A 48,273-nucleotide genomic window follows, 5' to 3' on the forward strand; every position below is an offset into this window, starting at 1 on the left:
GCAACCAGCGTCAGAAAATCTCAGAACAGCCCGGTCACACTACAATTGATCCCCAAGATCAATCGCTTAACAAACTCAACCCGTCAGAACCACAAAACAATAGGGTGAGAGCTAAAAATCCTGCTCCCGTAGCTCAGAAAAACCCGCCGGAGCGGGGTAAATCAGGAAAAAACACGCCAGAGCTTAATGCATGCAGCAGAAAGCGCCGTGCTTAACGTCTTTCATCATCGTGTCGAAATCCTTCCCGCGCATTTCAATCAAAGTTTGGTGGTCTCCAGCTTCGAACCAAACCCTGTCGAGGCCAGTGAGACTGTTGTCCACAACAGTCGGCAGATCATAGGCATCGCCTACAGGAGGTATCGCGCCAAGGGCGCAATCATCAAACAATTCGCGCATTTCGGATTCAGGAGCTAAACCAAGGCGCCGATCCATCATCGATTGCAGAGCAGTGAGGTCGACCTGATGGTTGCTGGGCAGCACTGCAAGTATGGGCCCCTCTTCCATGTGAATTAAGACGGATTTGGCAAGGTGGTCGCCGGGAACATGTGCCGCTTCTGCACATTCGCTTGCAGTAGCGGCATAGGGATGCGGGACAGTATCAAACGGAAGCCCCTGGGAGTCCAAATGGTGTTTCAGACGAGATGCAATAGTCATGGTGCCCTCCAATTCATAGAAGGCGTCCCGGACGCGAAGCGTGTCACGGTGCGCACCCAGGGCGCAATTTTGTGTATGAGTTCATATTGTGCGCCCAATCAGTCGATCCGGCAAGGGGGGTGCAGTCGCAATGATCAACCCTGATGTAGGCTGTTCAAGTATTAAAGAAGGTTGCGAGGGCTCTGCTTGCCTTGTTTGTTGCGGCGATGAGGTTGCCATGCATATCTAACACATGGCTCTTGGCGTTCTAATCGTATGAGACGACAACGCGTGTCAAAAAATTCTTGCAGCCTGCCCCTCGCTCTGCCCGACACGCCTTAATCGGGACGAGGCGCGGCGAGATTGTCGATATACTTATAAACTTAGGGCCCGAAGCCTGATACTGAACCAGTCATGCCTGCTAAAATCTGACTAGTTTGAGCATTTATTTGGCTTCAAGCACCTTTCGCGCCACACGGAAGCATTCCAGCGCCTGGGGTACTCCGCAATAGATGCCGATCACGTGGATGATGGCCCTGATTTCCTCCTTCGAGACGCCATTGTTAATCGCGCCTTTGCAGTGGATTTCCCATTCGTGCATCTTCCCCAGCGCGCCGATCATCGACAGGTTCATCATCGATCGGGTCTTGGCGTCGATCACGCTGTCGCCCCAGCCAAAGCCCCAGCACCAGGCTGTCATGGCCTCCTGAAACGGGCGCGTAAAGTCATCCGCGGACGCCAGGTTCTTTTCTACATATTCGGCCCCGAGCGTGCCTTTGCGTTGCTCCAACCCTTTGAGGAACAGGTCTTCGTCGAAAATGTCTGCCATTTGGGGCCTCCGGTTCTTTAGCGCGTCAGACGATGTTTGTAGAGGTGATCATAATGCGGTTTCATCCGGCGATGCACCTGTTTGACCCGATCTGGCGCCTCTTCGATTGAAACATATTTGCGAGGTTGCGGCGCCAACCCGGTCGAGTTCGCGAGATTGGCGTGAAACGACCCGCCATCCCACCAGCTATGTGCCGAAGGATCGCCACCGGCTTCCCAGGTCAAGGCGTCTTCGATAAAAGGAATGCCCACTGCGTCACAGAATTTCTCTGTCATTGCTCGGGGGTCTTCCAGCAGATCATCGCTGTCAATCACAGGCGGAGGGGTGCCGTTCAGGGCGGTTAGCAAGTCGAATAAGGCGCGCTGTTCGGGGAAGCCAACCTCTCCTTCCGCGAAGTCTGGCCAGCGCTTGAACATCGAGGTGATCGTTTTGGCCGGGTCGCGGATCAAGAAGGCATGATTGAAGTGGGACAGGAACTCGGCATCCCACATATGGTTGATGTAGTGCGGAAAGTCCTTGATGAAGACCGGCGCATTTTCGGCTCGGGCCTTGATGTCCTGCCACACTTTCCCAAGCGTCAGGCCGGGCGTTGTGACATCCCCCGGTTTGAACCGGTGCCAAAGTGGGTCTTCTCCCTGATACCACGCCTCGCCGAAGGGTTCGTGCAGGCAATCCAGATCGCCGCGCTGGCGCATCATCCATTCAAAGGCCGTTGAAGTGGATCGGGGCACCGCCCAGAGCGCGAGTATTCTGTGCATGGGTTTCAGCCCTCTTTGATCTACAGGCTTTTCAGAAGCCGACCCAATGGTGTCGCGGGCCGCAAGTCAAGGGATCTGAAGATGCGCCAATAGAGCGCGATGTCGTGGCCGACTACAGGTTTACCCAAGGCGGCCTCCAGATCGTCTACCAAATGCAGGGGGCGTTGTGGCAGACCGTTCGGACCCGTGCGGAAATTGCACATACCGTTGATAAGGATCGCATCGGCATTCGGGGCTTGCTCGGCAACGTATTCGAAGCTTTTGAGCGCCAGATCGCCTTCAAAGACCCAGCGATAACTGTTCACATCATCTTGGCTGGCAAACCATCCCTGATCGTGGAAATTGCCGGCATACAAAACATCGAACCCGGCTTCTTGAAGGAACCCGACTGTGCCTTGCCACCATTCCGGCCAATGATAGGCAGCGTTCAACGCCACCTTCTCCACATTCATTTCGCGCAGCGCTTCGATCATGGCGTATCCTGCCATATGAAACTGCGAGCCGTATTTGTCGGACAGATCCGCGCAATGCTGTCGTACGCCTTCAACGCCCAGCCCGCAGGCATGCACCCAGTTCGACCCGACCTGACCGCACACATCGACGCCGTTTCGGGACATGCAGTGGACAAAATCCTCAAGCATCCCGAAATTCTGTTTTCGCTGATCCAGCCCATGCACATATTCTGGAACATGCAGCATCCAGCCATGTACCCCTACGGTGCCCGGGCTGATGCGCAGGAAATCGGATGGAGCCGCATCGAAGTCGAACGGAGGAGAGGTAAAGCCCACCTGATGCGGAAATAGCTTGTGCTCCGGTCGCCAGTCTTCGGGCATCAGCATGGGTGGATCACCTTGATCATCAGTCCACCGCCTCACGCATCCATTGTTGTAACCGGGCAATCGAGTGTTCCGACATCACACCGCATCTGGGGTCCAGCACCAGTGGACCAGGGCGATAGCCACGGGATTTCAGGCCCCGGTGAACGCTTTCGACCAGATGGATATCTTCTTCGACCGTGGTTTCGCGATCCTGCACGGCCAATTGACGGATCACCGCACTTTCCGACCCGCCTTCGGTATACCAGCCGCGCCAGACGGTGCAGTGATCGGCATCGACCGCGCGCCAGTGGTAAGTATTCAGCACATTGCCCGGGTAGCATTGGAATGAAAACATCGGCCACAGGAACCACGACTGATAATCACCTGCATGAGGCACCGACATGTCGATGGGATAGGTCATCTTGTCGAGGCTCTGGCATTCCGTCGTGTGGCGCAGCACGTAGCCGCCGCTTGGATCGGGTTGAATGTCATAGGTCTCGGGTTTGACCACGCCTTCGGCAAAGGTCGGGTGATTGGTTGGGCAGTGATAGCATTCCGAGTAATTCTCGATACTGACCTTCCAGTTGCAGTTCTCGGGTATCTCGACCCATTCCAGCGGTTCCAGATCGTCGATGTGAGGGACGAAGGCGCGGATTTCTTCGCGCACGCCGGGGTACCATTCATCCATTGGCGCGGCGTCATCGTCGAGATTGACGAAGATGAAGCCGTTGAACACTTCGGTCCGGACAGAGGTCAGGCAGATGGTGCTACGGTCAAAGCCGGGGACGGATTTGATGTTGGGCCCTGCGCGCAGCTGGCCGGACAATTCATATGTCCACGCGTGGTAGGGGCAGACGACGACGCGGGTGTTTCCGGCGCCGGTGACCATCTCGTGCGCTCGATGCTGACAAACGTTGTAAAAGGTGCGGATTTCTCCGTCGCGACCCCGAATGCAGAACAGGTTCTGCCCGGCAATCGTGAAGGCAAAGTAGTCCCCTGTTTCGCGGACTTGCGCCACGTGTCCGGCGAATTGCCAAGTTCGGGCCAGAAGGCCCTGCATCTCTTGCGTGAAAATCGCAGGGTCGGTGTAGTATCGCGCATCAAGCGAACGTGTCAGCGGGGCGTTCATTCGGGCTCCTCTGCGTAAAGGCCAAGCTGGTGCCTGCGTTGATGAAACCGTTCCACCCGCTCGACAATCTCATCGCTGGAAACCGCGATCACGAAGGACAGCAGCGTTTCCAACAAAGCGATGGTAGATACGGAGGACGGGAAGAATTGCGGCGTGTCAGCAGCGACGACAAAGCCATGCTGCGCGTTCAGGATTACTGGGCTGGCGGGGCTGTCGGACAGGCCGATGACAGTCAGGCCCTGCTGCCGCGCCAGTTTAATTGCGTCGATCACTTCGGTCCGGTAAGGGTGGCAGGTGATGGCGATCAGCACATCCTGTTCGTCGGCCCAGGCCAGATCGTCGACCGGGGTCGAGCCGGGGCGAGGGATGGCGTGAAATTGCTTCATGCCCGTAGAGGCCAGATAGGTAAAGTTGCGCGCGTTCGCGTTATTGACGCCAACGCCCAGCGTAAAGATTTGGCGACAATTCCAGATATCCTCGGCGGCGGCTTTCAGTCGGTCGGCGTCGATTCCGGCAAAGGTGTCTTCGATGTTGCGGATCGCGGCGCCGATCATATCGGCATAAAGGCCGCCCAGCTCACCCGACTTGCCAATGGTCTGCAACCAGCGCGCGCGATCGGGAAACGACACGGTGCCTTGGCGAATCGCGTCGCGAAATGGCGCGCGAAAATCCTCGTAACCTTCGAAGCCCACCTGCCGAGCCATCCGCACGAAGGTGTTGGGTTTCACATTGGCAGCCTCGGCAATCTCGCGCACGGTCGAAACCCCAACATCCGTGGGGTTTTCCAGCACGTAGCGCGCGGCTTTCTGTGCCTCGGGCGTCAGGGCGTCCCACTCTTCGGTGAGGCGGTCGAGAACGATTATTGATACATTTGTGTCATTCATGATTGACGATGGTACATTTGTGGAATTAGCCTGTCGAGCAGAAACGCGACTCGGGAAGAGGAAAAATCATGTCCGAGAAGAATCTGCCGTCACATGCCCGCGTGGTGATCGTGGGCGGAGGTGTCATGGGGGTCGGTCTGGCCTACCATCTGGCGCATGAAGGGTGGGGCGAGGATACTGTCCTGCTGGAAAAGGCTGAACTGACCAGCGGCAGCACCTGGCATGCGGCAGGGCAGATCACACATTCAACATCGAGCTTTGGGCTGGGCAAATGTGTGGACTACAACATCGGTTTGTATTCAGGTGCGCTTGAGGCAGAGACCGGCCAGCCGGTGACATGGCATGGCTGCGGATCGTTTCGACTGGCCTATACTGAGGATGAGATAGACTGGTTGCGCCACACCCTGTCCGTTGGTCGCTCGCTTGGGTTCAATATCGAATTAGTCGGCCCCGAAAAGGTGGCGGAGCTGCACCCGTTCTACAATCTCGACGGCGTGTTGGGCGCGCTGCATACGCCCGACGATGGCCATGTGGACCCGACAAACGTCACCATGGCGATGGCAACAGGCGCGCGTCTAAAGGGTGTGCGCATCTTCCGCAACTGCCGCGCCACCAACATTACGCAGGCTGGGAATGGGGAGTGGGTGATAGAGACCGAACAGGGCACCATAACTTGTGAGCATGTGGTGAACGCTGGCGGCACCTATGCCCGTCAGATGGGCGAATGGTCGGGGCTACAACTGCCCATGACTTCGATGACCCACCATTACTTCGTGACCGAACCGGTGCCGGAGTTCCAGAACCTGGACACCGAACTGCCGGTGATCCGCGACGATCGCAAAGTCTCGGGCTATATCCGGATGGAGCAGCAGCGCGGGCTGATCGGGATTTACGAAAAAGAGAACCCGAACTCGGTCTGGCATGATCATTGCCCCTGGGAATACGAAAACTGGTTGTTCGATGCGGACTACGACCGGGTGATGCCGTGGCTTGAAGAAAGCCTGAACCGGATGCCGATCTTTGCTGAACTGGGCATTCAACGCGACGTACATGGCGCGATTTCGCATCCCCCCGATGGCAACCCGTTGATCGGCCCTGCGCCGGGTGTTCGGAACTATTGGTGTTGTTGCGGAACGCAGATCGGCATCGGCTGGGGGCCAGGTCTGACCCGCGAGCTGGCGCGCTGGATGGTGCATGGGGCGGCGGATATTTCGATGCGCGAATTCGACCCGCGCCGGTTTGGGGCGTATGCCAACAAGGACTGGCAGGTGATCAAGGCTGAGGAAGACTACTGCCTGCGCCATGAAATCCCTTTCCCGCATTTCAATCGCCTGGAAGGCCGCCCGATCAAGCCGTCGCCGCTGTATGAACTGCTGAACTCCAAAGGCGCGGTGCATGAGGAGGTGTATGGTTTTGAGCGCCCCCGCTGGTTCGCACGGGACGGGGTCGAACAGCGCGATCACTATTCCTTCCGCCGCACACCGGCAGACGACATGGTCGCAGCTGAGGTCAAAGCGGTCCGCGAACGCGTCGGTATCATGGATGTCACCGCTTTCACCAAGGTCGAGGTCTCTGGCCCGGACGCCTATGCCCTGCTGGACCGGTTGACCGCCAACCGGATGCCGCAAAAGGTGGGCTCGATCACACTGACGCATATGCTGAACCGACGCGGGCGGATCGAATTGGAGACGACGATTGTCCGCATGGCCGAGGACCGCTTCTATCTGGTCTGTGCAGCTTTCTTTGAACAGCGCCTACTGGATCATCTGGCACACCAGTGCGCTGAAGAGGATGTGCAGATCACCGCGCTGTCCGTCGACTGGTCGGCCCTGTCGCTGAATGGCCCCCGATCGCGCGACGTCTTGTCCCGCTGCACCGATGCGGATTTGAGCAATGCCGGTTTCCGCTGGCTGTCGGCGCAGGAAATCACCATCGCGGGGCACAAGGTCTGGGCCTTCCGCATGTCCTATGCCGGGGAACTCGGCTGGGAGCTGCACATGCCCAACGCCGCCTGCCTCGACGTCTATACCGCGCTCTGGACCGCTGGCGAACCTCATTGTATCGCCGACTATGGCAGCTTTGCCATGAACGTGATGCGGATGGAGAAGGGCTTCAAAGGTGCGGGTGAGTTGACCAACGAGGTCACTCTCGCCGAGGCTGATGTGCTACGCTTTGCCAGTACGGACAAGGAGTATCTGGGCAAGGACAAGACCCTGAATTCTGATCTGCCCTGGATCTGCGCCTATCTTGAGATTGAACCCGACGGAGAGATCGACGGTCATGGCGGCGAAGCGGTCACGCTGGATGGCCGCGTCGTGGGCTCGACGGCTTCGGTGGCTTATGGCCATACGGTCAGTAAGATTCTGGCCTTTGCCTATATCAAGCCCGAAGCCGCAACCCCCGGCACCGCGTTGCAGGTCGTGATCCACGGCAAACCCCGCGTAGCCCGCGTGTTGGGTGAACCTGCCTATGACCCCGACAGCCTGCTGCCCCGTACCGACGCCATGCTGGAGACTGCACAATGAGCCTGCCCGATACAATGAAAGCTATGGTCACGATGGGCCATGGTGGCCTTGAACAAATGGTGTTGCATGAGGACTGGCCGCGCCCGGAACCCGCTGCGGGCGAGGTGCTGATCAAGGTCGCCGCCTGTGGTTTGAACAATACCGACGTGAACACACGCTCGGGTTGGTATTCCAAAACGGTGACGGATGCGACAACGGGTGGCGCGTTTGAAGAAGTGGGCGAAGATGACCCGACATGGGGCGGCGCGCCAATCACGTTCCCGCGCATTCAGGGCGCCGATATCTGCGGTCAGATCGTGGCCGTCGGCGATGGTGTCGACAGCGCCCGCATTGGTGAACGCGTGATCACCGATGGCTGGCTGCGCGATCCGAACGATCCAGGCAACAAGGACAAGACCGGATACTACGGGTCCGAGCGGGACGGCGGATTTGCCGAATACGCCACGACACTTGCGGTGAATGCGGTGCCGATCAAATCAGACCTCACGGATGCGGAGCTGGCGACGTTTTCCTGCTCGTATTCGACCGCCGAAGGCATGCTGACACGCGCCAACGTGACCGACAAGGACACCGTGTTGGTGCCGGGCGCCTCGGGTGGCGTTGGTGGGGCACTGGTGCAATTGGCCAATCGGCGCGGCGCGCGTGTGATCGCAATGGCGTCCGAGACCAAGCACGCAGACGTCGCCAAATTAGGCCCCGACAGGATTTTGCCCCGTGCGCCGGAAAACTTTCGTGCGGCTTTGGGTGCAGAAAAGATCACCGTAGTGGCCGATGTGGTCGGCGGCCCCTATTGGCCGAACCTGATCGACAGTCTGGAACGCGGCGGGCGTTATACGTGCTCGGGTGCGATCGCGGGGCCGATGGTCGAGTTTGATCTGCGAACATTCTACCTGCGCGACTTGACCTTCACAGGTTCGACCGTGATCGACCCGCAAGTCATGCAAAACCTCGTGAAATACATCGAGGCCGGAGAGATCAAGCCTGCGTTGGCGGCTACCTATCCATTGGAAGAATTGCGTGAGGCACAGGCGGCCTTTATCGCCAAACAACACACAGGCAACATCGTGGTGATCCCGTGACAATGGACGACGTTCTAGAGGCCGCCCGGCAGCTGCATCAATCCCACCCTGATCTTTCGGGTTTTGGTGCCTGGCCTGACGATCTTGTAGCGACAGGTTTGGAACCAAACCAAATCCCGGCAGTAGAGTTGGTTCAGCAAACTGAATTCCCGACCGGCGACGCCACGCAATCCTTGTCCGATGCGATCAGGGCAACCGCACATCTGGCGCAATGGAAGCTCACGTATACCGAAGAAGAGGTGGGGGCCGATTTCCTAAACCGCTACGGCTATTATGAATTGTTCGGGCCAACCGGGCATTTCCACTCGACCCAATTGCGCGGCTACGTCGCCTATTGGGGGGCAGGTTTAAATTATGATTGGCACAGCCATCAGTCAGAAGAGCTGTATTTGATCGTAGGGGGCGGGGCGAGTTTTCGCATCGAAGGGAACGAAACCTATATCGGTCCCAACCAGACACGCCATCACCTCAGTTGGCAAAGCCATGCGATGACCACAATAGATGAGCCGATCCTGACCTTCGTTCTTTGGCGCGGCGAGGGAATGGGCGATTTGCCACGAATGGATGCCGCATGAAAATCACCCGTGTGCGCGTGTTCCAGACCGGTCTGCCTTATGTGGGCGGTGCTTACGTTTGGGGGGCGGGCAACGCGATTGAAACCGCAACTGCGTCAGTCGTCGTCATCGACACAGATGCGGGTCTGCAGGGGTGCGGAGAATTCACACCTTGTGGTGAGAACTATATGGTTGCGCATTCCGAAGGCGTCGCCGCGCTGGCCCGGTTGGTTGCTCCGTCGCTGTTGGGCGAGGACCCGCGACAGGTGGGGCGCATCGAACAGCATATGGATCATTTGATTCAGGGACATGGGTACGCAAAGGCTCCGTTTGATGCCGCGTGCTGGGACATTCTGGGGCAGGATTGTGATCAACCGGTTTGGATGCTGCTGGGCGGTAAGCTGACCGACGGCGCGCCGATGTATCGCGTCGCGCCTCAGAAAGCGGTTGATGAGACGGTCGCCGAAATGAACCGGTACCGCGAGCAGGGGTACCGGCAGTTTCAGATTAAGGTCGGCAGCGACTGGGTCACGGATATTGACCGTATCCGGACGACACTGCCTTTGCTTCAACCTGGTGAAAAGGCGATGGCCGATGCCAATCAGGGCTGGCGCGTTGACAAAGCGATCCGGGTGGCGCGCGCAACGCGCGATCTGGATTACATTCTGGAACAGCCCTGCCGCACCTATGAAGAATGCCAGCAGGTACGCCGCGTGGCCGAGCAACCGATGAAGCTGGATGAATGCCTGACTGGTATGCACATGGCGCAGCGCATCGTCGCGGATCGCGGGGCCGAGATCTGCTGTCTCAAAATCTCGAACCTTGGTGGGCTAAGCAAGGCGCGGCGGGTGCGGGACTATCTGGTCGAAAACCGCATTCCGGTGGTCAGCGAAGACACATGGGGTGGGGAAATTGCGACATCGGCTGTCGCCCATTTTGCTGCCTCGACCCCGTCTGACTACCTGCAAAACACAACCGACCTGATGAACTACAACACGCGTTCTACCGGAATCGGCGGACCAATGTCGCGGAATGGCAAGCTCTACGCCTCGGATGTACCAGGAATGGGTGTAGTGCCCGATTTCGAAAGCCTCGGTGCGCCTGTTGAGGAGTTTAGATTATGAGACCGCAAGCTGTTGCAACCCAGATGATCGATGACGCGCGTGTGCGGGTGACGCGCTTTGACTTTGCCCCCGACGCTGAAACTGGCTGGCACCGTCACGCGATGGATTACGTCATCATGGCTGTCACCGATTGCCAGATGCGGTTGGAGTTGCCCGATGGAACGGCCAACGAAGTGACGGTTCTCGCTGGAACCGCCTATCGCCGCGACGAAGGGGTGGAACATAACGTCATCAACGCTGGGGATACCCCCATGTCCTTTGTCGAGGTGGAGTTGAAATGAAGATCACCCGCCTTTCGGTCTATCACGTCGATTTGCCGTTAGAGCATCCCTATTGGCTGTCTGGTGGGCGGCTGAAATTCGACGTGTTAGATGCGACGCTGGTTAAGGTGGAAACTGATGCCGGGCTGATCGGCTGGGGCGAGGGCACTCCTTGGGGTCACACCTATGTGCCTGCGCATGGGCCGGGCATTCGCGCAGGCATTCAAACCATGGCGCCGTTCATTCTGGGCCTTGATCCGCGACGAGTGTTGGATGTGGAACGGGCAATGGATACCGCGCTGCCCGGACATCTCTACGCCAAAAGCCCGATCGACATGGCGTGCTGGGACATCGCAGGTCAGGCGGCCGGCCTGCCGATTGCTGATCTGATGGGTGGGGGGTCGCGGACGCCGCGTCCGATTGCATCCTCGGTCGGGGCCAAGACTGTGGAAGAAACCCGTGTGGTCATGGAGCGGTATCGCAACCGCGGCTACGTTGCCCATTCGGTAAAGATCGGAGGTGACGTCGAACGTGACATTACTCGTGTGCGCGACGTGGAGAGCATTCGGCGACCGGGTGAGATCGTCCTATATGACGTCAACCGAGGCTGGACCCGGCAACAGGCCCTGCAAGTAATGAGCGCCTGCGAGGATCTGAACGTCATTTTTGAACAACCCGGTGAGACGCTTGATGATATTGCCGCGATCTCGGGCCGTCATGCCTCACCCGTGTCGGTAGATGAAAGCCTGGTCACCTTGCAGGACGCTGCGCGGATTGCCCGTGACGGGCTGGCCGAGGTGTTCGGGATCAAACTGAATCGCGTCGGCGGTCTGACCAAAGCAGTTAGGATGCGAGATATCGCTCTGGCGCACGGGATCGACATGTTCGTGATGGCCACTGGCGGCTCGGTTCTGGCCGATACCGAGGCACTGCATCTTGCCTCTACCATCCCGGACGACAATTGCCACGCGGTCTGGGCTTGTCAGGATATGATCACGGTTGATATCGCCGCCGGGCGCGGGCCGCGTAACATCGAAGGTCACCTGCACCTTCCGGAAACACCGGGGCTTGGTGTTCATCCCGACGAAGAGGCGCTTGGCGATCCGGTTGGAGTTTATCAATGAGGATCACCAAGATAATGCTCTGGTCCGTCGATCTGACCAGTCACGAGACCTACCACATGGCCGAGGGTAAGACCTGTGCCACAGTTAAAACCCATGTTCTGTGTCTGGAAACGGATACCGGCCTGAAAGGTTGGGGCGAGGTCTGCCCGATCCCCCATTACCTGCCAGCCTTTGCTGATGGCGTGCCGGGGGCGGTGGCGGAAATGGGACCGCAGATCATAGGGGTTTCCCCGTTTGGAGTCGACGCACCGATGCGTAAACTGGACGGGTTCTTGCAAGGGCATCTTTATGCCAAGTCCATTGTCGACATTGCTCTGTGGGACCTGTTTGGTCAGGCCACGGGCCAACCGATCTATGCTTTGCTGGGCGGGCGGACGCGGAAGGACATGCCGCTCTATCATTCGATCACCTGTATCGCGCCGGACGACATGGCGCGGATCGCCAAAACCGCTTATCAAACCGGCATTCGCCAGTTTCAGGTCAAGCTGGGGGTTGAGGGCGACTGGCAGGCCGATGCGGAACGTCTGATCAAAGTGCGTGAGGCCGTGGGACCGGGCCCTCTGGTCTATGGCGACTGGAACTGTGGCGCGTCGCGGTTGCAAGCCACACGCACGGGGCGGGCCGTTGCGCATCTGGACGTGATGCTGGAGCAGCCGTGTAAAACGCTGGAAGACTGCGCTGCTGTGCGACAGGCCACCGGCTTGCCGATGAAGATTGACGAAAACGCATTTGATCTGGCCTCGCTGTTGCGGGCGCATGAACTGGGGTGCATGGATGCAGTGGCGTTGAAATTTTCCAAATTTGGCGGCTTGTCGGCCATGCGCCGCGCGCGGGATCTGACCGTTCATCTGGGGGCAGAAATTTGCGCCGAATGCACCTGGGGGTCGGATATTGTTACGGCCGCATCGTTGCACTTTGCGGCGTCGACGCCGCATGGATCATTGCTGAATACCTGTGACCTGTCGTCCTATGTGGCCCCTCGACTTTGCCAGGATGCACCAAATCGTGAAAACGGCCGGATTGCTCCGCCCGAAGGTTCAGGATTAGGTGTTTCACCTGACCCGGAAGTTCTTGGTTCCCCGATATTGGAGATCGTTTGAGATGCTGAAGATAGGCACACAATCCGAATGGATCGACCGCGCCAATGCAGTTCTACCCGCCGGAGGGTTTGGCAATTTTGATCCTGGCATCATCATTGCCCGCGGCGAAGGCAGCCACGTCTGGGATGAGGACGGCAATGAATATATCGACTATCTGATCGGGTCAGGCCCCATGTTGTTGGGTCATGGCCACCCCGAAGTGATGGAGGCCGTACTGGAGCAATTGCCCAAAGGCATGACCTTCTTTGCCAACAACGCCAAAGGCATTGAACTGGCCGAGGCGATCATCGATGCGGTGCCTTGTTGCGAACAGGTGCGGTTTGTCGCCTCGGGCGGTGAGGCGGACATGTATGCGATCCGTCTGGCCCGCGCATATACGGGGAGCAGCAAGATTCTGAAATTCGAAGGTGGCTATCACGGCATGAGCGCCGAGGCACAGATGAGTCTTGCGCCCAGTCGGCAGGTCAACTTTCCGCAAGCCGTGCCAGACAGTGCCGGTATCCCTGACAGCGTGGCCGAACAGGTGTTGGTTGCCCCTTTTAATGACCTTGAGGCGGTGGCCGCCCTGTTGGACGAACACAATGACGTCGCTGCGATCATGGTTGAGCCGTTGCAACGGATCGTGCCGCCTGAACCCGGTTTCCTGCAGGGCTTGCGCGATCTGTGCGACAAGCACCATGTTCTTCTGATCTTTGACGAGATCGTCACCGGGTTCCGCCTGGCCTATGGCGGCGCGCAAGAAAAATACGGCGTGACGCCCGATATCTGCACTTTGGGCAAAGCTACAGGCGGTGGCTTCCCTCTGGCCGCGCTGGGTGCCAGCGCCGAAATTATGAAGCATTTCAACAAGGCGCAGGTCGGCGAAGAAGGCTGGCTGATGCAGTTGGGCACCTTGTCTGGCAATCCGGTGGCTTCGGTTGCAGGTTTGAAAACCCTCGAGGTTTTGCGGCGCGACGGTGTTTATGACCAGCTGCGCGCAACTGGGTTGGCATTGCAGCAGATGCAGGTCGACGCGCTGACCAAGGCGGGTATTCCGCATCAGGTCGTCGGAGATGAAACGCTGTTCGATATCTATTTCACCGATAGGGCTTGTCGCGACTACCGCAGCGCCAGACATGACGATCCACAACGAATTACCCTCTACAACGATACGTTGCGCGCAAATGGGATCTTCAAATCTCCGGGCAAGCTGTATCCGTCATTGGCCGTGACCGAAGCCGATCTGGAACAGACCCGGGCGGCTGTTGAAAAAGCTGTACAGGCGATCAGTGCAGCCTGAACGATTGATCTGAAATGAAATGGGCCGCTGTCAAAATATGACAGCGGCCCTAACCGATTAGTGATTTGGTGCAGTCTCGCCCCCTCGAATACCACTTAAGCGAATAAACTGAAAAAACTTTCGACTTTATCGAGATCGCCCCTTCACCACATCGGTATGAAACCTTGATGCCAGATCGGAATGCAATCTACAGTGAAGTAATTCACATTACTCAAATTTTTCTCAACTTCTCCAATCGAAGAAGCCCGGGCCTGCTTGTTTCAACAGTGTTTGTGCCATGACGCGGCCCATCTCGGGGCCGTCGGAAATCGTGCCCGTTTGGTCTTCGGCAATCGCCTCGGACCCATCGGGGCGCAGCACTTCGCCGCGCAGGCGCAGTTGTCCGCCTTGCACTTCGGCAAGACCCGCGATGGGGGTTTCGCAGGACCCGTCCAGGGCCGCCAGCAGGGCCCGTTCAGCGGCCAGGCGCTGACCCGTCTCGGTATGGTGGATCGCTTCGAGCATACCCGCTGCACGGGAATCGTCGCTACGACGCTCGATACCGATGGTGCCCTGTGCAATTGCGGGCAGCATGTCCTCGGGGGCAATGGCCGTGGCGGGAACCTCGGCCATGTTCAAGCGGCGGATGCCTGCCATGGCCAGAAAGGTGCAGTCCGCCACGCCGTCGGCCAGTTTTTTCAGGCGGGTCTGCACATTGCCGCGGAATTCCACAACGTTCAGGTCAGGTCGCCGGTTCAATAGCTGCGCCCGACGGCGCAGGGAGGAGGTGCCTACTACCGCGCCCTGCGGCAGATCGTGGATCGAGGTCAGGCTGGGCGAAATAAACGCGTCGCGCACATCTTCGCGCGGCAGGAATGTGTCCAGCACGAGGCCCTCGGGCTGCTCCACCGGCATGTCCTTGGTGGAATGCACCGCGATGTCGATATCGCCGCGCAGCATCGCCTCTTCAATTTCTTTGGTGAACAGGCCCTTGTTGCCGATCTCTTTCAGCGGGCGATCCGCGTCGATCATGGCGCGGTTGTCGCCGGTGGTCTTGATCACCACGATCTCGAACGCCTCGTCCGGCAAGTCAAATGCAGTGCCCAGCCGTTGCCGGGTTTCGTATGCTTGCGCCAGCGCCAGAGGCGAACCACGGGTGCCAATCTTCAGCGGTGAGTCGGGGGAAGGCATGGTCAGTGTCATGCGCCAAGCTTTAGTCGCGTCACATTGCCCTGACAATGGGGGCACACCTTGACAAATTGCCACTGAGGGCCGACCCGTTGCGACAAACCAGACGATTGGGGGCAAAGATGGCCGAGACAAAGAAACTGCTGCGGGCACTGGCGGGTGAGGTGCAGGATGTACCGCCGATCTGGATGATGCGTCAGGCCGGGCGGTATCTGCCCGAGTATCGCGCAACCCGCGCGCAGGCTGGGGATTTTCTGTCGCTATGCTATAACCCTGAACTGGCGGCCGAGGTGACGTTGCAGCCGATCCGCCGCTATGGGTTCGACGCAGCGATCCTGTTTGCCGATATCCTGCTGGTACCGCAAGCGCTGGGCGCGGATTTGTGGTTTGTCACCGGAGAAGGCCCGCGTCTGTCGACCATAACGCAAGCTTCGGAATTCGATGCGCTGAAACCGGTCGAGGATATACATGAAACGCTGTCGCCGGTTTATGAGACGGTGCGCATTCTGTCGCGCGAATTGCCGTCCGAGACCACTCTGATTGGATTCGCGGGCGCGCCCTGGACCGTTGCGACATATATGATTGCCGGGCGCGGCACGCCGGATCAGGGACCCGCGCATGCACTGCGCGAGGAAAACACCGTCCTGTTCGAGGCACTGTTGGAGCGTATTACGCTGGCGACCATCGAATACCTCTCGGCGCAGATCGAGGCCGGGGCTGAAGTGGTCAAGATCTTTGACAGCTGGGCCGGGTCACTGAAAGGGGATGCGTTCCGGAAATACGCGCTTGAGCCTTGTCGGGTGATCACGCAGGCCATCAAGGAACGCCATCCCGGTATCCCGGTGATTGGTTTCCCGCGAGAGGCCGGGGATGGCTATATCGGATTTGCCAAGGCAACGGGTGTAGACTGTGTCGCGCTGGACAATTCAGTTTCGCCTGAATGGGGGGCCGAGCATGTGCAGGTGGATGGCTGTGTTCAGGGCAATCTGGCCTCGTCCCATATGGTGTCCGGAGGGCAGGCTTTGGTGGATGAGACGCGCCGGATTGTCGAAGCGTTCTCAAAAGGACCACATATTTTCAATCTGGGTCACGGGATCACGCCGGATGCTGACCCTGCGAATGTGCAGCTGATGATCGACACAGTTCGCGGGCGGTAATCGGGAAGGGGGCCAGCCCCCTTCTTGGCCTGTGGCCAATTCATCCCCCGAGGTATTTTTAGCCAGATGAAGAGGCGGATCGGCGAAGAGTTTCGAGCTCCGCCCGAATTTCCACACTGTGTTCGCCACGGGCCGGGCTTGGTTTCGGGGCCCACGCATGGTTGGAAAATCTCGGGGCGGCGGCGGCCTGGAGATCACCGTTGATACGCAGCCATGTGTTGCGGGCGGTGTTCATCTCATGGGCCTGTGCTTCGGTCGGGCTAAGAACCGGGGCGACACAGGCATCTGTTCCTGCGAACAGGTTTGCCCAGTGGTCGCGCGGCTTTGCGGCGAATATGGCGGCAAGGCTGCGGGTTTGCGCGGGCCAGAGTGACGGGTCGAACTGGGGCTCGAATATCTTGTCGTCAGACAGGCCCATCTTTTGCACGAAAAGCGCATAGAATTTGGGTTCGAGGCATTGGACCGTCACGAACCCGCCGTCGGCACAGGCGTAGGTGCGGCTCCAATGGGGGCCGTCCAGCAGGCTTTGACCGCGTGCGTCAGACAGGTTGCCGGATTGGTTCAGACTCATAAGCAAGTTCATCATATGTGCCGAGCCATCATAAATGGCGGCGTCGACGATGGTGCCTTGGCCCGTGCTCTGCGCGTTCAGAAGCCCGGCCAGAAGGCCAGCGACCAGATACATCGCTCCTCCGCCTATATCACCGACCAGTGTGGCGGGGGTCTGCGGCGGTTGATCGGGGGGTGATCCGTACCAGAGCGCGCCGGACAGGGCGATATAGTTCAGGTCATGCCCGGCCGTGTCCGATAAGGGGCTGTCCTGACCCCAGCCTGTCATCCGGCCGTAGACCAGCTTGGGGTTCATTTCGTGACAGGGTTCGGGACCAAGGCCGAGTTTCTCCATCACTCCGGGGCGAAACCCTTCGATCAGCGCATCAGCCGAGGCGATCAGCCGTTTGGTAATTTCCAGATCGCTCTCGTCCTTCAGGTTCAGATCAATCGACCGTTTTCCGCGATCCAGAACCGAGCGTTCCGGCATGCCAGGTGTTGCCGCCCGTACCTTGCGGTGGATGGTAATGACGTCCGCGCCCATATCCGCCAGCAGCATGGCGGCAAAGGGGGCAGGGCCCAGCCCTTCGATCTCGATAATCCGAATACCGTTCAGCATTGCGCCCCTCCGTTTCGGCGCAGGGTTTCGACTTGTCCGGTGAATTGCAAGGCCGGAGTAAGGCCGGAGTTACGTGCAATGGCGCCTTTCCCTACCGCAAAAAAGCGCAGGGCGGTGTGCGGAATTGACCTGTTCTGTGTCGGGCGGGCGGGGTAGGGTCGCCGCCAGAACGAGGAACCTGCATGACAACCATTCTTTCGATCAAGGATCTGCGCAAATCCTACGCCGGAGGGTTTGAGGCGTTGAAGGGCGTCTCGCTGGATATCGAGCAGGGGGAGATCCTGGCGCTGCTGGGCCCGAACGGGGCGGGTAAGACAACGCTGATTTCGACCATTTGCGGCATCACCACACCGACCTCGGGTTCGGTTGCGGTAGGCGGTCACGATATCCTGACCGATTTTCGTGCCGCACGCCGGATGATCGGGTTGGTGCCGCAAGAGATCGCGTTGGAGCCGTTCGAGAAGGTCTGGAACACGGTCCGCCTGTCGCGTGGTCTGTTCGGGTTAGGCCGCAATGATGCGCGGATCGAAGAAATTTTGCGCAAGCTGTCCCTGTGGGACAAACGCAAGAACGCGATCAAAGAACTGTCCGGCGGTATGAAGCGTCGCGTTCTGATCGCCAAGGCACTGTCGCATGAGCCGCGGGTGCTGTTTCTGGATGAACCCACCGCCGGCGTTGATGTCGAACTGCGCAAGGATATGTGGGAGATCGTGGCCGAACTGAAACAGGCCGGCGTCACCATCATCCTGACCACGCATTACATCGAAGAGGCCGAGGCCATTGCTGACCGTATCGGCGTCATCGACAAAGGCGAGCTGTTACTTGTGCAGGACAAACACACGCTGATGGCGCAGATGGGCAAGAAGCAGATCGAGGTGATGCTGACTGAGCCGATCCAGACCATTCCCGACAGTCTGGCGGTGCATAACCTGACGATGAATGGTAACGGTGATGCGCTGATCTATACCTATGACACGCATGCTGATCGTACCGGGATCACCACGTTGTTGAATGATGTGGCGCAGGCGGGGCTGGTGTTGCGTGATGTGCAGACGCGGCAGTCGAGCCTTGAGGAAATCTTTGTCAATCTGGTGTCCGGAGAGCCCGCATGAACTGGTCCGCCATTGCCGCCATCTACCGGTTCGAAATGGCCCGGTTCTTCCGCACCCTGGCGCAAAGCTTTCTGTCGCCGGTCCTATCAACCTCGCTGTATTTCGTGGTCTTTGGCACCGCCATCGGCAGCCGTATTCAAGAGATCGAAGGCGTGTCCTACGGTGCCTTCATCGTGCCGGGGCTGATCATGCTGTCGGTGGTGATGCTGGCAATATCCAATGCGTCTTTCGGCATCTATTTCCCCAAGTTTCTGGGCACGATATATGAACTTCTCTCGGCGCCGGTGAATTTTATCGAGATTGTGATCGGCTATGTCGGGGCAGCCGCGACCAAGGCACTTTTCGTTGGGTTGGTCATCCTGGTTACGGCCTCTTTCTTTGTGGATTTGCGCATCGAACACCCGGTTGCGATGGCTGCATTTCTGATCCTGACCTGCCTCAGCTTTTCTCTGTTGGGGTTCATCATCGGTATCTGGGCCAGTAATTTCGAGCAGATGTCGCTGGTGCCGCAGCTTGTCGTGACGCCGCTGATTTTTCTGGGTGGCACGTTCTATTCCATTTCGATGCTGCCGCCGCTTTGGCAGACGGTCACCTTGTTCAACCCGGTGGTCTATCTGATTTCGGGGTTTCGCTGGTCGTTTTATGGGCTGGCGGATGTTCCGATCGGGCTTAGCCTGTTGGCCATTCTGGCCTTTACCGGCCTGTGCCTTGGCATCATCTGGTGGATCTTTAAAACCGGTTGGCGCATTCGTAGCTAAGCCACAGAGAGGCGTTGCATTTTTGCCCTCTGACCTCAGGAAATGTGTTCACGTCACGTCTATCGGTAAATCGGTCCCTTGTTTACCGGTTGGGGGCACTCTACATCGGCACCCATGAAACTCAGCCTGCCGTTTATTAAAAAGCAACCCTGCGTGGCCGTTGTGCGCCTGTCCGGTGCAATCGGAATGGCCGGTCGTGGATCGATGTCCGACACTGCGCTGGCACCCGTACTTGAGAAAGCCTTTCGCAAGGGCAAACCTGCCGCCGTCGCGCTTGAGGTCAACTCGCCCGGTGGATCGCCGGTGCAAAGCTCTCTGATCGGCGCGCGTATTCGACGGTTATCTGAGGAATTGAACGTTCCTGTCATTGCTTTTGTCGAAGACGTGGCAGCCTCGGGCGGATATTGGCTGGCGGCGGCTGCGGATGAGATTTACGCCGATGACAGTTCGGTTCTGGGGTCGATTGGGGTGATCTCTTCGGGTTTCGGCGCGCATGTCCTTTTGCGAAAACAGGGTATCGAGCGCCGCGTGCATACTGCCGGCAAATCGAAGTCTATGCTGGACCCGTTTGCACCCGAGAAAAAAGAAGACGTCGCTCGGCTGGAAGTGCTGTTGGCTGACATTCACGAAAATTTCATCACTCATGTCAAAACCCGGCGCGGCGGCAAGCTGGATGAAAGTCAGGACCTGTTCACAGGCGAGGTCTGGCTGGCCCGGCGCGCGCAGGAACTGGGGCTGATTGATGGCATCGCGCATCTGAAGCCCAAGTTGCAGGAACGCTTTGGCGAAAAGGTCAAGTTCCGCCGCTATGGGCTGCGCAAACCTCTTTGGTCGCGCTTTGGGGCTTCGCTGGCACAGGATGCCGTTGCCGGCCTTGAGGAGCGTGCAGCCTACGCGCGTTTCGGTTTGTGACGTGATTATCAAGATTGTCACCCTGTTTCTGATCGCCATGGGTGTGCTGGCGATGTTCGGAAAGCTGCGCTTTCCAGGGCAAAAGAGGCTGCAATCGTCAAGATGTCCGCGCTGCGGGCGGTTCAGGATCGGCAAAGGCCCCTGCGCCTGCGAAAAAGGAGGCCGGACATGACGGCATGGCTGTTATCCGGCCTTGGATTGCTGATCTTGTTGCTGGCGGGTGATGCGCTGGTACGCGGTGCGGTAAACCTGAGCCTGCGCATGGGCGTGCCTGCATTGATCGTTAGCCTGACCATCGTAGCCTTTGGCACATCAGCGCCCGAACTTTTGATTGCGATCAGCGCGATCAAGGAGAACGCGCCGGGGATTGCGCTGGGCAACGTGGTCGGGTCGAACACGGCGAATATCTTGCTGGTTCTGGGCCTGCCTGCTTTGCTGGCCACGTTGCACACCAGCGAATGCGACAGTCGCAAGAACTATGTTTTCATGCTGCTCGCTTCGGTTCTGTTCATCGGGCTGGCATTCTGTGGCGTGTTCAACATGTTCAGCGGGGCCATTCTGCTGGCTGCGCTGGCTCTTGTTCTGTGGAATGCGTTCCGCGAGGCCTATGCGCATCGCAAGGCCTGTGGTGAGGCTTGTGCCGACGATGATGAGTTGGAAGGTCTGGAAGAGGCTGATCCCAACATGGCCTATTGGAAGGTTTCGGTCTACCTGGTGTTGGGCCTGATCGGTCTGCCCATGGGCGCGCATCTTCTTGTCGACAACGCGACCGTCATTGCGCGCACCTATGGGGTCAGCGAAACGGTGATCGGCCTCACACTGGTTGCCGTGGGAACATCCCTGCCGGAATTGGCCACCACGGTGATGGCGGCGCTGCGGCGTCAGGCGGATGTGGCGCTGGGCAATGTGATCGGGTCAAACATGTTCAACCTGCTGGCCATTGTCGGGATTGCCACGTTGGTTGGCCCTATTCCCGTCGACCCGGAATTCCTTGAATTTGACTTGTGGGTCATGTTGGGCGCGTCGCTGTTGCTGATCCCGTTCGTGTTTTTCAAGCGGGACATCACGCGCGCCTGGGGCATTGTGTTGACTCTGCTCTACGCGGTCTATGTCATCGTTTTGTTGGCGTAACGTGACGAAGAGGGATCATTCATGACCCGAGCCTTAGTGACCGGTGCCGGAATTCGCCTTGGCCGGGCCATGGCGCTGTACCTGGCGCGCCGGGGATATGATGTGGTGGTACACTATGCCACCTCTGAACAACCCGCGCTGGAAACTGTGGCTGAGGTTCAGGCGCTGGGGCGCAAGGCGGTCGCCCTGCAGGCCGATTTGCTGGATGAGGCACAAGTCAGCGCCCTGCTGCCCCGCGCGGCCAAGGCGCTGGGCGGACCGATCACCTGTTTGGTCAACAATGCCTCGATCTTTGAATATGACAACATTCACACGGCCACGCGGCAAAGCTGGGACCGTCACATGGACAGCAACCTGCGCGCGCCGTTTGTGTTGACGCAGGCGATGGCCGAGCAAGGGCTGACGCCCGACACGGACGACGCCGGAGAGCCCCGGGCCACCGGATTGATCGTCAACATGGTCGACATGCGCGTGCGCAAGCTGACCCCCGAGTTCATGTCCTACACCATTGCAAAGATGGGCCTGTGGGCGCTGACCCGTACCGCCGCGCAGGCGCTGACTCCTGCGATCCGCGTCAACGCCATCGGGCCGGGCCCCACCATGCAGGGCCATCGCCAGAGCGAAGACCACTTCAAGGCACAGCGCGCCAACACAGTTCTCGAGCGGGGCGCGAACCCGTCGGATATCACCGCCGCGCTGGGCTATTTTTTGGACGCGCATGCGGTGACTGGACAGCTGCTATGCGTGGATGGCGGGCAACATCTGGGCTGGCAGACACCGGATGTTCTGGGCGTAGAATAAGTAATTCTGCCGTAAGTTTTGCACCGCTCGCGTTCCTGTTACCTGCACGTTACAAAAATGTCTTTTTTTTCATACACTTGTCATGTGTAGGAAATAGTTTCGTTTAAAAACAACAAGTTAAAATGCTGCCTAATTTTTGTGCAGATCAAGGAATCCTTAATGAAACAAGGGAAATTCGCGATGCCCGGAAACTTATCTCCACAGTTATCCACAGAAACCGTGGATTTGTTTTCTCTTGATCTGAAAGGCACAAGATTGCAGCCATGGTCAGAGAATCATATCTCAGGCCCATGACCATCCAAGACGACCCAACATCGAACGCTCAGCCCACCGGCTATGCCATCATTCAGCGCTATGTAAAAACGCTGGACAGCTCACCCGGTGTGTATCGGATGCTGGATGGTGACAGCCGGGTTTTGTATGTCGGAAAGGCGCGAAACCTGAAGGCGCGGGTGTCGAATTATGCGCGCCCCGGCCATTCTGGACGGATCGAACGGATGATCGCGGCAACCGCCTCGATGATGTTCCTGACCACGCGGACCGAAACCGAGGCACTGCTGCTGGAACAGAACCTGATCAAGCAGCTCAAGCCCAAGTACAACGTGCTGCTGCGGGACGACAAAAGTTTCCCGAATATTCTGGTGGCCAAAGACCACTCCTTTCCGCAGATCAAGAAACATCGTGGGGCAAAGAAAGAAAAGGGCGCCTATTTCGGACCCTTTGCAAATGCAGGGGCGGTGAACCGGACACTGAACCAGCTGCAAAAGGCCTTCCTGCTGCGCAACTGCTCGGATTCCATGTTCGATAGCCGCACACGACCCTGCCTGTTGTATCAGATCAAGCGATGTTCAGGGCCTTGTGTCGGGTTGATCTCCGAGGAGGATTACCGCGAAAGCGTCAAGGATGCGGAACGTTTTCTGTCGGGCCGGTCGACCAAGGTGCAGGAGGAACTGGCCGAACAGATGATGGCCGCCTCCGAGGCGATGGAGTTCGAGCGTGCCGCCAGCCTGCGTGACCGTATCCGGGCGCTGACGCAGGTGCAGACGTCTCAAGGCATCAACCCGCGCGGCGTGGCCGAGGCGGATGTGATCGGCCTGTATATGGACAGTGGTCAAGCCTGCGTTCAGGTGTTTTTCATCCGGGCCAACCAGAACTGGGGCAACAAGGATTTCTATCCTCGTGTAGGGCCGGACGTGTCCCCGGCCGAGGTGATGGAGGCGTTCCTTGGTCAGTTCTACGACAACAAGGAACCGCCCCGGCAATTGATCCTGTCGGATGCCATCGAAAACGCCGATCTGATGCAAGAGGCGCTGACCGAGAAGGCCGGGCGCAAGGTGGAGATTCTGGTGCCTCAGCGCGGCGAAAAGCAGGAACTGGTCGCCGGTGCCCTGCGCAACGCACGTGAATCGCTGGCGCGGCGAATGTCGGAGAGCGCCACACAGGCCAAGCTATTGCGTGGTGTGGCCGAGGCGTTCGATCTGGACACTCCACCCGACCGTATCGAGGTTTACGACAACAGCCACATACAGGGAACCAATGCTGTGGGCGGCATGATTGTGGCTGGCCCCGAAGGGTTCATGAAAAACGCCTATCGCAAGTTCAATATTCGCGGCGATGATCTGACCCCCGGTGACGATTTTGGCATGATGAAAGAGGTTCTGAATCGCCGCTTCACCCGCCTGCAAAAAGAGGACCCGGATCGCGAAAAGGGGCTGTGGCCCGATTTGTTGCTGATCGACGGCGGTGCGGGGCAAGTCAGTGCTGTGCATGAGATTATGCAAACCCACGGCGTCGAGGATATCCCGATGGTGGGTGTCGCCAAAGGTGTCGATCGGGATCACGGCAAGGAAGAATTCCATCGCATCGGCCAACGCCCCTTTGCCCTGAAACGCAACGATCCGGTGCTTTACTTCATTCAGCGCTTGCGGGACGAGGCACACAGGTTCGCCATTGGCACCCACCGGGCAAAGCGCGCCAAAGCCGTGGGGGCGACCCCGTTGGACGAGATCCCCGGCGTGGGCGCGGCGCGCAAACGCGCTTTGCTGGCCCATTTCGGCAGTGCCAAGGCGGTCAGCCGGGCCAACTTGGCCGATCTCAAGGCGGTGGACGGTATCTCAGCCGGGTTGGCGCAGAAGGTTTATGACTTCTTCCACGACAAGGGCTAAACTTGCCGTCCGCGCCACAGGATATAAAGCCCCGAGGCCACGATCAGCCCGCTACCGATCCACATGGTCTGATCCAGCCTTTCGCCAAACATAACTACGCCCAGGCCGACACCGAACAGCAGGCGGGAATAGCGGAACGGCGTGACGGCCGAAACTTCGCCCGTCCGCATGGCTTTCATCAGCGATGCGTAGGCGGCTGTTCCCATCAGGACGGCTCCGCCGACATGCAGGCTGGTGTGCAGGTCCACAGGTGCCATTGGTGCGCCTTCCCAGAACCGATAGGCCAGCCCGGCGACGATGATGCAGAGAAAGCCGTAAAACCCCAGCACCTCGGTTCCCAGTGTGGCCGGTGCGGCCCGGCTGGCCAGATCGCGCCCGGCAAAACCCAGCATCCCCAGCACGGCCAGAATGGACAGGGCCGTGAAACTGTCTCCGGTTGGTTGGATGATCACCACCACACCGATCAGGCCAATCAGGATGGCGCTCCACCGTCGCCAGCCGACCGTTTCGCCAAAGAACAGCGCCGCACCTGCCACCACGACCAGAGGCGTGGCCTGCAAGATTACCGTGGCCGCCGACAACGGCGTCAGAGTGATCGCCAGCACATAGAACAGCCGCCCGAAGATTTCGAACAGCACGCGCACTTTCATCGGTCGCGACAGCACATCGGGGTGAAACAATCGTGTTCCGCGTACGATCGCGACAATCGCAAAGACCACTGTTCCGCCCGCGCCGAACAACAACAGAATCTGCCATATAGGTAACGTGGCCGAGGCCCCCTTGAGCAGCGCGTCCTCTAACGCGAACAGCGCCATGGCCGAGATCATCCAGGCGCTGCCGATCAGGTTTGATCGGGGATCGGTTTGAATATGTGTTGTCATTGCTCTGCCACGTGGAAACCGCGCCAATCTGACCGTAAAGGGATCGCGCGCCAAGGGGGTATCTGGCTGAGAGTTCCAGCTTGCGACCCTTTGACCAACCGTGCCGCAACTGCCTGTGACCGGGACCGTTTTTTGCGGTGCCGTCTTTTATGTCTGCAACCAGCGATGTAATGTCCAAACCATGAAGTGGAACCTGCCCAATATCCTGACCGTGCTACGCCTTATTGCAGCCCCCGGTCTGGCCGTGATGTTTCTGTATTTTACCCGACCCTATGCGGACTGGTTCGCGCTGATCCTGTTTTTAACAGCGGCGATCACCGACTGGTTCGACGGCTATCTGGCCCGCGCGTGGAAACAAGAAACCAAGATCGGGGCCATGCTGGACCCGATTGCCGACAAGGCGATGGTGGTGATCGCGCTGATGATCCTTGTGGGCTATTCAGCCGAACATTGGACGCCGTGGCTGGTGCTGCCCGCCACCGTGATCTTGTTCCGCGAAGTGTTCGTGTCAGGCCTGCGCGAATATCTGGGCGACACGGCCGGAACGCTGAAGGTGACGAAGCTGGCGAAATGGAAAACCACGGCACAGATGGTGGCGATTGCGGTGCTGTTTTCGCAGGGTATCTTTGAGCATAATTTCGTGATGGGCTCTTTCGGGATGAACCCGGAATTGATTGATCAGGCTCTGACCGGGCAGATTGAGGACGTGAACCACCTGCGCTGGCATCTGGAGGGGATGTTCTGGTCAGGCCGCGTTGGGCTGTGGCTGTTGTGGATTGCTGCGACGCTGACATTGATCACCGGCTATGACTACCTACGTAAAGCCATGCCCCATCTGAAGGAGAGCTAAGCGATGGACGTGCTGTATTTCGCCTGGGTCCGCGAACGAATCGGTCTGCCGAAAGAGCGGGTCGAGACCGACGCCGCAACGGTTTCCGATCTGGTTGCCGAACTCAGCGCGCGCGAGGACCGCTATGCCGCAGCTTTTGCCGACCTTTCCGCGCTGCGGGTGGCGCTGGATCAGGAACTGTCGGACTTTGACGCCTCGCTGACCGGTGTGCGCGAGGTGGCGTTTTTCCCACCTATGACAGGCGGCTAAAATGCGCGTCGCGGTTCAGGAAGAAGAGTTCGATCTGGGGGCTGAGGCCAATGCCTTTGCCGCCGGTGACGACGCCAACGGGGCGATTGTGACCTTCACCGGTGTTGTGCGCGATCTGGCCTCGGGCGATCTGGATGTGATGGAGATAGAGCATTACCCCGGCATGACCGAACGGGCCTTGACCAAGATTGCCGAAGAAGCGCAGCAGCGCTGGTCTTTAGGCGATGTGCTGGTGATCCACCGCCACGGACGGCTGGCACCGGGGGACCGGATCATGATGGTCGCCACGGCCGCGCGGCACCGTAAGGATGCGTTTGAGGCGGCGGAGTACCTGATGGATTACCTGAAGTCCCGCGCGCCCTTCTGGAAGAAGGAAATCACCAATTCCGGCGCGCAATGGGTCGACGCCAAGGACGAAGACGAAGACGCGCTGACCCGCTGGTGACATTGCCAGCCGTGCACAGAATGTGACCGTCCAATCTCAACTCAAAAGCCTGTTAAGTTCTTCGCCGGGGATCGCATCCGCCGAATAGCTGAAGGTGCCTTTTGATTTCACTTCGTCAGCCGCCCGCTTCAATGCGCCAAACGCAGCGCGCGCAAATGACCCGCCGACGCTGATCCGTCGAACGCCTGCGTCGGAAAGTTCGGATACGGAATAGACAGGTCCGCTGAGTCCCATCACCACATTCACCGGTTTGTCGACTTCGCGGCACACGGTTCTGATTGCGTCCAAATCCGGCAGACCGGGGGCGTACAACACGGCAGCGCCTGCTTCGGAAAACAGCTGCAAGCGTTTGATCGTGTCACCCAGGTCCGCGCGGCCCCAAAGGTAATTCTCTGCCCTTGCGGTCAACAGGAAAGGCAAGCCTGCCGCGACTTCTGCAGCAGCCTGAATGCGGTCAACCGATTGGTGCAGATCATAGATCGGGGCATCTGGATTGCCTGTCGCGTCTTCGATCGATCCGCCAACCAGACCGATTTCCGCCGCCATGCGAATGGTCTGGGCGCAGGCCCCAGGCTCATGCCCAAAGCCCGCCTCAAGGTCAGCAGAAACGGGCAGGGGAACCGCTTTGACGATGTCTGAGGCATTGTCCAGCAACTCATCCCTGCTTAGGTCAGCAAAAGAGTCGCGTTTGCCTTTTGTGAACGCATAGCCGGCACTGGTTGTTGCTAAGGCTTCAAAGCCCAAATTGGACAGCAACCGGGCCGAGCCCGCGTCCCAGGGGTTGGGCATGACAAAAGCCTTGGACCCAAAGTGCAGGTCTCTGAACTGTTCGAATTTGACTGTTTGATTTGACATGGATCGCCCTCACGTTTGGGACGACCCTACAGCAATGTAACCGGAATCAGAGCGAAAAATCCGGTTCCTCAATCTGCGTTGTTGATACGTCCACGCAGTTCTTCGGCCTCTTGTCGGGCGGCCCGCAGACCGTCCATGGCGGCGGCAAGTTCAGCCTCGGCCTGGGTCAGTTGATTGGTCAGTTCGGCCTCGCGCTGTTGCAGGTAGGTGATCGCCTGATCGCGGGTTTCTTCGGCCTCGTGCAGCTCTTGGCTCATGCGGTCCAGATCGGCCACGTCACTTTGGCGCACGCGTGACAGGCGATGGGCCAGCCAGTTGGCGAACCAGCCCATGCAAAAGGCCGAGAACAGGATAATGGCGGTGGCGATGATGAATTCGATTCTGTTCAACTTACTGGTCCCCTGCATCCGCGTCTGAGGCGGTATTGTCCGTCTGTTCGCCCTCGATCATTTCCGCCTCGATCGCGTCCAGCCCGGTTTCCGGGTTCTCAATCGGTTCGGGCCGGATAAGGCGGAACTCGATCCGGCGGTTTTCTTCGCGGCCTTCTTCGGTGTCGTTATCGGCAATGGGCTGCGTTTCCCCGTATCCCATGGCAGTGAAACTGGCGGTGGGCACCCGGCGCGCGCGCAGCTCGTTCAGGATCGATTGCGCCCTCGATTGGCTAAGTTGTTGGTTCATCTCTTCCCGGCCCTGACTGTCGGTGTGGCCCTGAATCTCAAGCCTGATGGGGCCGCATTCGCGCAAGATGTCAGCAATCTGGTTCACGGTATCGCGCGAGTCGGTGGCAACAGTGGCCGAGCCAGGTTCAAAGGCGATCTTGGTGCCCGCCTGAACCTCGGCGATGCGTTCCTCGCAAACTTCGGGATCAGGCAGTTTGTCGGCGGGTTCGGGGGGTTCCTGATGGGTGATCGACAGGGTGAATTCCTGTGCGTCGCCCAGCTTCTCGGACAACAGACCCGCGATCTGCGCCTTTGTGTCGGGGTCATGGCTGACACCGGACAACTCAAGATCATCCGGCGTCACCGTCAAAGCACCGTTATGCAGTTGGGCTAGCGCCTCAAGCCCGGTCAGAATGCGCACGGGCCAGCCCGTCGGCAGCCCTTCGGGCGCAATGCGGGTTGCGGTGTGGACCTGTTCCGACCCAAAGGCAGCGCGGGCATAGCTGTCGACCATGTCGCGCTGGGTGTCGTCGCCCAGCCGTCCGCGTATCTGCACCAACCCCTCGGGGCTGCGTGTGGCGGTGAATTCGGGGGGGCCGGACACGGTATCGGTTTCCGGGGGCGGTAGGATCGCGTGCAGGGCAAAGACCGGAGGCAGCGCATTTTCAAGCTCGCCCACCACGCGATCAAAGGTCCCGGCATCGGTGCCCTGCGCCGCTGCCAGCGTGATATCCGCATCCGACATCGTAACCGATCCGCCACCCAGATCCGCCAGCGCCTGAATGCTCAGCGTGGCGGCGTCAGACCAACGTGGCGAGGGTACGCCCAATCCGATGGTGCAGGAGTAGGTGGCGCTCAGACCGGCCTCTTTCGCTGCGGCAATAATGGCATCGCGGGCTTTTTCGTCTTGCGCCGAACAGGCGTCGAACTGGCCGCCATTTTCGTCGATCAAAAACCGCAACGTAAAAGGCGTGATCACCGGGCGCGGGGCCGAGATCGCCAGGCCGATCCGCAGGCTGGGCGGCGCGGCACGGGTAAGGCTTTGTTCCAGCCGTTCCTTTTCCTGCTGGCTGTCGGCAATTGCGGTGATCTTGACCAGACCCGGGCTGGCCGAGATCTTGGCGCGGGGTAGGCTGGTCAGCGACTCGACGGCATAGGTGATCGCGGTGTCCCAGCCTTTTGGCTTGGGGTAATCGGCGGTTTCCATCAGGTCTGACACTTGGCTGCCATCGCTCAGATCACGCAGCCGCTCCACCAGTGCCTCGCGGTCCTGACTGGCTGGGATCAGGCCGATCACAGAAATCCCGCTGTCGTTGCGCAAAATCTCAGCGGAAAACCGGGGGGCGGCCAGTTGCGAGGTCGGCGCCACATTCATCTCGTCGATCACACGCGAGGTATCGACCTCGGTCCCGGCTGCGGTCAGGGCGTTAAAGCGGGTGGCCTCATCCGTGGCAGTGCCCGTTAGCACAACGCGCAACCCGTCGGAATACACCTCGGCCCAATCGTGCCCCTTCAGGTCCAGCGCACGGCGCACGGCAAATTCAGAGGACTCTTCGACCTTGGTCACTGCAAAGCTGGCCGCCAACAGGCAAAGGCCAGCCGACACGAGGAAGATAAAGGCTACGGCAAAGATATAGGGCAAACGCATGTGCGGGTTAACGACTCCTCAGGCGAATGTGCGAACTCTTACCTAGCCCCGCGCCAAGGTGCAATCAGAGCAACAGTGCGACGCAGAGGAAGATCAGCGGAATAAGGCCGGTGTCCCGATTGGCGCGGAACAATTGCAGCAGCTTCGCGTTATCCTCAAGATCCAGCCCGCGCAATTGCCAAGCCATGTGCCAGCCCATCGCCCATGGCCCGGCCAAGGCCACGGCCAAAGACATGATTGAGGCTTGTGCCAGCGCCCCGTCGATAATGGCCAGACCCATCAGGAAAACCGTTGCCACCAGAAAGTACTTCAGCCAGCGCCCTGTATCGGTGCCAAACAGACGGGCGGTGGATTTGATGCCAATCAGCTCATCATCTTCTGCGTCCTGATGGGCATAGATCGTGTCATAGAACAGCGTCCAGGCGATACCAGCCAAATACAATATGATTGCAGGCGCACTGACCGTGCCCGTATGCGCGGCCCAGGCCAACAGGATGCCCCAGTTGAAGGCAAGCCCCAGAAACACCTGCGGCCACCATGTGAACCGTTTGGCAAATGGATAGATCGTCACCGGCAGTAGCGACAGCACGCCCATGGCGATGGCGGCCTGATTGAATGTCAGCAGAATCCCCAGCGCCATCAGGCATTGTAGGCCCATCCAGATCACCGCCTGCCGCACACTGACCTGACCGGATGGAATCGGGCGTGACCGTGTGCGCTCCACCTGCCCGTCGAACTCGCGATCGGTGATGTCGTTCCACGTACAGCCTGCTCCGCGCATCAGGAATGCGCCAAGGGCGCAGCCGATGGCGATCCACAGATCCTCCCACCTGGGATTGCCGTCGCTAAGGATCGCCAGCGCCAGACCCCACCAGCACGGAATTAGCAGCAACCACGTACCGATGGGCCGGTCCGCGCGGCTGAGGCGCAGATAGGGGCGGGTGAATTCAGGCGCGTGGGTGTCGACCCAGTTGCCGGATACGGCATCGGCGACCTGACCGTCTGGTGTTGGGGCGTTGCCTTGCATATGTAAGGCCTCATGAGTGCAAAGATCAGACTGTATGTAGAGCACCCTCTGGGTCAGGGGCAATCCGTTGATTTGACGCGCGAGCAGGCCCATTACCTGTTCGGTGTCATGCGCCTGGCTGTGGGCGGCCACGTGGCCCTGTTCAATGGCCGGGACGGAGAGTGGTTGGCCGATGTTGCCGAAGCGGGAAAGCGCGGTGGCGTTCTGACCTGTGTGGAACAGACCAAGCCGCTGCAAATGCCGCCCGATCTGTGGTTCCTGTTCGCGCCGATCAAAAAGGCGCGCACTGATTTCATCGTTGAAAAGGCGGCGGAAATGGGTGCGGCTCGGATCCTGCCCGTGCAGACCGAGTTCACCAATTCCGAACGTATCCGACAGGACCGCCTGCAAGCCCACGCGGTTGAGGCCGCCGAGCAATGCGGAGGCACCTTCGTGCCCGAGGTCGCCGATCTACAACGGCTTGACCGTGTTCTGGATGCATGGCCCGATGGCCGTCAGCTGATGTTTTGTAACGAGGCCGAAGTTGGGTCGGCTCTGCGCTTGGCGGCACAGGAGAAGGGGCAGCCCTGGGCCATACTAATCGGCCCCGAGGGCGGCTTTTCGGATCGTGAACGCACGCGTCTTGTTGGCTTGCCCTTTGCCCATGTGGTCAGTCTGGGCCCGCGTATCCTGCGCGCCGATACGGCGGCCGTTGCGGCGTTGACCATGTGGCAGCAGGCGCTGGGGGATTGGTCGTGACATGGCAATTAGCGCAAGCCGCTGATGCGCCAAAGATCGACGCATTTCTTTCGCAGCATATTCAGACCTCGATGTTCCCGTTGGCCAATCTGCGGGATCATGGTTTGTGTGGGTCTCACCCGCGCGCCATGAACATGTGGGTTTTGGGCGACGAACCGCGGGCTGTGTTTGGCATCACCAACGAAGGCATGGTCCTGCCGCAATGTCCCGACTGTTCCGATCCAGAGCTTGCGGACGCGATTGCTCTGATCCGCGGCCGCAAGCTGTTCGGTCTGGCCGCCGAAGCGGGACAGGCCCGAAAGATCATGCGGCTAGCCGGGTGGGAAGGTCGCCCCGCGACGCTGAACAGTGATGAGCCGGGTTTCTCGCTGGATTTGAAACAGCTTGTGCTGCCCGATGCCGAGGGCGCTGAGCTTGTGCCCTTGGGTGAAGTCGACAAGGCGGTCACTGAAGGGTGGCGTGAACGTTACCTGATCGAGGCAATGGATTTCGATCCAGAACGCGCGCAGAAACAGGCGGGCGAGGATTATCTGGCGTATACAGCCCGCGATTCTCACCGGGTTCTGCTGATCGACGGACAGCCGGTTGCCATGACCGGATTCAACGCCCGCCTGCCCGAGATTGTACAAATCGGCGGCGTCTATACACCGCCCAACCTGCGCGGCCATGGCTACGCCCGCTTAGCGGTTGCGCTGCATCTGCTTGAGGCGTGCCGAGCCGGAGTGACCCGTGCAGTTCTGTTCGCGGCTTCCGATTCCGCCGCGCGTGCCTATATCGGAATCGGATTTCAACCGGCGGGGCAGTATTCACTGATCCTGTTCACAAACCCCGAGGACACGGCATGAGTTTCATCCGACCCGAAGCCAAACTGACCCTGTGGCGCTGGCGCGAAGTGCTGGTGGCGGGGGCTGTCCTGCTGGTGGGGCTCAGCTGGATCAGCGGCCCCGGTGGGTTGCTGGGATGGCTCGGCTGGGTGCTGGTTCTGGTCTCAGTCGCGCTTGCGGTCATCGGCATTCAGCGTGCCCGCTTCCGCACCGGGGCCGGTGGACCGGGCGTAGTTACCATTGACGAAGGCCAGATCACCTATCTGGGCCCGTTGGACGGCGGCATGGTCGCCGCGCGTGAAATTGAGCGTCTGGCGCTGGACCCGACGTCGTCGCCTGCGCACTGGGTGCTGGAACAACCGGGTCAGCCGGTGCTTCACATTCCTGTGAATGCCGAAGGGGCCGAGGCGCTGTTCGATGTCTTCTCGGCGCTGCCGGGGCTAAAAACCGAACAAATGCTGGCGGAACTGAACAGTGGCACCGCACACCAGGTGGTGATCTGGGAACGTACACCCTCGCGTCCGGCGCATCTCAGGCTGCATTGACACTGGCGCGGTTTCCGACCACGAAAGACCGAACGACAGACACATCAGGATCGGAGAACGGTTCATGTCCATCCCCCAGTCCGGCGGCGGACCGATCGAACGCCATGAGCAACTGGCCGAATATCTGGAATCGGGCTGTAAGCCCAAGCAGGATTGGCGCATCGGGACCGAGCATGAAAAGTTCGGCTATTGCAAAGACACGCTGAAGCCGCTGCCCTATGAGGGCGAGCGCTCGATTCTGGCCGTTCTGAAAGGTCTGCGCGACTTGCACGATTGGGAGCCGCTGGAAGAAAACGGCAAGCTGATCGGCCTGCAAAAAGACGGCGCCAATGTCTCGCTCGAACCCGGTGGACAGTTGGAACTGTCGGGTGCGCCTTTGGAAACCATCCATGAGACCTGTGACGAAGTGAACGCGCATCTGCGCGACGTGAAGGATATTGCTGACAAGATCGGCGTCGGCTTCATCGGTCTTGGTGCCGCGCCAACGTGGTCGCACGACGATATGCCCCTGATGCCCAAGGGCCGCTACAAGCTGATGAACGACTATATGGAGAAAGTCGGCACCATGGGTCGGTCGATGATGCGCCGGACCTGCACGGTTCAGGTCAATATCGACTTTGGGTCCGAGGCCGACATGGTGCAGAAACTGCGCGTTGCGCTGGCCTTGCAGCCGGTGGCCACGGCACTGTTCGCCAACTCTCCGTTCTTCGATGGCAAACCCAACGGCCAGAAAAGCTGGCGCAGCTATATCTGGCAGCATCTCGACGATGCGCGTACCGGGATGCTGCCCTTTGTGTTCGAGGACGGGTTCGGGTTCGAACGCTGGGTCCAATACGCGTTGGATGTGCCGATGTATTTCGTCTATCGCGACGGTCAGTATATCGACGCGTTAGGACAGTCCTTCCGCGACTTCCTGCAGGGCAAACTGCCCGCGCTGCCGGGTGAAACGCCGACCCTGTCGGATTGGGCCGATCACTTAACCACGGCCTTCCCCGAGGCGCGGATCAAGAAGTTCATGGAGATGCGCGGCGCTGATGGGGGCCCCTGGCGACGCCTGTGTGCGCTGCCTGCGTTCTGGGTTGGCCTGACCTATGATCAGGGTGCATTGGATGCAGCCTGGGATCTGGTCAAAGGCTGGGACGCGGAAACTCGCGAGGCATTGCGTGTCGAGGCCGCGAAGGACGGGCTGCAGGCACAAGTCGGCAACATCAACATGCACGATCTGGCGCGCGAGGTGGTCTCGATTTCCGAGGCCGGTCTGAAATCCCGTGCCTTCCCCGGTGCAGGTGGCCTGGTCCCGGATGAGACGCATTTCCTCAACGCGCTGAAGGACAGCATCGAAACCGGCAAGGTTCCGGCGGATGAGTTGCTGGATCACTACAATGGCGACTGGAATGGCGATCTGACGCGGGTGTTCCCGGAATACAGCTATTGATCCGCACCGTGCGGCTTGCATTCATCCGGATTGGCCGATAGCAGGTTCTGGACCAAATTCAGGGGCCAGTTCGGAAAGCGTGATGGACGATCTTAAGGCAAAATATCTGGGGCAGATCGCCGAAGCAGGCGACGAAAACGCGCTTGAGGCGATCCGCGTCGCCGCCGTGGGCAAAAAGGGCGAGGTCGCGCTGAAGATGCGCGAGCTGGGTAAAATGACGCCCGAGGAGCGGCAGGTCGCAGGCCCGGCGCTGAACGCCCTGAAGGACGAAATCAACTCGGCCCTGTCCGCCAAGAAATCCGCGCTGGCCGATGCCGCACTGGATGAGCGTCTGCGCACCGAATGGCTGGACGTCACCCTGCCGACCCGCGCGCGCCGTCAGGGCTCGATCCACCCAATCAGCCAGGCGACCGAGGAACTGACCGCGATCTTTGCCGAACTGGGCTTTTCAGTGGCCGAAGGGCCGCGCATTGAAGACGACTGGTACAACTTTGACGCCCTGAACATCCCCGGCCACCACCCCGCGCGGGCCGAGATGGACACATTCTATATGCACCGCGCCGAGGGCGATAACCGCCCGCCGCATGTGCTGCGGACCCATACGTCTCCGGTGCAGATCCGTTCGATGGAGAAACAGGGCGCGCCGATCCGCGTCATCTGTCCGGGCGGCGTATACCGCGCCGACTATGACCAGACCCACACGCCGATGTTCCATCAGGTCGAAGGGCTGGCCATCGACAAAGACATCTCGATGGCGAACCTGAAATGGGTTCTGGAAGAGTTCGTGAAGGCGTTTTTCGAGGTCGACGACGTCGAACTGCGCTTCCGCGCCTCGCACTTCCCCTTCACCGAACCGTCGGCCGAGGTCGATATCCGCTGTTCCTGGGATAACGGGCAGCTGAAGATCGGCGAGGGCGACGACTGGATGGAGATTCTGGGCTCGGGCATGGTCCACCCCAAGGTCATCGCTGCCGGTGGCATCGATCCCGAGGTCTATCAGGGCTTTGCCTTTGGTATCGGCATCGACCGTCTGGCGATGCTGAAATACGGTATTCCGGATTTGCGGGCGTTCTTTGATTCCGACTTGCGCTGGCTGCGCCACTACGGGTTTGCGGCGCTGGATATGCCAAACCTGCATGGTGGCTTGAGCCGCTAAGTGTATCTGCTTGGGGTATATCTAGCAGGCTACTTCGATTGGTGGAGTGACCGAATAGCGAGCGCTCCGGTACGGTGGATTGTTGCGTTGTTTATTGGTCCTGTATTGTTGTCTTTTGTGCCCACCGTGGTACCCGCCATGTTAGCGTTCGGGGTCGTCTTAGGGATACTAGGCTTTGCGCTTATTGTTTTTGTCTACCCTGGCCTGTTGGTGGGATACATCCGGTATGGAATCCAATTTCGACAAGAGCGTGAAGAACTTGAGCAGATCAAGAAAGTACAGGTAGCGGTCAAACAGACAGAAGCGCGAAGCAAAGGTCGATAGGCCGCCGCGCTATCGCCAGACCGCCCGCACAGGCTGGCGATTTGTCCCCGCAGGCACTCAATTTGAACGATGCACGGGCTTGGCCAAGAAAAAATATCCACTACAACCGGTTGATCGCCATCCCGCGGTCTGGCAACAGCGCGGCTTGTCACAATCTCCCACGGGGTTGTGACGTGACAGCGGGCGCAGGCTCGCTAGGGTTCGACGGATGATTTACCGACTGCTCTGCCTCTTCCTGCTGACCGCCACCCAAGCCGCTGCCGTGGATACCTGTCACGGCGATACCGCCTGTCAGGTCGGCGACCGTTCGTATCATGTGTTGGAGCCGGATGGGTGGGATGGCGAAACGCCTCTGCCCGTTTTGCTGCATTTCCATGGCTGGGCGCGGCAGGGGACCGTGGTGGTGAACCATGAACGCATAGCCGGGGCCACGAAGCTGCGCGGCGTGCTTCTGGTGGCGCCGAACGGATTGGGCAAAAGCTGGGATTTCTGGACATCGGACACCGGCGACGTGCCCTTTGCCGATGGGGTGCTTGAGGACGTGGCCAAACGCTATCCCATTGACCCGGAGCGCATCTATGTCTCGGGTTATTCCTTTGGTGGTGCGATGGCGTGGCGCTATGTCTGCCAGTCGGGCAATGACACGGCGGCGCTATTAGCCGTTGCGGGCAGCATCCGCCAGACTGAGGAGTGCCCGCAGGCCCCGCGCGAGGTGCGTCATGTGCATGGCCTTAGCGATACGGTGATGGATTTCCCCTATGGCGCGGATGGCGACACCACCTATCCGGTGGCGCTGTGGCGGCAGAAATATGGATGCCACGACGCGACCCCGCGTGGGGATTGGAGCGTGGTGCCGATCCTGACGCTCAGCCGAATGGAGTGGACCGATTGCGCGCAGGGGCAGGTGGTGCTGGACACGCATCCGGGCGGGCATTTCATCCCTCATGGCTGGATCGGGCGGCAGTTGGATGAATTGCTGGGCCGCGTCCCGAGCTATCCCTGAACTGTTTGACATCGCCGCATGCCCCCTTTCCTGTAAGGCGAAACGATCTGACACGGGATTCCTTGCCGCATGAAACTGCTTTTGCCCTTCGCCCTGATCCTTGCCGCCGCACCCGCCTTTGCGCGTGACATCTATCCGCCGGTTGACGTGCTGCTGCAGACCGAAACTTCGGTCATTGGCGAGGCGCTGGAATATCCCGATGGTACCCCGCAGATCACCATGGCCATCGTCACCATGCAGCCTGGTCAGAAAACCGGCCTGCACCGTCACGAAGCACCGCTGGCGGCCTATATCCTGGAAGGTGAGATCACCGTTGATTACGGCGATGCGGGCAGCCGGACCTACAAGGAAGGTGATGCGTTGGTCGAGGCCTTCCGCTCACCCCACGAAGGTGAAAATACCGGCGACGGGATCGCGCGGATTCTGGCGGTGTTTGCTGGATCGGACAGCGTTGCCAACACAGTGACCGCAGAGTAGGCGCGGCGGTTCTACGCGCCCTCTTTCCCCTCTGCGCATTATCCGGTAAACGCGGTCTGACCCGAGATTTACTGGCGGAAACCGACCGATGAAATTCACTCTTTCCTGGCTGAAAGACCACCTCGACACCAACGCTTCGGTGGATGAGATTGCTGAGGCGCTGACTGATCTGGGCCTTGAGGTCGAAGAGATCGTGAACCCGGCGGACCGGCTGAAGGACTTTACGCTGGGCTATGTGAAACACGCCGAGAAACACCCCGACGCCGACAAGCTGCGCGTCTGTAAGGTGGACACCGATGAGGGTGAATTGCAGATCATCTGCGGTGCCCCCAACGCGCGTGAAGGGATCACCGTCGTGGTTTGCAAACCAGGCATGTATATCCCCGGTCTGGACCTGACCATCAACGTCGGCAAGATCCGCGGCGTCGAAAGCTATGGCATGATGGCATCCGAGCGTGAGTTGGAGCTGTCGGATGAGCATGACGGCATCATCGAGCTGCCTTCGGGCAAGGTCGGTGACAAATTCATCGACTGGCTGGCTGAGAATGAGCCGTCGAAGGTTGATCCGATGATCGAGATCGCGATCACCCCGAACCGCCCCGATGCGCTGGGCGTCGAAGGGATTGCCCGCGATCTGGCCGCGCGTGGCATTGGTAAGTTGAAACAGCGTGACTACACTCCGGTGCCGGGTGATTTCGAAAGCCCAATCAAGGTGACGATTGATGAGGATACGCTGGACGGCGCGCCCCATTTCACCGGACGTCTGATCAAGGGCGTTAAGAACGGACCCAGCCCGCAATGGCTGCAGGATCAGTTGAAGGCCATCGGTCTGCGTCCGATTTCGGCGCTGGTGGACATCACCAACTATATGACCTTTGACCACAATCGCCCGCTGCACGTCTTCGATGCGGACAAAGTGCACGGCAATCTGCGGGTACATCGCGCCAAGGGTGGTGAGAAGCTGGTTGCGCTGGACGAGAAAGAATACACTCTGCAGCCTGGCATGATGGTGATTTCCGACGACAAAGGCCCGGAATCCATTGCCGGTATCATGGGCGGTGAGGAAACCGGCTGTACCGAAGAAACAGTGAATGTCTTCCTGGAAAGCGCGTTCTGGGATCACGTGCAGATCGCCCTGACGGGGCGGGCTTTAAAAATCAATTCGGATGCGCGCTATCGGTTCGAACGTGGGGTAGACCCGGAATACACGCTGGAAGGGTTGGAGCAGGCAACGCAGATGATTTTGGATATCTGCGGTGGCGAAGTGTCCAAGGTCGTGGAAGCGGGCAAAGCGCCGGATCATTCGCGCGCCTTTAAACTGGATGCCGAGCGGGTGCAGTCTCTGGTCGGAATGGAAATCCCCGAAAGCGAACAACGCCAGACCCTGACTCGTCTGGGATTCCGCCTTGAGGGCGAGATGGCGCATGTTCCCAGCTGGCGCCCAGATATCATGGGTGAGGCCGATCTGGTGGAAGAGGTCGCGCGGATTGCATCCCTGACCAAGCTGCAGGGCAAACCGCTGCCGCGTATCACCGATGGCATCCCGAAACCGGTGATGACCCCGACACAACGCCGTCAGTCGATGGCGCGGCGCACGTGTGCAGCGCTGGGGTACAATGAGTGCGTTTCCTACACTTTCATCGATCAGGCCTCGGCGGCCTTGTTTGGTGGCGGGGACGAAGCGACGCAGTTGGAAAACCCGATCTCGACCGAGATGAGCCACATGCGCCCCGATCTGCTGCCCGGCCTGTTGCAGGCCGCCGCCCGCAATCAGGCGCGTGGCTACGCGGATGTGGCGTTGTTCGAGGTCGGTCCGGTGTTCCATGATGGCGAACCGGGAGATCAAAAAACGCAGATCACCGGTCTGCTGGTTGGTCGTAATGGTCCCAAGGACGTGCATGGCGCATCGCGCCCGGTCGACGTGTTCGACGCCAAAGCGGATGCCGAGGCGGTGCTGGCTGCCATTGGCGCACCCGCCAAGGTGCAGATCCTGCGTGACGGCGATGCCTGGTGGCATCCGGGGCGTCACGGCAAAATCTGTCTGGGCCCGAAAAAGGTGCTGGGCGTCTTCGGCGAGTTGCACCCTCGTGTGTTGCAAGCGCTGGATATCAAAGGCCCGGCGATGGCCTTTACGATTTGGCCGGACGAGGTGCCTCTGCCCCGTAAATCCGGAGCCACCCGTGCTGCGCTGGAACTGCGTGACCTGCAAGCGGTTGAACGCGACTTTGCCTTTGTCGTTGACGAGGGGGTCGAGGCGCTGACGCTGGTCAACGCCGCGGCCGGTGCTGACAAGGCGCTGATCGAGGATGTGCGTGTCTTTGATGAATTCATCGGTGGCAGTCTGGGCGAGGGTAAAAAATCGCTGGCCATCACCGTGCGCCTGCAACCAACCGACGCGACGCTGAAGGAAAAAGACATCGAAGCGGTGGCCGAGAAGATCATCGCCAAGGTCACCAAGGCCACAGGCGGTGTGTTGCGCGGATAGGGGCCCTGCCATAAGACTTCAAAAAAACGCGCTTCCGGGCGCGTTTTTCGTTTCACCTACGGGAATTAGGGCGTGTTTGGGATAAGTGTTTCTGGATTTTCTTGATTGGGCTTCCCGCAAATGCGCCTTAAGTAGGTTCCAAATCAATACCGGAGGTCGACATGGGCTTGAACGTATACCTATCAGGGGAAATTCACACCGATTGGCGTGAGCAAATTATCGACGGCGCACAGGGGTTGGACATCACCTTCAACAGCCCCGTCACCGATCACGACGCCAGCGACGATTGCGGTGTGGCTATTTTGGGCGAAGAGCCGAACAAATACTGGCACGACCACAAGGGCGCGATGGTCAACGCGATCCGGACGCGCAAAGGGATCGCGGATGCAGATGTGGTGGTCGTCCGGTTTGGTGAGAAATACAAACAGTGGAACGCTGCCTTTGATGCAGGTTATGCGGCAGCGCTGGGCAAGTCGCTCATCGTCCTACACGGCCCCGATCATCAGCATGCGCTGAAAGAGGTGGACGCCGCAGCCCTAGCCGTGGCCGAACAACCCTCGCAAGTGGTTGAGGTTCTGCGCTATGTGCTGACTGGCACGCTGCCAGGCTGACTTAACCCTTGGAAATTGGGCTTGCGGCTTAATGTGGCCGCAAGCCCGATCACGTCCGAGGGACTGTGAGGTCAGTCCCGCGGTGGCGTTACAAGACCTTTCTGGACGGCAGGGCGTTCCAGAAAACGGTCCAAATAAGCTGTTACATTTGTGTGGTCGTCCCATCCGACCAGTTCTCTGGCACCATAGAAATCTAGTCCGCGCAGCCAGGGCGCGATGGCGATGTCGGCAATCGAATAATCTCCGGCGACCCAATCCTGCCCTTCAAGCTGCTGGTTCAACACATTCAGCAGCCGTTTGGCCTCGTTCACATATCGCTCGCGAGGGCGGGGGTCTTCGATCTCGCTGCCAGCGAATTTGTGGAAAAAGCCAAGCTGGCCGAACATTGGACCAATGCCGCCCATCTGGAACATCAGCCATTGAGTGACCTGGTGCTTGTCTGCCTGGGTCTGACCAATAAACTTGCCCGATTTTTCGGCCAGGTACAGCAGGATGGCACCGCTTTCGAACAAACCAATGGGCTTTCCGTCCGGGCCGTCCGGGTCGATGATTGCGGGGATCTTGTTGTTGGGGTTCAGCGACAGGAACTCGGGGCTTTTGACATCCGCGTCCGACAGGGTGACCTTGTGTGCCTCATATGGCAGGCCGGTTTCTTCCAGCATGATCGAGGCTTTGACCCCATTGGGCGTGGGGAAGGAATACAGCTGAATCCGGTCTGGGAACAGTGCGGGCCAGCGATTCATGATCGGGTGTGGTTTGGTGTCCAGCATTGGGGGGCTCCTGAGTGGATACCCCCAGAACGTAGGGCGCGAGGGGCCATCTTGTAAGCCCCCGAAGCTGTGCGCGACCGGTCAGCGCGTGTTTGCTGGCGAACAACGGGGAAATCCGGTGGAACTAGCACCTAGACCAAAGCGTGTTTTTGCCTCAGACTTTGGCAATTCCCGCGCGAAAGCCGCGGGTTTCTTGTTGTTGAAAGGAGATGGCCGTGGATGAGGTCGTAACACAGGTGGGCGCGTTTGCGCCGCTGATCATGAACGCGGTCAAGGCGCTGATCGTTCTGATCCTTGGCTGGATCGTGGCTGGGGCCGTGGGCGGCCTAGTGCGCCGCCGGATCAACTCGACTCCGCAGATTGATCCGACGTTGGGCAACTTCTCAGCCAGCCTGGTGAAATGGGTCATCCTCGCGATGGTTCTGGTGGCCGTTCTGGGGATCTTCGGGATCGAAGCCACAAGTATCGTTGCCATTCTGGGTGCCGCGTCGCTGGCCATTGGTCTGGCGCTGCAAGGGACGCTCAGCGATCTGGCGGCCGGCGTCATGCTGGTGGTGTTCCGCCCTTACAAGCTGGGTCAATATGTGGATATTGGCGGCACGGCCGGGACAGTGAAAGACCTGAACCTGTTCACCACCGAACTGGTGACGCCGGACAATGTGCAGATCATTGTCCCCAACGGGCAATCCTGGGGGTCGATCATCACCAACTATTCGGCGCATGACACAAGGCGTGTCGATCTGGTGTTTGGTATCGACTATGGCGACAACGCGGACGAAGCGATGAAGATCATTCTGGATGTCGCCAAGGCGGACGAGCGTATTCACAGCGATCCCGAACCTTGGGTGCGCGTGACCAACCTGGGCGACAGCTCGGTCGATCTGACGGCCCGCCTGTGGTGCGCAGCGGCAGATTATTGGGACGTGAAGTTCGAAATTACCAAAGCGGTGAAAGAGGCTTTCGACGCAAAAGGCGTATCGATTCCGTACCCGCATTCGGTAGAGATTCACAAACAGGCCTGAAGGCTCCCGCCCGTCGATCGGGCATTGAAATGCCCACCTCCGGTTGGGCCCGGCGCCGCGCTGATCGCGCGGCGTTTTTCTATGTCGCGCGCAGGTCGATGAACTTTGCGTAACAACAAAAAAAGGCGCCCTTTGGAAAAGGGCGCCTTTCGATTTCTATGTGCCAGCCTTAGGCGTTGACGATGTCGCTGGGCGATACAACGTCCAGACCCAGTGCTACACCAACGGCCTCATAGGTGAGTTGACCAGCGTGAACATTCAGCCCGGCCAACAGATGAGGGTCGTCCTGGCAAGCCTTTTTCCAGCCCTTGTCGGCCAGCGACAGCATGAACGGCATGGTCGCGTTGCCCAACGCGATGGTCGAGGTGCGCGCAACGGCACCCGGCATGTTGGCAACGCAATAGTGCATGATGCCGTCGACTTCGTAGATCGGGTCAGCATGGGTTGTTGCTTTGGAAGTTTCAAAGCAGCCACCCTGGTCGATCGCAACGTCAACCAGAACCGCGCCGGGCTTCATGGTCGAAAGCTGTTCGCGTGTCACCAGTTTAGGAGCAGCCGCGCCCGGGATCAGAACGGCACCGATAACCATGTCGGCATCCTGGATCAGTTCGGCGGTGGCACCAGCGGTCGAGTACTGGTTCTTGAAGGTTCCGCCATACACGTCATCGAGGTAACGCAGACGCGGAAGCGAGCGGTCCAGGATGGTAACATCTGCGCCCATGCCAGCCGCAATCTTCGCGGCATGCGTACCAACAACGCCGCCACCGATCACAACGACCTTGGCCGGTCCAACGCCGGGAACGCCGCCCATCAGAACGCCACGACCGCCATTTGCCTTTTGCAGGGTCCACGAGCCAACCTGCGGCGCCAGACGACCGGCAACTTCGGACATCGGGGCCAGCAGCGGCAAACCACCGCCAGGTGCGGTGACGGTTTCGTATGCAATCGCGGTGCAGCCCGATGCCAGCAGGTCGTGGGTCTGATCTGGATCGGGTGCCAGGTGCAGGTAAGTGAACAGCAACTGACCTTCACGCAGCATCTTGCGCTCGACCGCCTGAGGTTCCTTGACCTTGACGATCATGTCGGCAGTGGCGAACACCTCTTCTGCGGTGTCCAGGATCTGGGCGCCCGCAGCGATGTAGGACTCGTTGTCAAAGCCCGAACCGATCCCGGCACCGGTTTCGATTACAACTTCGTGGCCGCGCGCGACGGCTTCTTGTGCCGCGTTGGGCGTCATTCCGACGCGGAATTCCTGTGGTTTGATTTCCTTGGGGCAACCGATCTTCATTTTTCGCTCCTCCATTCATAAACTGCCTAAATAATGGGCGATCCAGAGCGCAATTTCTGTGAAACTCTGCCTGCAAAATTGCTTTTTTTCAGGAGAATCTTCGTTATATAGTCGGAAACTCGCAAAGGATTTGCGCAAATGAGCTTGGATGCGACGGATAAAAAGATTCTGGCAGCCCTTCAGCGGGATGGCCGTATGTCAAATGCGGAACTGTCCGAGCAGGTGAATCTGTCGCCTTCGGCCTGTCACCGGCGCGTTCAGCGGCTAGAGGCTGAAGGCTATATCCGCAAATACGTGGCGCTGCTGGATGCGCGCAAGATGAATGTGCCCACGACGGTGTTTGTCGAGATCACGCTGCAAGGGCAAGCCGAAGAGCTTCTGAATGCGTTCGAAAAATCCGTGGCGCGCATTCCTGATGTGCTTGAATGCCATCTCATGGCCGGCACGGCGGACTATATTTTGAAGGTTGTCGCCGAGAACACCGAGGATTTTGCCCGTATTCACCGCCAGTATTTGTCACGGCTGCCGGGGGTGGCGCAGATGCAAAGTTCCTTCGCGCTGCGCACGGTGTTCAAGACCACTGCTCTGCCGGTGTGACGTTCAGCCCGGGCCGGGATAGGTGAACAGGGCCAGGTGCAAGGCGTTAAAGCCAAAATGCATCAGAACCGGCACCCAAAGCCGCCCGGTTGCGTAATACCCCAATCCGCAGGCGGCCCCGAGGATCGAGGCGAAGACGACCAGTGCCGGGCCACCGCCCGCATGGGCCAGACCGAACAGCAGGCTGGCAGCTGCGATCCCGAGCGCCACGCCGATTTTCGACGTCAGGACCGATTGCAGATAGCCACGGAAAAAAGCCTCTTCAGTCAGGCAGGTCAGGAATAGGTTTGAAAACGCAAAAATCAGCCACCATGCGGGCAGGACTATCTCGGGCCGCACCGCACCCAGGGAAAGACCCAACGCAAACAGGGCGGGCAGTGCCGCCAACCCGATCAACAAAGGCCCGGTTCTGACCAGCCGCGCGCCATGGATCATGCCTGGCCAAGCCAGCAGAACGGCAAACAAGACCATTGGTTTGTCCAGATTGAGATACATTGTGAACGCAGCGCTGCCCGGGCCTGCCTGTACCTGATTCAGAACCAATAGATTGTGAAACCCGGGGATCAGATGCGCCCCCAGAGCCAGACACCACAGGATCAACACCAGATGCCCGAAAACGGCGGGCACACCGGTCAGACGGCGCAACCCTACAGCACCCAGCAAGCCCGCTGCCGTGATTGCCAAGGCCAGCGGGGTTAGCAGGCCAAGCACTGTTGCTGAACCTAGGAACGCTGCCAACAGGGCCAGACCCAGCCCTTGTCGACCTGATACCATGCCTATTTGTGCGGCAATCAATATGAACCAGGGCCAGATCGCAGGCAGTAGGGAAATGAAATGCGCCACATTCACCTCAGGGGGGTTGAAGGGCACTTGTGCCGACGGAATGAACCCACTGGCAAGTAGGTTTGGGGCGGATTTATGCCAACCTGTTGGTAATGCGGCAAATCTGCCGCTTGTATCCCTGGGCGTGTAGGTTCAGATTGAGAAAAGGACCAAACCTCTTTTCGCATCGCCTTGACCTTGCTGCCATAAGCGGTTTCGCTTGGGGAAGGGCTTTATCAATTCTTCTGATGACATCAGGCGGTTACACGCGCGTTGTACGGTCCAGACCCGATAGACGATAAGGATAAGACCTTGGCTTACGAACATAACGATGCCCCAAAAGATTGGCTGGAAGCCGAGTTGGAAGACACGCTGGACGAAGATTTCGAGATCGAGTTCAGCGAACCCATGCTCTCGATGGAAGTCCGCAAGATCTATAAGGACCAGCATCCCGACATGCTGGATCGCAAGGTCTATTTCCGCAATCTGCTGCGCTTGCAGGCCGAATTGATCAAGGTTCAGGACTGGGTGCAGCATACCGGGGCCAAAGTGTGCATCCTGTTCGAAGGGCGTGACAGCGCCGGCAAGGGCGGCGTGATCAAGCGGATCACCCAGCGGTTGAACCCGCGGGTCGCCCGCGTGGTCGCCTTGCCAGCGCCCAGCCGCCGGGAGCAAAGCCAATGGTATTTCCAGCGCTATGTACCGCATCTGCCCGCGGCCGGCGAAATCGTGTTGTTCGACCGATCCTGGTACAACCGCGCTGGGGTGGAACGGGTGATGGGGTTTGCGTCCGAGGATCAGGTCGAACAGTTCTTTCAGGACGTTCCCGAATTCGAACGGATGCTGGTGCGGTCGGGGATCATTTTGCTGAAATACTGGTTCTCAATCACTGATGAAGAACAGCAGTTGCGGTTCCTCATGCGTATCCACGATCCGATGAAACAGTGGAAACTGTCGCCGATGGATCTGGAATCCCGCATTCGTTGGGAGGCCTATACCAAGGCCAAAGAAGACATGTTGTTCCGCACCAACATTCCCGAGGCGCCCTGGTATATCGTCGAAGGCAATGACAAGAAACGCGAGCGCCTGAACTGTATCGAGCATCTTCTGACCAAGATTCCCTATACGGATGTTCCACAGGAAAAGGTCGAATTACCGGATCGAAGATACAACCCGGAATATGAACGGCGCGTTCTGCCGGATGAGCTGCACGTCCCCAAAATCTATTGATCAAAAGAAAACGCCCCCAAAATCGGGGGCGTTTTAGTTTGGAATACAGTGGGGCTCAGAACATGAAATGTTCGTTTGCCAGGTCCGCGATCTGCGTGTTTTGCAGGGTCAGAGTATTTCCCGCATTGTCATCGATGATCACATCATTGCCGGATTGCGAAATGTGGTTGTTCATCAGATCGCTATATCCGGTGATCGCACCATTCAGACTGAGGTCGATGAAGTCCTCAGAGGTGAAATCCGTGACGGTGTCCGGCCCGATGGTGAATACGAACGTATCCGCCCCGTTGCCGCCGGTCATTGTGTCAATGCCGCGGGCACCGATCAGAGTATCGTCGTCGTCGCCTCCGATCAGGGTGTCGCGGCCACGGCCACCCCTAAGCACGTCGTTGCCAGAGCCGCCCTGCAACCTGTCGGCACCCATGCCCGATTGCAGCCAGTCATTGCCGGTCGCACCCATCAACAAATCGACGCCTTGGCCACCCAGAAGGACGTCATTGCCGCCATGACCGCTCAGCGTGTCATCGCCGGTGCCGCCGGTCAGCGTGTCGCGGCCGAAGCCGCCGTCAAGAATGTCATCACCGTCGCCGCCGTTCAGCGCGCCGGCCTGACCGGCTTTCAGAATGAACCAGTTATCTGATGCATCGCCCACTGTGCCTGCGTCCACGGCCTGTTGGCCGGGTAGGGTAGGTGTGCCGCCGCCAGAGCCGCCACCCGAGCCGCCACCCGACCCGCCGGTGTCCAACTGCACCGGTGCCGAGGTCGTGGCGAAGTTCTGGGTCACGATCACGGCATCCCAACCGTTGAAATTGCCTTCTTCAATCCCGATCCCGATATATTCGAAATCGGGGTTCAGTATGTTGGCCCGGTGACCGGGGCTGTTCATCAGGCTTTGGTGAAGCTGTACCACATCATCGCTGGCACCATTGGGCCCGCGTTCGGATTGCCAGGCGATGTTTTCACCCGATCTCCAACTGCCGGTGAAATCGAAACCGGCATCTCTCATCCGCTGGGTCGCGCTCGAGCCGCCCTGACCGGTGTGGCTGAAGATATCTGTCTGCAGCATCCATTCGCTGTGATCTTCGGCCGAGTCGTTCAGCTGAAGCTCAAGCTTGAGGGGTTGCAGCCCCCGACTTGTGCGTTCGTCATTGATCAATGCAAGCATCTGCCGTTCTAGATTGCTGGCCGTTGACATGATTCTGCCTCCAATTGAATTGAGTTATTTTGGCGAGACATTAATGGCGAGAATTTGACGGGATACAGACACAATCTGGACACCCCGACCCGTTCGGCGATTTGCCACCGCCTGATTCGCGTTGTTTGTGCGAAAAACTGCGCAAGTGCGCTGTGAAAGCGGTGTGAGGCACCGTTTCAGTGCCTCACACGCTGCATCGGACCTTAGACAAAGTCCATCATGCATCCACTGTCGGCCGGTATCAGGATAAAAAAGTCATCCGGTGCGTCCGCCTCCATGACCGGGGCATCGTCATTCGCCGCCGGAGTGTCGTCGCACATATCCAGGCTCAGCATGAAATCGTCCTCGGTGGTGTCCGCATCGGTCACCATCGGGTCGTCATTCATTCTGAAATCGTCGACCAGCGCCAACAGCTCGTTCACGAAATCCTCGATTGCCGCCAGGAATTCTTCCACGTCGAAGCAAACGCCTGCAGTCGTATCAGTGACATCCGGTTCAGGTGTTTCCGGGTCTTCGGTCTCGGTAACGTCAGTGTCCGGTGTTTCTTCGCCCGGTTCGTCGGTCTCGGTGACATCGGTGTCTGGCGTTTCCTCAACCGGTTCGTCGGTCTCGGTGACATCGGTGTCAGGCGTTTCTTCGACTGGGTCGTCGGTCTCGGTGACGTCGGTGT

The 48,273-nt window shown here is 59.0% G+C and carries 48 protein-coding genes and 1 pseudogene; 31 read left to right on the plus strand and 18 right to left on the minus strand.

All coding sequences use genetic code 11. From position 1 onward, the window contains the following. Positions 1 to 215 (plus strand): hypothetical protein (locus tag ACR0AJ_RS20415; protein ID WP_480741795.1); only part of this gene is annotated, 215 nt, incomplete at its 5' end. Here the strand turns inward: ACR0AJ_RS20415 and ACR0AJ_RS20420 are convergent. From ACR0AJ_RS20420 to ACR0AJ_RS20445, 6 genes are all read right to left on the minus strand, one after another. After that, entirely contained in the window at positions 184 to 654 is a 471-nt protein-coding gene (locus tag ACR0AJ_RS20420; protein ID WP_170361221.1) for an aminoacyl-tRNA deacylase, read from the minus strand. The two genes, ACR0AJ_RS20415 and ACR0AJ_RS20420, sit on opposite strands and share 32 nt — an antisense overlap. 424 nt (positions 655 to 1,078) lie before the next feature. Beyond that, the gene (locus ACR0AJ_RS20425) at positions 1,079 to 1,462 is read right to left on the minus strand and encodes a carboxymuconolactone decarboxylase family protein (RefSeq protein WP_170350759.1); all 384 of its coding nucleotides are present in this window, start codon (positions 1,460 to 1,462) and stop codon (positions 1,079 to 1,081) included. A gap of 17 nt (positions 1,463 to 1,479) precedes the next feature. After that, positions 1,480 to 2,220, minus strand: coding sequence for a sulfotransferase-like domain-containing protein (locus tag ACR0AJ_RS20430; protein ID WP_480741798.1), 741 nt, complete (start codon positions 2,218 to 2,220; stop codon positions 1,480 to 1,482). A 20-nt stretch (positions 2,221 to 2,240) separates the two neighbouring features. Beyond that, positions 2,241 to 3,059: a hypothetical protein gene (locus ACR0AJ_RS20435; protein WP_170377885.1), complete on the minus strand. Its 819-nt coding sequence runs from the start codon at positions 3,057 to 3,059 to the stop codon at positions 2,241 to 2,243. A gap of 19 nt (positions 3,060 to 3,078) precedes the next feature. Continuing rightward, positions 3,079 to 4,167 carry an aromatic ring-hydroxylating oxygenase subunit alpha gene (locus ACR0AJ_RS20440; protein WP_170350756.1) on the minus strand — a complete coding sequence of 363 codons (1,089 nt, stop codon included), beginning with the start codon at positions 4,165 to 4,167 and terminating at the stop codon, positions 3,079 to 3,081. Further along, entirely contained in the window at positions 4,164 to 5,051 is an 888-nt protein-coding gene (locus ACR0AJ_RS20445; RefSeq protein ID WP_480741800.1) for a MurR/RpiR family transcriptional regulator, read from the minus strand. The genes ACR0AJ_RS20440 and ACR0AJ_RS20445 overlap by 4 nt, the downstream gene beginning before the upstream one ends. A 68-nt stretch (positions 5,052 to 5,119) precedes the next feature. Here ACR0AJ_RS20445 and ACR0AJ_RS20450 point away from each other — a divergent pair, with 68 nt between their 5' ends. The 8 genes from ACR0AJ_RS20450 to ACR0AJ_RS20485 are packed head-to-tail and all read left to right on the plus strand — an operon-like array spanning position 5,120 to position 14,096. Further along, complete coding sequence (locus ACR0AJ_RS20450) at positions 5,120 to 7,576, plus strand: FAD-dependent oxidoreductase (RefSeq protein WP_480741802.1); 2,457 nt, start codon at positions 5,120 to 5,122, stop codon at positions 7,574 to 7,576. After that, a complete protein-coding gene (locus ACR0AJ_RS20455; RefSeq protein WP_480663262.1) occupies positions 7,573 to 8,655 on the plus strand; it encodes an alcohol dehydrogenase family protein in 1,083 nt (360 codons plus the stop codon). The genes ACR0AJ_RS20450 and ACR0AJ_RS20455 overlap by 4 nt, the downstream gene beginning before the upstream one ends. Before the next feature lie 2 nt (positions 8,656 to 8,657). Further along, the gene (locus tag ACR0AJ_RS20460; protein WP_480663263.1) at positions 8,658 to 9,230 is read left to right on the plus strand and encodes a dimethylsulfonioproprionate lyase family protein; all 573 of its coding nucleotides are present in this window, start codon (positions 8,658 to 8,660) and stop codon (positions 9,228 to 9,230) included. Then, positions 9,227 to 10,333 (plus strand): mandelate racemase/muconate lactonizing enzyme family protein, encoded by a 1,107-nt coding sequence (locus tag ACR0AJ_RS20465; protein ID WP_480663265.1) that lies wholly within the window; start codon positions 9,227 to 9,229, stop codon positions 10,331 to 10,333. The genes ACR0AJ_RS20460 and ACR0AJ_RS20465 overlap by 4 nt, the downstream gene beginning before the upstream one ends. Then, positions 10,330 to 10,614 carry a cupin domain-containing protein gene (locus ACR0AJ_RS20470; protein ID WP_254429568.1) on the plus strand — a complete coding sequence of 95 codons (285 nt, stop codon included), beginning with the start codon at positions 10,330 to 10,332 and terminating at the stop codon, positions 10,612 to 10,614. Before ACR0AJ_RS20465 ends, ACR0AJ_RS20470 begins: the two co-directional genes overlap by 4 nt. Continuing rightward, positions 10,611 to 11,717, plus strand: coding sequence for a mandelate racemase/muconate lactonizing enzyme family protein (locus ACR0AJ_RS20475; protein ID WP_480663267.1), 1,107 nt, complete (start codon positions 10,611 to 10,613; stop codon positions 11,715 to 11,717). Before ACR0AJ_RS20470 ends, ACR0AJ_RS20475 begins: the two co-directional genes overlap by 4 nt. After that, on the plus strand, positions 11,714 to 12,817 hold the full coding sequence (locus tag ACR0AJ_RS20480) for a mandelate racemase/muconate lactonizing enzyme family protein (protein ID WP_480663269.1): 1,104 nt from the start codon (positions 11,714 to 11,716) through the stop codon (positions 12,815 to 12,817). Before ACR0AJ_RS20475 ends, ACR0AJ_RS20480 begins: the two co-directional genes overlap by 4 nt. 1 nt (position 12,818) lies before the next feature. Further along, on the plus strand, positions 12,819 to 14,096 hold the full coding sequence (locus ACR0AJ_RS20485) for an aspartate aminotransferase family protein (protein WP_480741804.1): 1,278 nt from the start codon (positions 12,819 to 12,821) through the stop codon (positions 14,094 to 14,096). 222 nt (positions 14,097 to 14,318) lie between these two features. Here ACR0AJ_RS20485 and hemC read toward each other — a convergent pair whose 3' ends face one another. After that, positions 14,319 to 15,278 (minus strand): hydroxymethylbilane synthase, encoded by a 960-nt coding sequence (gene hemC, locus ACR0AJ_RS20490; protein ID WP_170350748.1) that lies wholly within the window; start codon positions 15,276 to 15,278, stop codon positions 14,319 to 14,321. A gap of 107 nt (positions 15,279 to 15,385) precedes the next feature. Here hemC and hemE point away from each other — a divergent pair, with 107 nt between their 5' ends. Then, on the plus strand, positions 15,386 to 16,420 hold the full coding sequence (hemE, locus tag ACR0AJ_RS20495; RefSeq protein WP_170551798.1) for a uroporphyrinogen decarboxylase: 1,035 nt from the start codon (positions 15,386 to 15,388) through the stop codon (positions 16,418 to 16,420). 58 nt (positions 16,421 to 16,478) lie between these two features. On the opposite strand, the gene ACR0AJ_RS20500 is transcribed toward hemE, so the two are convergent. Further along, entirely contained in the window at positions 16,479 to 17,588 is a 1,110-nt protein-coding gene (locus tag ACR0AJ_RS20500; protein ID WP_480741807.1) for a CaiB/BaiF CoA transferase family protein, read from the minus strand. A 182-nt stretch (positions 17,589 to 17,770) separates the two neighbouring features. On the opposite strand from ACR0AJ_RS20500, the gene ACR0AJ_RS20505 reads away from it, so the two are divergent. From ACR0AJ_RS20505 to uvrC, 6 genes are all read left to right on the plus strand, one after another. Next, the gene (locus tag ACR0AJ_RS20505) at positions 17,771 to 18,700 is read left to right on the plus strand and encodes an ABC transporter ATP-binding protein (RefSeq protein WP_170350745.1); all 930 of its coding nucleotides are present in this window, start codon (positions 17,771 to 17,773) and stop codon (positions 18,698 to 18,700) included. Beyond that, the gene (locus ACR0AJ_RS20510) at positions 18,697 to 19,458 is read left to right on the plus strand and encodes an ABC transporter permease (RefSeq protein ID WP_170350744.1); all 762 of its coding nucleotides are present in this window, start codon (positions 18,697 to 18,699) and stop codon (positions 19,456 to 19,458) included. The genes ACR0AJ_RS20505 and ACR0AJ_RS20510 overlap by 4 nt, the downstream gene beginning before the upstream one ends. A gap of 114 nt (positions 19,459 to 19,572) precedes the next feature. Further along, on the plus strand, positions 19,573 to 20,370 hold the full coding sequence (locus tag ACR0AJ_RS20515; protein WP_170350743.1) for a S49 family peptidase: 798 nt from the start codon (positions 19,573 to 19,575) through the stop codon (positions 20,368 to 20,370). 168 nt (positions 20,371 to 20,538) lie between these two features. Then, a complete protein-coding gene (locus ACR0AJ_RS20520) occupies positions 20,539 to 21,501 on the plus strand; it encodes a calcium/sodium antiporter (protein WP_170350742.1) in 963 nt (320 codons plus the stop codon). Positions 21,502 to 21,522: 21 nt separating this feature from the next. Further along, positions 21,523 to 22,302 (plus strand): SDR family oxidoreductase, encoded by a 780-nt coding sequence (locus ACR0AJ_RS20525; protein ID WP_170350741.1) that lies wholly within the window; start codon positions 21,523 to 21,525, stop codon positions 22,300 to 22,302. Positions 22,303 to 22,592: 290 nt separating this feature from the next. Further along, positions 22,593 to 24,467, plus strand: a complete 1,875-nt coding sequence (gene uvrC / locus ACR0AJ_RS20530; RefSeq protein ID WP_170350772.1) for an excinuclease ABC subunit UvrC — start codon at positions 22,593 to 22,595, stop codon at positions 24,465 to 24,467. Here the strand turns inward: uvrC and ACR0AJ_RS20535 are convergent. Next, on the minus strand, positions 24,464 to 25,348 hold the full coding sequence (locus ACR0AJ_RS20535; RefSeq protein ID WP_170412566.1) for a DMT family transporter: 885 nt from the start codon (positions 25,346 to 25,348) through the stop codon (positions 24,464 to 24,466). The genes uvrC and ACR0AJ_RS20535 overlap by 4 nt on opposite strands. Positions 25,349 to 25,529: 181 nt before the next feature. Here ACR0AJ_RS20535 and pgsA point away from each other — a divergent pair, with 181 nt between their 5' ends. Genes pgsA through ACR0AJ_RS20550 form a run of 3 tightly spaced genes read left to right on the plus strand, consistent with a single transcriptional unit; the run spans position 25,530 to position 26,892 of the window. Beyond that, on the plus strand, positions 25,530 to 26,198 hold the full coding sequence (gene pgsA / locus ACR0AJ_RS20540) for a CDP-diacylglycerol--glycerol-3-phosphate 3-phosphatidyltransferase (protein WP_170350739.1): 669 nt from the start codon (positions 25,530 to 25,532) through the stop codon (positions 26,196 to 26,198). A gap of 3 nt (positions 26,199 to 26,201) precedes the next feature. Further along, positions 26,202 to 26,447, plus strand: a complete 246-nt coding sequence (moaD, locus tag ACR0AJ_RS20545; protein WP_170350738.1) for a molybdopterin converting factor subunit 1 — start codon at positions 26,202 to 26,204, stop codon at positions 26,445 to 26,447. A gap of 1 nt (position 26,448) precedes the next feature. After that, positions 26,449 to 26,892 carry a molybdenum cofactor biosynthesis protein MoaE gene (locus ACR0AJ_RS20550; RefSeq protein WP_170350737.1) on the plus strand — a complete coding sequence of 148 codons (444 nt, stop codon included), beginning with the start codon at positions 26,449 to 26,451 and terminating at the stop codon, positions 26,890 to 26,892. 36 nt (positions 26,893 to 26,928) lie between these two features. Here ACR0AJ_RS20550 and ACR0AJ_RS20555 read toward each other — a convergent pair whose 3' ends face one another. The 4 genes from ACR0AJ_RS20555 to ubiA form a co-directional block, all read right to left on the minus strand. Next, positions 26,929 to 27,747: an isocitrate lyase/PEP mutase family protein gene (locus tag ACR0AJ_RS20555; RefSeq protein ID WP_170350736.1), complete on the minus strand. Its 819-nt coding sequence runs from the start codon at positions 27,745 to 27,747 to the stop codon at positions 26,929 to 26,931. A 68-nt stretch (positions 27,748 to 27,815) separates the two neighbouring features. Beyond that, the gene (locus tag ACR0AJ_RS20560) at positions 27,816 to 28,136 is read right to left on the minus strand and encodes a hypothetical protein (protein WP_058281823.1); all 321 of its coding nucleotides are present in this window, start codon (positions 28,134 to 28,136) and stop codon (positions 27,816 to 27,818) included. A gap of 1 nt (position 28,137) precedes the next feature. After that, a complete protein-coding gene (locus ACR0AJ_RS20565) occupies positions 28,138 to 30,054 on the minus strand; it encodes an OmpA family protein (protein WP_170350735.1) in 1,917 nt (638 codons plus the stop codon). Positions 30,055 to 30,118: 64 nt separating this feature from the next. After that, positions 30,119 to 31,081 (minus strand): 4-hydroxybenzoate octaprenyltransferase, encoded by a 963-nt coding sequence (gene ubiA / locus ACR0AJ_RS20570; RefSeq protein ID WP_170350734.1) that lies wholly within the window; start codon positions 31,079 to 31,081, stop codon positions 30,119 to 30,121. Positions 31,082 to 31,093: 12 nt separating this feature from the next. Between ubiA and ACR0AJ_RS20575 the strand changes: the two genes are divergently transcribed. From ACR0AJ_RS20575 to ACR0AJ_RS20615, 9 genes are all read left to right on the plus strand, one after another. Next, complete coding sequence (locus tag ACR0AJ_RS20575) at positions 31,094 to 31,819, plus strand: 16S rRNA (uracil(1498)-N(3))-methyltransferase (RefSeq protein WP_480648068.1); 726 nt, start codon at positions 31,094 to 31,096, stop codon at positions 31,817 to 31,819. Continuing rightward, positions 31,816 to 32,664, plus strand: a complete 849-nt coding sequence (locus tag ACR0AJ_RS20580) for a GNAT family N-acetyltransferase (RefSeq protein ID WP_170350732.1) — start codon at positions 31,816 to 31,818, stop codon at positions 32,662 to 32,664. Before ACR0AJ_RS20575 ends, ACR0AJ_RS20580 begins: the two co-directional genes overlap by 4 nt. Continuing rightward, entirely contained in the window at positions 32,661 to 33,188 is a 528-nt protein-coding gene (locus ACR0AJ_RS20585; RefSeq protein WP_170350731.1) for a hypothetical protein, read from the plus strand. The genes ACR0AJ_RS20580 and ACR0AJ_RS20585 overlap by 4 nt, the downstream gene beginning before the upstream one ends. A 64-nt stretch (positions 33,189 to 33,252) precedes the next feature. Then, positions 33,253 to 34,623 carry a glutamate--cysteine ligase gene (locus ACR0AJ_RS20590; protein ID WP_170377854.1) on the plus strand — a complete coding sequence of 457 codons (1,371 nt, stop codon included), beginning with the start codon at positions 33,253 to 33,255 and terminating at the stop codon, positions 34,621 to 34,623. 82 nt (positions 34,624 to 34,705) lie between these two features. After that, a complete protein-coding gene (pheS, locus tag ACR0AJ_RS20595; protein ID WP_170327268.1) occupies positions 34,706 to 35,779 on the plus strand; it encodes a phenylalanine--tRNA ligase subunit alpha in 1,074 nt (357 codons plus the stop codon). 532 nt (positions 35,780 to 36,311) lie between these two features. After that, positions 36,312 to 37,106, plus strand: coding sequence for a CE1 family esterase (locus ACR0AJ_RS20600; protein WP_480648076.1), 795 nt, complete (start codon positions 36,312 to 36,314; stop codon positions 37,104 to 37,106). A gap of 69 nt (positions 37,107 to 37,175) precedes the next feature. Then, a complete protein-coding gene (locus tag ACR0AJ_RS20605; protein ID WP_480741813.1) occupies positions 37,176 to 37,583 on the plus strand; it encodes a cupin domain-containing protein in 408 nt (135 codons plus the stop codon). An 88-nt stretch (positions 37,584 to 37,671) separates the two neighbouring features. Continuing rightward, entirely contained in the window at positions 37,672 to 40,068 is a 2,397-nt protein-coding gene (gene pheT, locus ACR0AJ_RS20610; RefSeq protein WP_170350727.1) for a phenylalanine--tRNA ligase subunit beta, read from the plus strand. A gap of 161 nt (positions 40,069 to 40,229) precedes the next feature. Further along, positions 40,230 to 40,679, plus strand: coding sequence for a YtoQ family protein (locus tag ACR0AJ_RS20615; protein WP_170397082.1), 450 nt, complete (start codon positions 40,230 to 40,232; stop codon positions 40,677 to 40,679). A 71-nt stretch (positions 40,680 to 40,750) separates the two neighbouring features. Here ACR0AJ_RS20615 and ACR0AJ_RS20620 read toward each other — a convergent pair whose 3' ends face one another. Beyond that, positions 40,751 to 41,449, minus strand: a complete 699-nt coding sequence (locus tag ACR0AJ_RS20620) for a glutathione S-transferase family protein (protein ID WP_480648080.1) — start codon at positions 41,447 to 41,449, stop codon at positions 40,751 to 40,753. A 209-nt stretch (positions 41,450 to 41,658) separates the two neighbouring features. On the opposite strand from ACR0AJ_RS20620, the gene ACR0AJ_RS20625 reads away from it, so the two are divergent. Continuing rightward, positions 41,659 to 42,471 carry a mechanosensitive ion channel family protein gene (locus tag ACR0AJ_RS20625; RefSeq protein WP_264187366.1) on the plus strand — a complete coding sequence of 271 codons (813 nt, stop codon included), beginning with the start codon at positions 41,659 to 41,661 and terminating at the stop codon, positions 42,469 to 42,471. A gap of 169 nt (positions 42,472 to 42,640) precedes the next feature. On the opposite strand, the gene ald is transcribed toward ACR0AJ_RS20625, so the two are convergent. Further along, positions 42,641 to 43,759, minus strand: a complete 1,119-nt coding sequence (gene ald, locus ACR0AJ_RS20630; protein ID WP_226689294.1) for an alanine dehydrogenase — start codon at positions 43,757 to 43,759, stop codon at positions 42,641 to 42,643. 138 nt (positions 43,760 to 43,897) lie between these two features. Here ald and ACR0AJ_RS20635 point away from each other — a divergent pair, with 138 nt between their 5' ends. Further along, positions 43,898 to 44,356: an Lrp/AsnC family transcriptional regulator gene (locus tag ACR0AJ_RS20635; protein ID WP_170350721.1), complete on the plus strand. Its 459-nt coding sequence runs from the start codon at positions 43,898 to 43,900 to the stop codon at positions 44,354 to 44,356. A gap of 3 nt (positions 44,357 to 44,359) precedes the next feature. On the opposite strand, the gene ACR0AJ_RS20640 is transcribed toward ACR0AJ_RS20635, so the two are convergent. After that, complete coding sequence (locus ACR0AJ_RS20640) at positions 44,360 to 45,199, minus strand: CPBP family intramembrane glutamic endopeptidase (protein ID WP_170350720.1); 840 nt, start codon at positions 45,197 to 45,199, stop codon at positions 44,360 to 44,362. Positions 45,200 to 45,490: 291 nt separating this feature from the next. On the opposite strand from ACR0AJ_RS20640, the gene ppk2 reads away from it, so the two are divergent. Beyond that, positions 45,491 to 46,408, plus strand: coding sequence for a polyphosphate kinase 2 (ppk2, locus tag ACR0AJ_RS20645; protein ID WP_170350719.1), 918 nt, complete (start codon positions 45,491 to 45,493; stop codon positions 46,406 to 46,408). A gap of 55 nt (positions 46,409 to 46,463) precedes the next feature. Here ppk2 and ACR0AJ_RS20650 read toward each other — a convergent pair whose 3' ends face one another. After that, positions 46,464 to 47,603 carry a CAP domain-containing protein gene (locus ACR0AJ_RS20650; RefSeq protein WP_480741817.1) on the minus strand — a complete coding sequence of 380 codons (1,140 nt, stop codon included), beginning with the start codon at positions 47,601 to 47,603 and terminating at the stop codon, positions 46,464 to 46,466. 203 nt (positions 47,604 to 47,806) lie between these two features. Further along, a pseudogene (locus ACR0AJ_RS20655) lies at positions 47,807 to 48,273 on the minus strand (CAP domain-containing protein); the annotation flags it as partial.

The organism is Ruegeria sp. CJ9 (genome assembly GCF_056536625.1).

What these genes read in the sequence shown, in the direction of transcription:
- ACR0AJ_RS20650 (WP_480741817.1), bottom strand. Translation starts at nt 47,603, where the DNA reads ATGTCAACGGCCAGCAATCTAGAACGGCAGATGCTTGCATTGATCAAT.
- ACR0AJ_RS20585 (WP_170350731.1), top strand. Translation starts at nt 32,661, where the DNA reads ATGAGTTTCATCCGACCCGAAGCCAAACTGACCCTGTGGCGCTGGCGC.
- ACR0AJ_RS20575 (WP_480648068.1), top strand. Translation starts at nt 31,094, where the DNA reads ATGAGTGCAAAGATCAGACTGTATGTAGAGCACCCTCTGGGTCAGGGG.
- ACR0AJ_RS20430 (WP_480741798.1), bottom strand. Translation starts at nt 2,220, where the DNA reads ATGCACAGAATACTCGCGCTCTGGGCGGTGCCCCGATCCACTTCAACG.
- ACR0AJ_RS20515 (WP_170350743.1), top strand. Translation starts at nt 19,573, where the DNA reads ATGAAACTCAGCCTGCCGTTTATTAAAAAGCAACCCTGCGTGGCCGTT.
- uvrC (WP_170350772.1), top strand. Translation starts at nt 22,593, where the DNA reads ATGACCATCCAAGACGACCCAACATCGAACGCTCAGCCCACCGGCTAT.
- ACR0AJ_RS20425 (WP_170350759.1), bottom strand. Translation starts at nt 1,462, where the DNA reads ATGGCAGACATTTTCGACGAAGACCTGTTCCTCAAAGGGTTGGAGCAA.
- ACR0AJ_RS20555 (WP_170350736.1), bottom strand. Translation starts at nt 27,747, where the DNA reads ATGTCAAATCAAACAGTCAAATTCGAACAGTTCAGAGACCTGCACTTT.
- ACR0AJ_RS20465 (WP_480663265.1), top strand. Translation starts at nt 9,227, where the DNA reads ATGAAAATCACCCGTGTGCGCGTGTTCCAGACCGGTCTGCCTTATGTG.
- ACR0AJ_RS20510 (WP_170350744.1), top strand. Translation starts at nt 18,697, where the DNA reads ATGAACTGGTCCGCCATTGCCGCCATCTACCGGTTCGAAATGGCCCGG.
- ACR0AJ_RS20470 (WP_254429568.1), top strand. Translation starts at nt 10,330, where the DNA reads ATGAGACCGCAAGCTGTTGCAACCCAGATGATCGATGACGCGCGTGTG.
- moaD (WP_170350738.1), top strand. Translation starts at nt 26,202, where the DNA reads ATGGACGTGCTGTATTTCGCCTGGGTCCGCGAACGAATCGGTCTGCCG.
- ACR0AJ_RS20625 (WP_264187366.1), top strand. Translation starts at nt 41,659, where the DNA reads ATGGCCGTGGATGAGGTCGTAACACAGGTGGGCGCGTTTGCGCCGCTG.
- ACR0AJ_RS20485 (WP_480741804.1), top strand. Translation starts at nt 12,819, where the DNA reads ATGCTGAAGATAGGCACACAATCCGAATGGATCGACCGCGCCAATGCA.
- ald (WP_226689294.1), bottom strand. Translation starts at nt 43,759, where the DNA reads ATGAAGATCGGTTGCCCCAAGGAAATCAAACCACAGGAATTCCGCGTC.
- ACR0AJ_RS20605 (WP_480741813.1), top strand. Translation starts at nt 37,176, where the DNA reads ATGAAACTGCTTTTGCCCTTCGCCCTGATCCTTGCCGCCGCACCCGCC.
- ACR0AJ_RS20475 (WP_480663267.1), top strand. Translation starts at nt 10,611, where the DNA reads ATGAAGATCACCCGCCTTTCGGTCTATCACGTCGATTTGCCGTTAGAG.
- ACR0AJ_RS20525 (WP_170350741.1), top strand. Translation starts at nt 21,523, where the DNA reads ATGACCCGAGCCTTAGTGACCGGTGCCGGAATTCGCCTTGGCCGGGCC.
- ACR0AJ_RS20635 (WP_170350721.1), top strand. Translation starts at nt 43,898, where the DNA reads ATGAGCTTGGATGCGACGGATAAAAAGATTCTGGCAGCCCTTCAGCGG.
- ACR0AJ_RS20520 (WP_170350742.1), top strand. Translation starts at nt 20,539, where the DNA reads ATGACGGCATGGCTGTTATCCGGCCTTGGATTGCTGATCTTGTTGCTG.
- ACR0AJ_RS20460 (WP_480663263.1), top strand. Translation starts at nt 8,658, where the DNA reads ATGGACGACGTTCTAGAGGCCGCCCGGCAGCTGCATCAATCCCACCCT.
- pgsA (WP_170350739.1), top strand. Translation starts at nt 25,530, where the DNA reads ATGAAGTGGAACCTGCCCAATATCCTGACCGTGCTACGCCTTATTGCA.
- ACR0AJ_RS20615 (WP_170397082.1), top strand. Translation starts at nt 40,230, where the DNA reads ATGGGCTTGAACGTATACCTATCAGGGGAAATTCACACCGATTGGCGT.
- pheT (WP_170350727.1), top strand. Translation starts at nt 37,672, where the DNA reads ATGAAATTCACTCTTTCCTGGCTGAAAGACCACCTCGACACCAACGCT.
- ACR0AJ_RS20565 (WP_170350735.1), bottom strand. Translation starts at nt 30,054, where the DNA reads ATGCGTTTGCCCTATATCTTTGCCGTAGCCTTTATCTTCCTCGTGTCG.
- ACR0AJ_RS20440 (WP_170350756.1), bottom strand. Translation starts at nt 4,167, where the DNA reads ATGAACGCCCCGCTGACACGTTCGCTTGATGCGCGATACTACACCGAC.
- ACR0AJ_RS20505 (WP_170350745.1), top strand. Translation starts at nt 17,771, where the DNA reads ATGACAACCATTCTTTCGATCAAGGATCTGCGCAAATCCTACGCCGGA.
- ubiA (WP_170350734.1), bottom strand. Translation starts at nt 31,081, where the DNA reads ATGCAAGGCAACGCCCCAACACCAGACGGTCAGGTCGCCGATGCCGTA.
- ACR0AJ_RS20450 (WP_480741802.1), top strand. Translation starts at nt 5,120, where the DNA reads ATGTCCGAGAAGAATCTGCCGTCACATGCCCGCGTGGTGATCGTGGGC.
- ACR0AJ_RS20445 (WP_480741800.1), bottom strand. Translation starts at nt 5,051, where the DNA reads ATGAATGACACAAATGTATCAATAATCGTTCTCGACCGCCTCACCGAA.
- ACR0AJ_RS20420 (WP_170361221.1), bottom strand. Translation starts at nt 654, where the DNA reads ATGACTATTGCATCTCGTCTGAAACACCATTTGGACTCCCAGGGGCTT.
- pheS (WP_170327268.1), top strand. Translation starts at nt 34,706, where the DNA reads ATGGACGATCTTAAGGCAAAATATCTGGGGCAGATCGCCGAAGCAGGC.
- ACR0AJ_RS20500 (WP_480741807.1), bottom strand. Translation starts at nt 17,588, where the DNA reads ATGCTGAACGGTATTCGGATTATCGAGATCGAAGGGCTGGGCCCTGCC.
- ACR0AJ_RS20455 (WP_480663262.1), top strand. Translation starts at nt 7,573, where the DNA reads ATGAGCCTGCCCGATACAATGAAAGCTATGGTCACGATGGGCCATGGT.
- ACR0AJ_RS20590 (WP_170377854.1), top strand. Translation starts at nt 33,253, where the DNA reads ATGTCCATCCCCCAGTCCGGCGGCGGACCGATCGAACGCCATGAGCAA.
- ACR0AJ_RS20480 (WP_480663269.1), top strand. Translation starts at nt 11,714, where the DNA reads ATGAGGATCACCAAGATAATGCTCTGGTCCGTCGATCTGACCAGTCAC.
- hemC (WP_170350748.1), bottom strand. Translation starts at nt 15,278, where the DNA reads ATGACACTGACCATGCCTTCCCCCGACTCACCGCTGAAGATTGGCACC.
- hemE (WP_170551798.1), top strand. Translation starts at nt 15,386, where the DNA reads ATGGCCGAGACAAAGAAACTGCTGCGGGCACTGGCGGGTGAGGTGCAG.
- ACR0AJ_RS20620 (WP_480648080.1), bottom strand. Translation starts at nt 41,449, where the DNA reads ATGCTGGACACCAAACCACACCCGATCATGAATCGCTGGCCCGCACTG.
- ACR0AJ_RS20600 (WP_480648076.1), top strand. Translation starts at nt 36,312, where the DNA reads ATGATTTACCGACTGCTCTGCCTCTTCCTGCTGACCGCCACCCAAGCC.
- ACR0AJ_RS20550 (WP_170350737.1), top strand. Translation starts at nt 26,449, where the DNA reads ATGCGCGTCGCGGTTCAGGAAGAAGAGTTCGATCTGGGGGCTGAGGCC.
- ACR0AJ_RS20535 (WP_170412566.1), bottom strand. Translation starts at nt 25,348, where the DNA reads ATGACAACACATATTCAAACCGATCCCCGATCAAACCTGATCGGCAGC.
- ACR0AJ_RS20435 (WP_170377885.1), bottom strand. Translation starts at nt 3,059, where the DNA reads ATGCTGATGCCCGAAGACTGGCGACCGGAGCACAAGCTATTTCCGCAT.